At 35.7% G+C, this 57,671-nt stretch carries 50 protein-coding genes, 1 pseudogene and 1 riboswitch (1 of these 52 running past the window's edge); of the genes and pseudogenes, 49 read left to right on the top strand and 2 right to left on the bottom strand.

The features are described from left to right. The 33 genes from DFR78_RS01495 to phoU all read left to right on the top strand — a co-directional run. Positions 1-372, top strand: partial view of a uracil-xanthine permease family protein gene (locus tag DFR78_RS01495; RefSeq protein WP_233486936.1) — the final stretch only. 975 nt of this gene lie to the left of the window's left edge; the window shows 372 of its 1,347 coding nt (coding positions 976-1,347); its start codon lies off the left edge, out of view; it ends in the stop codon at positions 370-372. Between the two features lie 300 nt (positions 373-672). Then, positions 673-2,964 carry a xanthine dehydrogenase family protein molybdopterin-binding subunit gene (locus tag DFR78_RS01490; RefSeq protein ID WP_114457077.1) on the top strand — a complete coding sequence of 764 codons (2,292 nt, stop codon included), beginning with the start codon at positions 673-675 and terminating at the stop codon, positions 2,962-2,964. Positions 2,965-2,966: 2 nt separating this feature from the next. Then, complete coding sequence (locus DFR78_RS01485; protein ID WP_114457076.1) at positions 2,967-3,842, top strand: xanthine dehydrogenase family protein subunit M; 876 nt, start codon at positions 2,967-2,969, stop codon at positions 3,840-3,842. After that, a complete protein-coding gene (locus DFR78_RS01480; protein WP_114457170.1) occupies positions 3,835-4,308 on the top strand; it encodes a (2Fe-2S)-binding protein in 474 nt (157 codons plus the stop codon). The genes DFR78_RS01485 and DFR78_RS01480 overlap by 8 nt, the downstream gene beginning before the upstream one ends. 1 nt (position 4,309) lies before the next feature. After that, the gene (locus DFR78_RS01475; RefSeq protein ID WP_114457075.1) at positions 4,310-5,674 is read left to right on the top strand and encodes an 8-oxoguanine deaminase; all 1,365 of its coding nucleotides are present in this window, start codon (positions 4,310-4,312) and stop codon (positions 5,672-5,674) included. A gap of 74 nt (positions 5,675-5,748) precedes the next feature. Next, positions 5,749-7,074: a putative aminohydrolase SsnA gene (ssnA, locus tag DFR78_RS01470; protein ID WP_114457074.1), complete on the top strand. Its 1,326-nt coding sequence runs from the start codon at positions 5,749-5,751 to the stop codon at positions 7,072-7,074. Further along, a complete protein-coding gene (locus DFR78_RS01465) occupies positions 7,031-7,930 on the top strand; it encodes a xanthine dehydrogenase family protein subunit M (protein WP_199505524.1) in 900 nt (299 codons plus the stop codon). The genes ssnA and DFR78_RS01465 overlap by 44 nt, the downstream gene beginning before the upstream one ends. Continuing rightward, entirely contained in the window at positions 7,930-8,415 is a 486-nt protein-coding gene (locus DFR78_RS01460; RefSeq protein WP_114457073.1) for a (2Fe-2S)-binding protein, read from the top strand. Before DFR78_RS01465 ends, DFR78_RS01460 begins: the two co-directional genes overlap by 1 nt. Continuing rightward, on the top strand, positions 8,408-9,754 hold the full coding sequence (locus tag DFR78_RS12235) for a xanthine dehydrogenase family protein molybdopterin-binding subunit (protein WP_114457072.1): 1,347 nt from the start codon (positions 8,408-8,410) through the stop codon (positions 9,752-9,754). Before DFR78_RS01460 ends, DFR78_RS12235 begins: the two co-directional genes overlap by 8 nt. Continuing rightward, a complete protein-coding gene (locus DFR78_RS12230; protein WP_114457071.1) occupies positions 9,751-10,752 on the top strand; it encodes a xanthine dehydrogenase family protein molybdopterin-binding subunit in 1,002 nt (333 codons plus the stop codon). Before DFR78_RS12235 ends, DFR78_RS12230 begins: the two co-directional genes overlap by 4 nt. Then, a complete protein-coding gene (locus tag DFR78_RS01445; protein ID WP_114457070.1) occupies positions 10,736-11,284 on the top strand; it encodes a nucleoside-triphosphatase in 549 nt (182 codons plus the stop codon). The genes DFR78_RS12230 and DFR78_RS01445 overlap by 17 nt, the downstream gene beginning before the upstream one ends. Beyond that, positions 11,277-12,359: a 4Fe-4S dicluster domain-containing protein gene (locus DFR78_RS01440; protein ID WP_114457069.1), complete on the top strand. Its 1,083-nt coding sequence runs from the start codon at positions 11,277-11,279 to the stop codon at positions 12,357-12,359. Before DFR78_RS01445 ends, DFR78_RS01440 begins: the two co-directional genes overlap by 8 nt. Positions 12,360-12,458: 99 nt before the next feature. Continuing rightward, the gene (gene ade / locus DFR78_RS01435; RefSeq protein WP_114457068.1) at positions 12,459-14,219 is read left to right on the top strand and encodes an adenine deaminase; all 1,761 of its coding nucleotides are present in this window, start codon (positions 12,459-12,461) and stop codon (positions 14,217-14,219) included. 72 nt (positions 14,220-14,291) lie between these two features. Then, complete coding sequence (locus DFR78_RS01430) at positions 14,292-15,605, top strand: NCS2 family permease (protein ID WP_114457067.1); 1,314 nt, start codon at positions 14,292-14,294, stop codon at positions 15,603-15,605. A 276-nt stretch (positions 15,606-15,881) separates the two neighbouring features. Next, positions 15,882-17,309: an alpha-amylase gene (locus DFR78_RS01425; RefSeq protein ID WP_114457066.1), complete on the top strand. Its 1,428-nt coding sequence runs from the start codon at positions 15,882-15,884 to the stop codon at positions 17,307-17,309. Between the two features lie 143 nt (positions 17,310-17,452). After that, positions 17,453-18,232 carry an XdhC family protein gene (locus tag DFR78_RS01420; protein ID WP_158531686.1) on the top strand — a complete coding sequence of 260 codons (780 nt, stop codon included), beginning with the start codon at positions 17,453-17,455 and terminating at the stop codon, positions 18,230-18,232. After that, positions 18,225-18,542, top strand: a complete 318-nt coding sequence (locus DFR78_RS01415) for an XdhC family protein (RefSeq protein WP_158531685.1) — start codon at positions 18,225-18,227, stop codon at positions 18,540-18,542. The genes DFR78_RS01420 and DFR78_RS01415 overlap by 8 nt, the downstream gene beginning before the upstream one ends. A gap of 103 nt (positions 18,543-18,645) precedes the next feature. After that, positions 18,646-19,419, top strand: a complete 774-nt coding sequence (locus tag DFR78_RS01410; protein WP_114457063.1) for a gamma-glutamyl-gamma-aminobutyrate hydrolase family protein — start codon at positions 18,646-18,648, stop codon at positions 19,417-19,419. A 15-nt stretch (positions 19,420-19,434) separates the two neighbouring features. Further along, on the top strand, positions 19,435-20,973 hold the full coding sequence (locus tag DFR78_RS01405; RefSeq protein WP_114457062.1) for an ABC transporter substrate-binding protein: 1,539 nt from the start codon (positions 19,435-19,437) through the stop codon (positions 20,971-20,973). 144 nt (positions 20,974-21,117) lie between these two features. Continuing rightward, a complete protein-coding gene (locus tag DFR78_RS01400) occupies positions 21,118-22,056 on the top strand; it encodes an ABC transporter permease (protein ID WP_114457061.1) in 939 nt (312 codons plus the stop codon). Positions 22,057-22,086: 30 nt separating this feature from the next. Beyond that, positions 22,087-23,118, top strand: a complete 1,032-nt coding sequence (locus DFR78_RS01395; RefSeq protein WP_114457060.1) for an ABC transporter permease — start codon at positions 22,087-22,089, stop codon at positions 23,116-23,118. Then, positions 23,090-23,839 (top strand): AzlC family ABC transporter permease, encoded by a 750-nt coding sequence (locus DFR78_RS01390; protein WP_233486935.1) that lies wholly within the window; start codon positions 23,090-23,092, stop codon positions 23,837-23,839. The genes DFR78_RS01395 and DFR78_RS01390 overlap by 29 nt, the downstream gene beginning before the upstream one ends. Beyond that, entirely contained in the window at positions 23,826-24,149 is a 324-nt protein-coding gene (locus DFR78_RS01385) for an AzlD domain-containing protein (RefSeq protein ID WP_114457059.1), read from the top strand. Before DFR78_RS01390 ends, DFR78_RS01385 begins: the two co-directional genes overlap by 14 nt. A 191-nt stretch (positions 24,150-24,340) precedes the next feature. Continuing rightward, positions 24,341-25,378, top strand: a complete 1,038-nt coding sequence (locus tag DFR78_RS01380) for a low specificity L-threonine aldolase (RefSeq protein WP_114457058.1) — start codon at positions 24,341-24,343, stop codon at positions 25,376-25,378. A gap of 171 nt (positions 25,379-25,549) precedes the next feature. Further along, a complete protein-coding gene (locus tag DFR78_RS01375; protein ID WP_114457057.1) occupies positions 25,550-27,118 on the top strand; it encodes an ABC transporter substrate-binding protein in 1,569 nt (522 codons plus the stop codon). A gap of 62 nt (positions 27,119-27,180) precedes the next feature. After that, a complete protein-coding gene (locus tag DFR78_RS01370; RefSeq protein ID WP_114457056.1) occupies positions 27,181-28,185 on the top strand; it encodes an ABC transporter permease in 1,005 nt (334 codons plus the stop codon). Positions 28,186-28,201: 16 nt separating this feature from the next. Then, complete coding sequence (nikC, locus tag DFR78_RS01365) at positions 28,202-29,086, top strand: nickel transporter permease (RefSeq protein WP_114457055.1); 885 nt, start codon at positions 28,202-28,204, stop codon at positions 29,084-29,086. Between the two features lie 86 nt (positions 29,087-29,172). Beyond that, a complete protein-coding gene (locus DFR78_RS01360; protein ID WP_114457054.1) occupies positions 29,173-30,180 on the top strand; it encodes a BMP family ABC transporter substrate-binding protein in 1,008 nt (335 codons plus the stop codon). Between the two features lie 107 nt (positions 30,181-30,287). After that, a complete protein-coding gene (locus DFR78_RS01355) occupies positions 30,288-31,823 on the top strand; it encodes an ABC transporter ATP-binding protein (RefSeq protein ID WP_199505523.1) in 1,536 nt (511 codons plus the stop codon). Further along, positions 31,820-32,893 (top strand): ABC transporter permease, encoded by a 1,074-nt coding sequence (locus tag DFR78_RS01350; protein WP_114457053.1) that lies wholly within the window; start codon positions 31,820-31,822, stop codon positions 32,891-32,893. The genes DFR78_RS01355 and DFR78_RS01350 overlap by 4 nt, the downstream gene beginning before the upstream one ends. After that, positions 32,877-33,797 carry an ABC transporter permease gene (locus DFR78_RS01345; RefSeq protein ID WP_114457052.1) on the top strand — a complete coding sequence of 307 codons (921 nt, stop codon included), beginning with the start codon at positions 32,877-32,879 and terminating at the stop codon, positions 33,795-33,797. Before DFR78_RS01350 ends, DFR78_RS01345 begins: the two co-directional genes overlap by 17 nt. Further along, on the top strand, positions 33,778-35,160 hold the full coding sequence (locus DFR78_RS01340) for an ADP-ribosylglycohydrolase family protein (RefSeq protein WP_114457051.1): 1,383 nt from the start codon (positions 33,778-33,780) through the stop codon (positions 35,158-35,160). Before DFR78_RS01345 ends, DFR78_RS01340 begins: the two co-directional genes overlap by 20 nt. An 87-nt stretch (positions 35,161-35,247) precedes the next feature. Continuing rightward, the gene (gene phoU / locus DFR78_RS01335) at positions 35,248-35,901 is read left to right on the top strand and encodes a phosphate signaling complex protein PhoU (RefSeq protein WP_114457050.1); all 654 of its coding nucleotides are present in this window, start codon (positions 35,248-35,250) and stop codon (positions 35,899-35,901) included. A gap of 200 nt (positions 35,902-36,101) precedes the next feature. On the opposite strand, the gene DFR78_RS01330 is transcribed toward phoU, so the two are convergent. Then, complete coding sequence (locus tag DFR78_RS01330) at positions 36,102-37,010, bottom strand: P1 family peptidase (RefSeq protein WP_114457049.1); 909 nt, start codon at positions 37,008-37,010, stop codon at positions 36,102-36,104. 291 nt (positions 37,011-37,301) lie between these two features. On the opposite strand from DFR78_RS01330, the gene DFR78_RS01325 reads away from it, so the two are divergent. From DFR78_RS01325 to DFR78_RS01265, 13 genes and pseudogenes are all read left to right on the top strand, one after another. After that, positions 37,302-38,813, top strand: a complete 1,512-nt coding sequence (locus DFR78_RS01325) for a bifunctional UDP-sugar hydrolase/5'-nucleotidase (protein ID WP_233486934.1) — start codon at positions 37,302-37,304, stop codon at positions 38,811-38,813. 182 nt (positions 38,814-38,995) lie between these two features. Continuing rightward, positions 38,996-40,651, top strand: coding sequence for a Na+/H+ antiporter NhaC family protein (locus tag DFR78_RS01320; protein WP_114457166.1), 1,656 nt, complete (start codon positions 38,996-38,998; stop codon positions 40,649-40,651). Positions 40,652-40,874: 223 nt separating this feature from the next. Continuing rightward, positions 40,875-42,731, top strand: a complete 1,857-nt coding sequence (locus DFR78_RS01315; protein ID WP_114457047.1) for a YgiQ family radical SAM protein — start codon at positions 40,875-40,877, stop codon at positions 42,729-42,731. A gap of 166 nt (positions 42,732-42,897) precedes the next feature. Then, a complete protein-coding gene (gene larE, locus DFR78_RS01310) occupies positions 42,898-43,707 on the top strand; it encodes an ATP-dependent sacrificial sulfur transferase LarE (protein ID WP_114457046.1) in 810 nt (269 codons plus the stop codon). Beyond that, positions 43,700-44,473 (top strand): nickel pincer cofactor biosynthesis protein LarB, encoded by a 774-nt coding sequence (gene larB, locus DFR78_RS01305; protein WP_114457045.1) that lies wholly within the window; start codon positions 43,700-43,702, stop codon positions 44,471-44,473. Before larE ends, larB begins: the two co-directional genes overlap by 8 nt. Before the next feature lies 1 nt (position 44,474). Beyond that, a pseudogene (gene larC, locus DFR78_RS01300) lies at positions 44,475-45,808 on the top strand (nickel pincer cofactor biosynthesis protein LarC). Positions 45,809-46,088: 280 nt separating this feature from the next. Continuing rightward, positions 46,089-46,511, top strand: a complete 423-nt coding sequence (gene nikR / locus DFR78_RS01295; protein WP_114457044.1) for a nickel-responsive transcriptional regulator NikR — start codon at positions 46,089-46,091, stop codon at positions 46,509-46,511. Positions 46,512-46,531: 20 nt separating this feature from the next. Then, positions 46,532-47,617, top strand: coding sequence for a tRNA (N6-threonylcarbamoyladenosine(37)-N6)-methyltransferase TrmO (tsaA, locus tag DFR78_RS01290; RefSeq protein WP_114457043.1), 1,086 nt, complete (start codon positions 46,532-46,534; stop codon positions 47,615-47,617). Between the two features lie 268 nt (positions 47,618-47,885). Continuing rightward, complete coding sequence (locus DFR78_RS12220) at positions 47,886-48,008, top strand: hypothetical protein (RefSeq protein WP_255416507.1); 123 nt, start codon at positions 47,886-47,888, stop codon at positions 48,006-48,008. Positions 48,009-48,109: 101 nt separating this feature from the next. Further along, positions 48,110-48,240: riboswitch (molybdenum cofactor riboswitch) on the top strand. Between the two features lie 129 nt (positions 48,241-48,369). Continuing rightward, complete coding sequence (locus DFR78_RS01280; RefSeq protein WP_114457041.1) at positions 48,370-49,197, top strand: substrate-binding domain-containing protein; 828 nt, start codon at positions 48,370-48,372, stop codon at positions 49,195-49,197. 64 nt (positions 49,198-49,261) lie between these two features. Continuing rightward, positions 49,262-49,966: an ABC transporter permease gene (locus DFR78_RS01275; RefSeq protein WP_114457040.1), complete on the top strand. Its 705-nt coding sequence runs from the start codon at positions 49,262-49,264 to the stop codon at positions 49,964-49,966. Further along, positions 49,953-50,696 (top strand): ABC transporter ATP-binding protein, encoded by a 744-nt coding sequence (locus DFR78_RS01270; protein ID WP_114457039.1) that lies wholly within the window; start codon positions 49,953-49,955, stop codon positions 50,694-50,696. The genes DFR78_RS01275 and DFR78_RS01270 overlap by 14 nt, the downstream gene beginning before the upstream one ends. Positions 50,697-50,790: 94 nt before the next feature. Further along, entirely contained in the window at positions 50,791-52,191 is a 1,401-nt protein-coding gene (locus DFR78_RS01265; protein ID WP_114457038.1) for an amidohydrolase family protein, read from the top strand. On the opposite strand, the gene DFR78_RS01260 is transcribed toward DFR78_RS01265, so the two are convergent. Then, complete coding sequence (locus tag DFR78_RS01260; RefSeq protein ID WP_114457037.1) at positions 52,148-52,822, bottom strand: redox-sensing transcriptional repressor Rex; 675 nt, start codon at positions 52,820-52,822, stop codon at positions 52,148-52,150. The genes DFR78_RS01265 and DFR78_RS01260 overlap by 44 nt on opposite strands. A gap of 213 nt (positions 52,823-53,035) precedes the next feature. Between DFR78_RS01260 and DFR78_RS01255 the strand changes: the two genes are divergently transcribed. From DFR78_RS01255 to DFR78_RS01245, 3 genes are all read left to right on the top strand, one after another. Continuing rightward, positions 53,036-55,408, top strand: coding sequence for a Lon protease family protein (locus DFR78_RS01255; RefSeq protein ID WP_114457036.1), 2,373 nt, complete (start codon positions 53,036-53,038; stop codon positions 55,406-55,408). A 60-nt stretch (positions 55,409-55,468) separates the two neighbouring features. Next, positions 55,469-56,602 carry an N-acetylglucosamine-6-phosphate deacetylase gene (gene nagA / locus DFR78_RS01250; RefSeq protein WP_114457035.1) on the top strand — a complete coding sequence of 378 codons (1,134 nt, stop codon included), beginning with the start codon at positions 55,469-55,471 and terminating at the stop codon, positions 56,600-56,602. A 178-nt stretch (positions 56,603-56,780) separates the two neighbouring features. Next, positions 56,781-57,221, top strand: coding sequence for an Hsp20/alpha crystallin family protein (locus DFR78_RS01245; protein ID WP_114457034.1), 441 nt, complete (start codon positions 56,781-56,783; stop codon positions 57,219-57,221). The last annotated feature ends 450 nt before the right edge of the window (positions 57,222-57,671 follow it).

Genomic DNA, 57,671 nt, shown 5'->3' with positions numbered 1-57,671 from the left:
AAAGTGGGAAGTAGAGTAGTTGGTGTTGCTGTAGCAGGAATTTTATTTTTACTTGGATTTATTCCTAAAATTGGTGCACTGGTAAGTGTTATGCCTTCTCCAGTTTTAGGTGGTGCAACAATTGCATTATTTGGTATGGTTGCAACATCAGGTATGAAAATAGTAATTCGAGGAGGACTGACAGATAGAAAAATATTTATTCTTTCTATTGCTTTAAGTTTCGGCCTTGGTGTAACCTTTAGACCTGATGTTGTGGCTCAGCTGCCAGAAGTTATCTCTACAGTTTTATCCTCTGGAATTACAGTGGGAGCAATAATTGCAATTGTCTTAAACTTACTGCTGCCTCAGAAGGATGAGGAAAGAATCTGCTAGCAGCTGGCAGGTGGAAAAAATTATACTAAAAATCTGTTAATTAAAAATATTTTGTTATATAATAAATAATAGAGAATTGAATATAGTAAATTTTTAATGTATGGACTTTTTCCATTTTAACATTTCTCTCAACTGTAATTGAGATAAATGCCTCGTCTTGAGGCAAAAATGGAGAAAGTTCTTCTGTTTAATAATGTGGATAAAAATTTAGATAAAGAAAAAAGTTTGAATTTGAAGAGAAATATTGAAAGTTTTGTTCAGGATTAACTTTGGAAATTATTTAATTATGGAGGTGCAGTAATGGCATTTGAGTATGTTAATAAAGGTGTAAAAAGAGTGGATGCATATGAAAAGGTCACAGGAAAAGCAAAGTTTGGTGCAGATTTAGAATTTGCAGACATGGTCTATGCTAAAGTATTGAGATCAGAATATCCACATGCGGAGATTAAAGCAATAGATGTTTCTAAAGCTGAGAAAATGCCGGGTGTTGAAGGAGTATATACAGCCGATGACATTCCCAATAATTTATTTGGCGTAATTGTTCAGGACCAGCAGGTGCTGGCAAAAGACAGGGTAGTACTTGCTGGTGATGGGGTTGCAATGGTGGCTGCAGAAACTGAAGAGCAGGCGGCAGAAGCATTAAAGAAGATTGAGGTTGAATATAAAGAACTTCCAGGGATTTTTGATCCAGTGGATGCAAGAGCAGAAGGTGTACAAAAATTACATGAGAACAAGGAAGATAATCAGGTAATACATCATCCATTAAGGAAAGGTGATGTAAAAAATGGTTTTGAAAAAGCTGATATAATTTTAGAAAGGGAATATAAAACACAGTTTATAGAACACAGCTATATAGAGCCAGAAGCCGTTGTTGCTGTTCCAGAAGATCAAAATCATCTTATTTCAATTTATGGTTCAATCCAGAACCCATATGCAACAAGGACTGCTGTTGCTGTAGTTTTAAATACTAATTTAAGTAAAGTTAGAGTTATACAGAATCATATTGGTGGATCTTTTGGTGGGAAAGATGAAGTAGTTTCTGCAATGGCTGCCAGAGCAGCAGTAATGGCACTTGATTTAAAAAAGCCGGTAAAGATGGTAAATAGCCGTGAAGAATCTATTACTGAAAGTTATAAACGTCACCCATATCAGCTTAAATATAAAGTTGGGGCAACAAAAGATGGTAAACTAACAGCGATGGAAATAGAAGCAGTTGCCGATAGTGGTGGATATGCATGTCAGACACCATTTGTAACCTGGCGTTCTGTGGTGCAGGCTACAGGACCATATGAGTTAGAAAATGTTAAAACTGATGTCTATGGATATTATACCAATAATCCCTATACAGGAGCAATGAGGGGTTATGGTTCTCCTCAGGTTATTTTTGCTCAGGAATCACTAGTGGATGAACTTGCTAAAGAATTAGATATCAGCCCTTTAGAATTGAGATTAAAAAATATCTATCGACAAAATTCAATTACAGCCAGTGGGCAAAAGCTTGACACACATACAGTTAGTTTAGAAGAAGTAATAAAAAAAGCAGTGGAGAAATCAAATTATAAAGAAAAATATTTGGAATACAGTAAAGAACAGAAGGGTGATATAAAGAAAGGTATAGGTCTTGCAGTAAGTTTTAGAGGCTGCAGTCTTGGTGCTGAAGCTATTGATGCAGCAGCTTCTCTAATACAGATAAATAAAGATGGAAGTGTAGCGGTTTACAGTGGACTTGCCGAAAATGGGCAAGGATTAAAAACTATTTTTTCTCAGATAACAGCTGAAGTATTAGGAATAACAATGAAAAATATAGATTATATGGAAATTGATACCACCTTTACTCCTGACAGTGGTTCAACAGTTGCTTCAAGGGCAACTTTAGTAGGAGGAAATTCAATTAAAGATGCAGCACAAAAGTTGAGAGCCACAATAGATGCATTTTGTGCTGATAAATTTGATTTAGATTTAGATGATGTTGATATAAGAGAAGGATTTATCTATGATGGAAAAGGAAACCGCCTCGCCACATTTGAAGATATTGTGGGCGAAATGGGAAATCAGGGTATTATGCTATCAGCATATGGCTGGTACAAAGGGCCTGCAATTTCCTGGGATGAAGAAAAAGGAACTGGTAATCCCTATTTCACATATGTTTACGGCTGCCAGATTGCCGAAGTAGAAGTTGATACAGGAACAGGCGAGTTATCGGTAACAAATATGACAGCTGCACATGATGTAGGGAGAGCAATCAATCCGGCCAATGTTAAAGGCCAGGTATATGGTGGAGTAGTGATGGGTCTTGGCTATGGAATAATGGAAGAGGTTGAAGTTAATAAAGGAAAAATTAAAAATACCAATTTAGATGAATATCTGATTCCAACTATAAAAGATATGCCGGAGATAGAACCGATTATTGTAGAAAATCCGGATCCAGTTGGGCCATTTGGTGCAAAATCAATAGGAGAACCAACTCTGGAGTTGGGAAGTGCAGCAATTGCAAATGCGGTGGCTCAGGCATCAGGCAGGAGAATTAGATCACTGCCGCTTAATTTAGAAAGAGTTTTAATAGGTAGAGCTCTCCACAAAGGAGGTAAGTAATTGTGATAGATTATCAGTTTATTAAAGCAAATACGGCTGCAGAAGCACTTAAAATACTGGCAGATAAAAATAATGTTAAAATCATTGCTGGTGGCACCGATGTTCTGGTAGAACTGCACAAAGAAAGCAGAGACTTAGAAATGATTGACTATCTGCTGGATATCTCTGGAATAGAAGAATTAAAGGAGATAAAAATAGCTGAAGACAAAGTGGAAATTGGGAGTCTTGTTACACACAGCCGGCTTCTCAAAAATAAATTTTTTGCTGAAAATATTCCGTTTTTAACTGCGGCAGCTAAAGATATTGGGTCAACTCAGATCAGAAATAGAGGTACTGTAGGTGGAAATGTTTGTAATGCATCTCCTGCAGCCGATCTTTTTGCACCTCTGCTGGCACTTGAGTCAGAAGTAGTATTGAGATCACAAAAAGGGAAAAGAAATTTAAAAATAACAGATTTTATAAAAGGACCATATAAAACACATATTAGAAATGATGAACTGCTGGAAAAAGTTGTGTTTAAAATTCCAGCAGGAGAATATTACTGTAATTTTCAGAAGATAGGCCGCAGAAAAGCATTAAATATTTCTCGGTTATGTTTGGCTTTTCTGACTGTTATAGAAGATGGTGTAATAAAAAAAGCTCATTTAGTACCTGGAGCTGCTACACCATATCCTACTCCTTTTAAGAAAATTGATGATTATCTGGAAGGAAAGCTTCTGGCAGAGATAGATCCAGCTGAAACAGGAAAAATGGCAGCAGATGCAATGGTAGAAATAACAGGAGAAAGATGGTCAACACCATATAAAAGACCTGCCCTGAGTAAATTGGCGGAAAGAGCACTGAGCTGTGTTAAGGAGGAGGCTGGTTATGATGGATAAAGTAAATGTTGAACTAACTGTAAATGGGGAAAAATACGAAGTTGAGGTTACAGCTAAAGAACGGCTATTAGATACTTTAAGAAAACAGCTTAAACTGACCGGTACAAAGGAAGGGTGCAGTGTAGGAGAGTGTGGTGCCTGTACAGTTATAGTTGATGATAAAGCTGTTAATTCATGTATGGTTTTAACTGCTCAGGTGGATGGAAGTAAGATTATAACTGTGGAAGGGCTTGAGAGTAAAAGAGGATTACATCCTCTGCAGAAAGCTTTTATAGACAATCAGGCTGTACAGTGTGGATTCTGTACACCGGGTATGCTGATGTCAGCTCTTGCTCTGCTTAATGAAAATCCAGATCCAAGTAAAGAAGAAATAAAAACTGCATTAGAAGGGAATTTATGCCGCTGTACGGGATATCAGCAGATTATTGATGCAGTAGAAGCTGCAGCAGCTGAATGGGGGAACTAGGATGAGCAAAATTTTAATCAAAAATTTAAAAGAGATAATAACTATGAATGATAATAGAGAGCGGCTAAAAGACAGCAGTCTGCTGATAAAAGATAATAAGATTGTTAAAATTGCCAAAAACATAGAGGAAAAAAATGTTGATAAGGTAATTGATGGGAGCAAATATTATCTTTTTCCCGGTCTCATAAACACACATCATCATTTTTATCAGACACTTACAAGAAACCTGCCTGATGCACAGCAGGCAGAACTTTTTGAATGGTTAAAATATTTATACCCTATCTGGGCCAACCTATCTCCAGAAGCGGTATATTACAGTACACTTCTTGCCTCTGCAGAATTATTAAAAACTGGATGTACAACTGCAAGTGATCAATTCTATGTTTTTCCTAAAAATCAGCCTGATAATTTGCTTGATTATCAGTTTGATGCAGCAGAAGATATTGGTATTAGATTACATGCCTGTCGAGGAAGTATGTCTCTGAGTGAAAAGGATGGCGGTCTGCCTCCCGATAATGTTGTTCAGACAGATAAGGAAATAATAGATGATTCTTTAAGGCTGATAGAAAAATATCATGACAGTAGTCCTTTTGCCATGAAGCGGATTGTACTTGCACCATGTTCTCCGTTTTCTGTAACTGAGGATTTAATGATAGAGTCGATAAAGCTGGCCCGCGAATATGGAGTTCAGTGTCATACCCATCTGGCTGAAACAAAAGATGAAGAAAAATATGTGCAGGATAGATTTGGCATGAGACCACTTGCATATATGGAAAAACTGGGCTGGATTGGAGAAGATGTATGGTATGCCCATGGTGTACATCTAAACAGCAAAGAGATTAAAAAATTGGCTGAAACAAAAACTGGTGTAGCACACTGCCCTGTGTCAAATATGAAGCTCTCTTCTGGTGCAGCAGAAGTGCCAGAAATGATTTCTCTAGGAGTTCCAGTAGGACTTGCAGTAGATGGTAGTGCAAGTAATGATTCTTCAAATATGATTTTAGAGATGAAGGCTGCATTTTTAATGCACAGGCTTATTCATGGCATGAACTCTATTACAGCAGAAGGTGTACTCTCACTTGCCACAAATGGAGGAAGAGATATCTTAAATCAACCAGTAATAGGCAGTCTGGAAGAAGGAAAAGCAGCAGATATGTTTATGATTAGTTCAGAAAGACTCGGCTTTGCTGGTGGACTTTATGATCCTGTTTCAGCAATTATAAATACAGGTGACAGCCAGGAAGTCGATTATACAATTGTCAATGGGGAAATAGTGGTCGAAAATGGAAAATTAACAAATGTTGATGAGAAAGAAATTATCAGCAGGACAAATGAAATATCCAAAAAAATGATTGCCGGCAGTTAAATTTTTATAATTCAATGTAATTTTAGAGATAATTACTACTAAAAGTAATCACTGCTAAAGGGAGGTTAAAATCGTTGTATATAATTGGTGGAGGTACTTTAATAACCCATGACGAAAAAAATCGAGTTATTAAAGACGGCGGATTGTTGATAGATGGAGAAAGAATTAAAGAGCTGGGAAAGACCAGAGAATTGAAAAAAAAATATCCGGATGCTGTTTTTAAAGATTACTCAGGAAAAATAATAATGCCGGGAATGATAAACACACATATGCACTTTTACAGTACATTTGCAAGGGGGATGGATCTTAAAACTGACAGATCTCCACGCCACTTTTTAGAAATACTGGAAAAGCTCTGGTGGCGTCTGGATAATTCGATGAACAAGGATGATATATATTATAGTGCAATTTATGCAATTTTGTGTGGAATCAAGCAGGGGACAACTACTATTTTTGATCATCATGCAAGTTATGGAAAGATTGGTCAGAGTTTGAGTATAATTACTGATGCTGTAAGGGAAAGTGGTATTAGAGCAGATTTAGCTTTCGAAATTTCTGATAGAAATGGAAGTAAAAAATCCGTTGAATCTTTAAAAGAAAGTGAAAGATTTTTAAAAGAAGTAGAAAAAGATTCCTATCTATCGTCCAGAATTGGTTTACATGCATCGTTTACACTTGAAGATAAAACTTTGACAAAGGTGAGAGATATAGCAGATAAATATAATTCATCGTTCCATATCCATGCTGCTGAAGGCAGGGCAGATTTGGAAGACAGCCGTTTTAGAGGTTTTAATGGTGTTGTTAAAAGACTTGATAAATATAATATATGGCGGAGTGGAACAATTGCAGTACATGGAGTTCATCTTCAGGAAGAAGAGATGGAGATTTTAAAAGACAGTGGATCATATCTAATCCACAATCCAGAATCTAATATGAATAATGCTGTAGGACTAGCACCAGTTAAAGAAGCTTTAGAAAAAGGTCTGATAGTTGGGTTAGGTACAGATGGCTATACCACAGATATGTTTGAAAGTTTAAAAGTTGCCGATTTACTAATTAAGCACGGCAATAGTGATCCACGACCAGGCTGGTCTGAAATACCTGAAATGGTATTCAAGAATAATGCTCTAATAGCAGAAAAAACTTTTAAACAAAAACTTGGTGTTTTAAAAGAAGGAGCAGCAGCAGATGTTATTGCTGTAAATTATGACCCTCCTACAGAAATTAATTCAGATAACAGTTTTGCACATATATTATTTGGAATTAATGGAGGAATGGTAGATACTACAATTGTTGGAGGTAAGTTTTTGATGGAAAATCAGGAGGTGAAGATACTTGATTATGAGAAAATCGCTTATGAAACAAGAAAACAATCAGCCGATTTCTGGAACAGATTTTAAAAATTATTTTCAGCCAAGTTCTTTAAAAGAGGCACTGGAGATTAGGGATAAATATAGGTCTGAAGTTAAGTTAGTGGCTGGTGCAACAGATATTTTTGTTCAATATAACGAAAAACTGCATGAGGTAGAAAACTGGCTTGATATAAGTAGGATTGAGGATTTAAAAAAGATAGAGAAAAAGGAAAAAAGTATTTTTATAGGTCCACTGGTGACACATCTTGAAATTATAAAATCGGATTTAATTAACAAACATTTTTCAGCACTCAGTGCAGCAGCTTTAGAGGTGGGTTCACCACAGATAAGAAGCAGGGGTACTATAGGTGGTAATATATGTACTTCCTCTCCTGCTGGTGATCTTCTGCCGCCACTGCTTGCTTATGAAGCTAAATTTCATCTGTCTTCTCGAAAGAAAAGCAGAATTGTTGAGTCTGATGAATTTTTTACAGGTCCAAAAAAGAATATTTTAAAAGATAGTGAGCTGCTGACAGGAATAGAAATTCCTATTTCTGATGCTGAAGTTTATTCTTTCTGGAAAAAGATTGGCAGAAGAAAAGCACTTGTTATTTCAACTCTGACTTTAAACCTTGTTTTAGAATTTGAAAATGATTTAATAAAAAGAGCAGGTCTGGCAGTGGGTTCAGCTGCACCTGTACCAGTAAGGCTGAAGAAAATAGAAGAAAAAATGCTTGGGAAAAAATTATCTCAGCTTGATTATAAGAAGATAGCTGAAGAAGTAAAAAATAGAATTTCTCCAATAGATGATCTGAGAGGAACAAAAGAATACAGGGAAGATGTGGCAGCAGATATTATGGTAAATGCACTGGAAAAAATAGAGAAAGAAAGGGTGAGTGGGTAGTGAAGATATCTTTAACAGTTAATGGACAGCTGAGAGAGGTTGAAATAACACCTTATACACGCCTGCTTGATCTTTTGCGGGAAGATCTTGGTTTAACCGGCACAAAAGAAGGGTGTGGAAAAGGAGAATGTGGTGCCTGTACAGTAATTATGGACGGTGAGCTTGTGGCATCATGTCTTGTGCCTGCACCACAGGCAGATGGATCAGAAGTACTGACAATCGAAGGACTGGGCAGTAGAGATAATCTTCATCCTATACAGGAATCATTTGTTGAAACAGGTGCAGTTCAGTGTGGTTTCTGCATTCCCGGTATGATTCTGGCCAGCAAGAAACTGCTGGATGAAAATCCACATCCTGCTGAAGAGGAAATTCGACTTGGCCTTTCGGGAAATATATGCCGCTGTACAGGATATGCAAAAATAATTGATGCAGTAATGATGGCTGCCGAAAAAATGGATGGCAGGGAGAGTGATCAGGATGGGTAAAAAATATAATGTAAAAGATTATTACTGTAAACATACAACAAGGTGTTCAACAGAAGGAAGAAAGAAGAGTAAACGTTTTGTCGGCCACAATGTTTTAAAGGCAGATGCATGGGATAAAGTAACAGGTGATGCGGTTTATCCAGATGATATTAGCTTTGATGATATGCTGCATATAAAAGTTAAAAGAGCGGTTCATCCTCATGCAGTTTTAAAAAATATTGATATTAGTAAAGCACTTAAGGTTTCCGGTGTAGTAGATATTATTACTGCAGAAGATATACCTGAAGTAAGGCAGTATGGATTAATTGTTCGCGATCAGCCTGTACTTGTTGGAGTAGGAGAAAAAATGAGGTATTTAGGTGATGCTCTTGCAGTGGTAGTTGCTGAGAGTAAAGAGGCTGCTAAAAAAGCAAGGGATTTAATTAAAGTAAAGGTTGAAGAACTTGAGGTTATTACAGATCCTTTTAGAGCTATGGAAGATGATGCCCCTTCGATTCATCCAGATGGAAATATATTAATTACACATCATTTGGATAAAGGTGATGTAGAAAAAGGATTTGCTAATTCTGATATAATTGTCGAAAATAAATATCAGACTCAGTTTATCGATCAGCTTCCCATGCAGAATGAGTCAGGTGCAGCTTTTTATGATGAGAGAAAAGGAGTTGTAAATATCTGGGCTTCAACTCAGTGGCTCCATGATATTCAGGCAGATGTAGCACAATCTTTAAGGCTGGCTAAAAATCAAGTTAGGATTATCCAGCCTACAATTGGTGGAGCATTTGGCAAAAAAGAGGATGTATCTGTTCATATTCACCTTGCTATTGCTGCCATTAGAACCGGTCGGCCGGTTAAGTTTACCTATACAAGAGAAGAATCAATGATTACACAGTCTAAGAGGCATCCAATTACAATTTATGCGAAGACAGGTGTAAGTAAAGATGGTTATCTTCAGGCCTGGGAGACAAAGTTTATTGGAGATACAGGAGCATATGCTTCAAGTGGGCCAGCTGTCGTACACAAAGGAATGTACCACTGCACCGGTCCATATAACTGTGAGAATGTGCGAGGTGTTTCTCATGCTGTATACACAAACAATACCTTTTGTGGTGCAATGAGAGGATTTGGAACAACACAGGCTGCTTTTGCTTATGAATCACAGATCGATATTATTGCACATAAACTGGGGATGGATCCGGCAGAATTCAGAAAACAAAATATATACGAGATTGGGTCTACAACTCCTAATGGACAGCAGCTAAACCACAGTGTAAATGCCAGAGAGACAATAGAATCAGCAGTAGAGTTGAGCGGCTGGAAGGGAGGTAATAGTAAATGAAAAAATATGGAAAAGGAATGGCATCAATAATGTTTGGCTTTGGATATGGAGAGGGTTTTCCAGACCATTCTATTGCCTCTATAGAAATAATGGAGGATGAAAGAATACAGATTAAAACTGCAGCTGCAGATGTTGGGCAGGGTGTAATTACAACAGTTATTCAGATAGCTGCAGAAATACTCAGAATCAATCCTGAAAACTTTGAGGTAATTCAGGGAGATACTCATAAAACTAAAAACTCTGGATCAAGTTCAGCTACAAGGCAGACATATTTTACTGGAAGTGCTGTTAAAAAGGCTGCTGAAGAGCTTCTGGCCAACATCTACCATTATGGCAGTATTGAATTCAGAAGCAATCATCCTGAATTAGGTGTAGAAAATGGCAGGATATTTCTGTATGATGACCCCGATGATTATATAACTTACTGGGAGCTGGCCAGAAGAGTAAAAGAATCAGGAAACAGATTAGAGGCTGAAGCAAGTTTTTTCCCGGTAACTTATGAACCGGATGAAAAGACAGGTCAGGCAGATAAAGTTTATGTTGCTTATACATTTTTGACACAGGTTTTTGAAATAGAAGTAGATACAGATACCGGTATAATAGAGGTGCTTAATGTTTACTCTGGTCTGGACCTCGGCAAAGCCATCAATCCTAAAAATGTAGAAGGCCAGATTGAAGGTGGAACTGTACAGGGAATGGGTATGGCTGTTATGGAAGATCAGATTATTAAAGAGGGTAAAACCCTCAATGCTGGTATGACAGATTATTTGGTTCCAACAAGTGTAGATATCCCCAAATTTGAGCACTCCTTTATAGAAGATGAAGATTCTGAAGGACCTTTTGGGGCAAAAGGAGTGGGGGAACCTACTTTGATTGCTGCCTCTCCAGCTATTGCAAATGCTGTTTATGATGCAATTGGAGTTCGCTTTTATGAATTGCCGATAACTCCCTCCAAAATAAAAAAAGCTTTAAAAGAGAAAAATGAAGAAAATAAATAATATATTTTTAACAGGAGAAAAAGGCACAGGTAAAAGTACTATTATAAAAAATGCTTTATTAAAATTAAAGATAACTCCCGGCGGTTTTACTGTCGGGAGGGAAAAAAGAGCTGCAGGAAACTGTACCGCTTTTTTCCTACTATCTGGACGAAAGTTTGTAGAAATTGATATAAAAAATAAAAATGAAAATAATACTTTTGCTTTTAGAAAAGATGCAGATTCTAATTTTATAATCAGACCAGAAATTTTCGAAACATATGGATTAGAACTGCTGGAAAACTGTAAAGAACCTGTTTTAATGGATGAGCTGGGCAGGTTTGAATTAAAAGCAAAAAAATTCAGAAACAGAATAATTAAGATTCTAAAAAGTGAAAAAGTTACTATTGGGGTAATTAAAAATGAGGAAAATGGATTTTTAAATAAAATAAGACAATTAGATAATATTAAAATATTAAGAGTTGAAAAAGAAAATAGAGATGAAGTTTTTACAAAATTCTTAAAAAAACTAAAAGAGGTGTTAAATTATGGCTGATATTAGTGTTAAATTATTTGGAATGGAGATGAAAAATCCAGTTATGCCTGCTGCTGGGCCACCGGTCAAAGATGGTAAGGCTGCTGCTGCAGCTGCAGAAGGTGGTGCTGGTGCTATTGTAACTAAAACAATTTCGACAAAAGCGGCTCAGGTACCACGTCCTAATATGGCGCAGGTAAGAGGTGGGTTTATGAATACAGAACTCTGGTCCGAACTTCCACCTGAAAAATGGCTTAAAGATGAATATCCTGCAGTTAGAAAGACAAAACTACCTGTTATTGTTGGTCTTGGTTATACAGCAGATGAGATAGAAAAATTATCTGTAGAAGTTGAAGAATATGCTGATGCTCTGGAGCTTTCTACACATTATTTAGGTAGTGACACTTCTCCAGTTATAGAAAGTATAAAAGCGGCAAAGGGAGCTACCGATCTGCCTGTAATGGTTAAATTAAGCCCACAGATTGATATTCCAAAATTTGCAAAAGCTGCCGAAAAGGCAGGAGCTGATGGTCTTGTGCTGATCAACTCATTTGGGCCAACTCTGGATTTTGATATTGAAACAGGCAGACCTCTTATGGGAAGTGAAAACGGATATGGCTGGCTTTCCGGAGAAGCAATCTTTCCTCTAGCTTTAAGAGCTGTTTATGAAGCAGTTAATGCTGTGGATATTCCTGTTCTGGCTGTTGGAGGTATATCTAAAGGAGAAGATGCAGTCAAAATGATTATGGCTGGTGCAGAGGCTGTTCAGGTTTGTACTGCTGCTATTATAAGAGGGCCTGGTGTGTATGGAAAGATTGCTGCTGAGATTGAAGAATATCTTGATAAACATGGGTATAACAGTCTGGAAGAAATAAGAGGGCTGGCCCAGGAAAAAATAACTAATAAGGCAAATTTCGAAACAAAAGTTCCACAAATAATTAGAGAAAAATGTACTGGCTGCAGACTCTGTATTACAAGCTGTGTCTATGATGCAAATTATCTTGATGATGAAAATGTTATTGTTATCGAAGAAGACAGGTGTGCAGGGTGTGGTCTTTGTGTTACAAGATGTAATTTTGATGCATTAAAGCTTTAATAGCTTTTCTTTAAAATAAAATTTACTAAATCGAAATAGATATCCAGTTGTTGACTAAAAATATACAAAATAAAAATTTTAAGGAGAGGGGGGAATTTTTTGCATAAGCGTGAATTATTAAAACAGGCTAGAGGAGACATCAGGGCAGAAGTTGTTTTAAAGAACGGCCTGATACTGGATGTTTTTAATGAAAGATTAATTAGAAGTGATCTGGCAATTTCCTCTGGTATAATTATAGGTACAGGTGAATATGAAGGGGTTAAAGAGATAGATCTCGGAGGAAAGATAGTAACACCTGGTTTTATTGATGCCCACCTTCATCTTGAAAGTGCTATGACAGATGTAGGAGAATTTGCCCGTGTAGTCATACCTAGAGGGACAACCACAGTTGTTGCAGATCCACATGAAATTGCCAATGTAGCTGGAGTTCCAGGTATTAAATATATGTTAAAACAGGGATTAAAACAGCCATGGAACTTTAATTTGATGTTACCCTCATGTGTACCGGCAAGTAAGTTCGAAAATTCTGGTGCAGAATTATCTGCTGAAGATTTATCTCCTCTTTATAAAGAAAAAGGAATTTTTGGTCTGGGAGAAGTAATGGATTATCCTTCAGTAATTAATGGAGATAAAAAAATATGGGAAAAGATAAAAATATCGGAAGACCGCTTTATCGATGGACATGCTCCTGGTTTACTGGGGAAAGATCTAAATGCTTATTTGCTGGCTGGTATAAAAGCAGATCATGAAGCAACTACTGCTGAAGAAGCTTTAGAGAAAGTTTCTAAAGGTATGTACATTATGATTCGGGAAGGTTCTGTAACTAGAGATTTAGTTAACTTACTTCCTGCAGTAAATGACAGCAACTGCAGCCGCTTCTTTTTTGCTACAGATGACCGTCACCCAGGTGATTTAATAGAAGAGGGACATATAAATTTCGCCGTAAAAAAAGCAGTTCAGTATGGATTGTCTCCACTGCGTTCTATAAGGATGGCTACAATTAATGCTGCTCAGGCTCTGGGTTTTAAAGATCTTGGTGCAATTGCTCCAGGTTATAAGGCTGATTTACTGCTAATAGATAATTTAATTGATTTTAATATAAAAGCTGTTTACAAAGACGGGTGTTTAATTGCTGAAAATGGTACATTAATAAAAAACAAAGAAGAAAATCATGATAAAAATTTAGATTACAAAAAAGATATTAATCCAGAAATTGAAGATAAAATTTTTAATTCTATCAAGATAGCTGATTTAAAAGAAGAAGATTTTGCGCTTCCTGCAGGTAAAATTTACCGGGTTATAGAATTATTAAAAGATAAGATCGTAACTCGTGAAGGTGAATATATAACTGAAGCAGACTATAATGGAGAACCTCCAATAACAGAATTGATTGGTCATAATCTTGTTAAGTTAGCTGTAGTAGAAAGACATCATAAAAGTGGTAATGTTGGAATAGGGCTTTTAAGAGGTTTTGGACTCAGAGAAGGAGCTGTTGCAACTTCTATTGGTCATGATGCCCATAATATTATTGTGGCTGGTCTTAAAAAAAATGACATGTATACTGCTGTTAAAGAACTGCAAAAAATAAAGGGAGGAATAGTTATTGTAGCTAATGGGAAATTGGTTGATAGTCTTCCTCTGCCTGTTGCAGGTTTAATGGCTGTCCGATCTCTAAAAGATGTTGCGGAAAAGCTGACAAAACTGCGCAAATTGGCATCTTCTTTAGGTATTACAAGAGATGGGCCATTTATGACTTTATCTTTTATGGCACTTTCAGTAATACCAGAACTTAAATTAACAGATCAGGGACTTTTTTCAGTTTCTAAATTTGAAAATGTCCCTCTGGTTAAAAATATTTAAAAATAGGAGGTGGGGATAAGAGATAAGTTGTGCTGTTGTTAAGCGTTTAATACAAAAGGAGGTAAAATTATAATGGAAGAACAGGGATTTCTGGATAATGTATTTAAATTAAAGCAGAATAATACTAATGTGAAGACAGAAACAATTGCAGGGATAACAACATTTATGACTATGGCATATATTATTTTTGTTAATCCATCAATACTGGAAGCAGCCGGGATGCCATTTGATGGAGTATTTATTGCTACTATTGCTGGTGCAATTTTAGGTACACTTACGATGGCGTTACTTTCCAATTACCCATTTGCACTTGCATCTGGAATGGGTCTTAATGCATTTTTTGCCTATTCTGTTGTTATTGGAATGGGGGTTCCCTGGCAGACAGCATTAGGGATAGTTTTTATTGAAGGTATATTATTTATTATTTTAAGTGTAACACCTGTTAGAGAAATGATAGTTAATAGTATTCCAATGGCATTAAAAACTGGTATCAGTACTGGTATTGGTTTATTTATTGCTTTTATTGGACTGCAGAATGCCGGTATAGTTGTAGCTGATCAGGCTACTCTGGTTGCCATGGGTTCTGTGTTCAAAGGAACAGGACTTGTTGCGATATTTGGATTAGTTGTTACAGGTATTTTACATGCTAAGAATATAAAAGGTTCCCTCCTGTGGGGGATTTTAGCTTCGACAGCATTTGGCTGGATTAATGGGGTTACTCCCAAACTTGAAGGAGTAATTGCAGTACCACATATGTCTGACTGGTCAGAAGTATTACTACAGCTTGATATTGATTCTGCCTTAAGTTTTGGTATGGTTGGAGTACTGCTTTCATTCCTATTTGTAGATATGTTTGATACAGCAGGCACTTTAGTAGGAGTTAGCCAGCAGGCCGGATATTTAGATGAAAATGGAGATCTGCCCAAAGCCAGCAGGGCACTTTTAGCAGATGCCATTGGTACAACAGGAGGAGCACTGTTTGGTACTACCACTGTTACAACATATGTAGAGTCTGCTTCTGGTGTTGCTGAAGGTGGACGTACAGGATTAACAGGTGTAGTTGTTTCAATACTGTTTTTCTTATCGTTATTTTTTAAGCCACTAATTGGTATAGTGCCGGCAGCTGCAACTGCACCTGCACTTATTATAGTAGGTACGATGATGATGACAAATATTACAAATCTGAATTGGGATGATTTTACAGAGATACTGCCTGCCTTTGTAACAATGATCACCATGCCGCTTACCTATTCAATATCAAATGGTATTGCACTGGGTTTTATAGTATATCCACTGGTTAAACTATTTACCGGAAAAGGTAAAGATGTACACTGGCTGGTATATGTTCTCGGTATTGTGTTTGTTTTATACTTTTTCTTAAATTAAAAAACAATAGGGAGTTTCCCGTAAATTTTTCGCTGCAGTATAATTAAAAAATGGGGAAACTCCTAAAACAAATCTAATACGTTCAAAGTAGGTAGTTTATTCAGCTAAAATGTCTGTCTATTTGTGTCGATTTGGGAATTTTTTTAAATTATTGTCTCTGCTCTTTGAAACAGACAGAAGTTTTAAAAGCTGCTGTGTTGAGAGAATGGTTCATATTGTTTAATAGTTTTGCACAACAGGTTAAAAATAATGAAATAGAAAAGTTGAGGGATCAGTATGGAAAATCCAATAATAATGCAGGCATTTTACTGGGAAATGAATACAGGCAGATATGCAGATGAATTTCCCGAAGAATCAGGGCTGTGGAATCTGCTTGCAGACCGAGCAGCAGAATTTAAAGAAACGGGTTTTGATTTTTTATGGTTTCCACCTGCTAACAAAGGAGCTGCCGGAGCACTGGATGTAGGTTATGGAACATATGACCTCTGGGATTTAGGAGAATTTGAACAAAAAGGTAATATCAGAACAAAATATGGGAAAAAGGAAGAACTGGAAAATGCCTTAAAAAAATTGCATGATAATGGTATTAGAACTCTTTATGATGCAGTATTAAATCACCGTATGGGTGCTGACGAAAAAGAAAGTGTTATTTTAAAAGATGGAAAAAAAGCAGAGGTCTGGACAAAGTTTAATTTTCCCGGCAGAAAGGGTAAATACAGCAGTCTGCGCCTTGACTGGACCAATTTTGATGGTGTGGATTGGAATGAAAGAAGTGATGAAGAAGGAGAATTTCTTTTTAAACATAAAAACTGGGACAATTCTTTTGAAGATGATTACCTTATGGGTGCAGACCTGGATTATGAAAACCAGGCTGTAAGAGAAGACATAATCAACTGGGGAATCTGGATTATTAATGAAATTGGATTTGATGGTTTTAGATTTGATGCAAGCAAACATGTTGATGATAAATTTTTAGCGAACTTTATAAATGAAACTGATGAAGCTTCTAATAAAGAACTTTTTTTTATTGGGGAGTCATGGGTAAATGATACTGAATCTTTAAAAAATTATATAACTAAAATTGACAATAAAAAGCTTCATGTTTTTGATTTTCCATTAAGGCAGGCTTTTGTGGAAATGATGCATGGAAATTTAGATATGCGCTGGTTTGGTGACAGAGGTCTTGTCAATACAGATGATTATAGTTCTTATGCAGTTACCTTTGTGGACAATCATGATACAGATAGAGATGCTGATAGTGAATATGGAACAAGCTCAATTAGCAGCAGGAAATATCAGGCATATACATATATTTTAATGCGCAGAGAGGGTATTCCAGTTATTTTCTGGAAAGATTATTATAACAGAGGAATGAAAGATAAGCTGGACAAGATAATTGAAGCCCGAAAGAAATTTGCCTATGGAGATGGATTAGAAAGTGATTCAAATGATGAAAACACCTATTCTTATATAAGGACAGGTGATAAAGAACATCCCGGAAGTGGTCTTATTATGATGATAACTCAACATGATAGTGGAGAAATAATAAGGAAAATAATTAATTCTGCTAAAGCCAGTACAGAATATTATGATTTTAGTGGAAATATTAAAGATACAGTTAAAACTGATGAAAATGGCAGTGGAGAATTTATGGTTAAAGGGAGTGCAGGAGAAGGTTATTCCATCTGGGTTCCAAAGGGGTAAAATAATGTTTAGCGCTTTTTTTTATCAAAATTTTCCAATATATTATTTTCTAATATAATATCAGGGTTATATGAGGTTACACACAACGCTAATTTATAAAATTTGACGCAACTACAACTATATATATGGGGAGAGTGATAAGGTTGAAAGACTTTTTTAGAAAAATTTCTGAGCAGTTTAATAGTTCTAATAAAGTAATAACTGCGGTATTAACTGATCTTGAATCCAGCGAAATAGATGAAAATTTAATTGGTGAGATGATGATGGTTGATGAAGATGGTGGAATTGAATATTCATCTGAGAAAATGGAAAAAGAGATTAGAAAATATATTTTGGAAGAAGAGATGAAAAGGGAGATTTTGAATTTAACTAACACAAAAGAAGCTGAATTAAAAAGCATTGAGCTTAATAAAGATAATAAGATAGAACTATTTATAGAACCTGTGTTAGACAATCCGAGGCTTTTGGTTTTTGGTGCTGGTCATATCGCATCACCACTTGTAAAAATATCAAGTTTGATGGATTTTGAGATTACTGTAATTGATGACCGGGAGGAGTTTTTAAATTATGATAATTTTCCCAGTGCTGATAGTTTAATCTGTCTGCCTTATAAAGATTACTTCGAAAACTTTAAGGCCAGACAAAATGATTATATAGTAATAGTAACAAGGGGTCATCAGTTTGATTATGAAGTTTTAAAAGAATTAATCAGAGAAGATGTAAAATACATTGGTATGATAGGAAGTTCCAAAAAAATAAATGAAGTTTACACAAAATTGAGAGAAAAGGATAAGGTTTCTGATAAGGAGTTGTCCAGAGTACATTCTCCTATTGGCTTAAAAATTAATAGTGAAACACCGGAGGAAATAGCTGTAGCAATTGCTGCTGAACTAATTTCTGTCAGGAGGGATAAGAGTGCGTAAATCAATTGTAGAAAAGATATTAGAAGTAAAAGATGATAAAAATAAAATAGCCAGAGCTTTTGTAATAGATTCCAAAAGCTCTTCACCAAGAAATGTAGGTAATGAAATGCTGATTTTTTCTGATGGAAAAACATTTTCAACAATAGGTGGAGGGAAAGACGAAAAAATTATTATAGATAAAGCACTTCAGCTTTTTTCGGAAGACTGCAGAAAATCCAGCAAGGTAGAGATTTCTTTAACAAGAAAAGAAGCCGCAGAAATAGGCTGGGTCTGTGGGGGTAATGTTGAAATTTTTATTCAATTAATTTAACGTTTTAGACTATCTGGCAGTGATGTCAGATATATGTTAGTTTTGACTTTAAACAAATTTTCTGATATAATTAACAAAATTTTAGAACAGTTGGAGGGTGAAAATGGGACCTAAAATTCTGATTGCATCATTTAAGATGCCGACAGAAAAGATGAGTGAACAGTACAGATTAGGTGGAGTAGACTTTAGTCTTTTAACTCAGGATTATTCTGATTCTGTAACTGCAGCAGGTGGTTATCCTTTTATTCTTCCCTATATTGCAGCAAAAGAGAGTGATGAAGAATATATTGAGGAACTTATCAGTGGATTTGATGGAATAATTCTTCCTGGTGGGAGTGATATTGATCCGGCTTTATACAATTCTTATCCGCAAAAAAATCTGGGCCAGATTTACCCAGAAAGAGATAGATGGGAACTTAAAATTTTAGAAATAGCAAAAAAATTGAAAAAACCTATTTTGGGAATCTGTCGCGGATTTCAATTAATAAATATATATTATGGTGGAAGACTTAAAGTTGATGTATGTGGAAATAATGTTGATAGTGAGATACCACATATGGCCTTGATGGTTCCCAAATATTATAAGACACATTCTATTGAAATCAGGAAAAACACAAGATTGGCAAAAATAATAGAAAAAGAGGAAAAAATTGCTGTTAATAGTTATCATCACCAGGCAATAGAAAAAGTAGGAAAAGGTCTTACTGTTAATGCAGTTGCTCCTGATGGTATTGTGGAAGCTGTGGAAGATCAAAACTATCCTTACCTTTTTGGTGTACAGTGGCATCCTGAGATGATGTCTGCTCGTGATTCGCTGCAGCTCAGAATATTTGAAGATTTTATTAACTTTGCTGATAGTAATAAAAATAAGAAATAAAGAGGAGGAAAAATTATGAAGAGAACACTATTTATTTTGATTTTAACTTCAATTTTGACTATTTCTCTGTTGGGTTCTGTACAGGCCCAGGATAAAGAAACTTTTGTTATGGGAATTGAAGATGAAGTAAGCAATCTTGATCCCGGGTTTACTACAATATCTGTTAATGAGAGAGTTGCCTCACTTATTTTTGATGGACTTGTGGAATATGGAGAAAAAAATAAAATAGTTCCTGGTATAGCAAAAGAATGGACTATTAGCGAAGATGGAACAGAATACACATTTACAATCAGTAAAGGTGTAAAATTTCATGATGGAAGTGAATTAACAGCAGATGACGTTAAATTCACATATGAAAGGATTCTTGATCCTGAAGCAGGTTCTGGTTTAAGAGCCAAGATAGAAAGTATAGAAAGCATAGAAGTTTTAAATGATTATAAGATTAAATTTAAGTTAAAAAAACCATATTCTCCTTTTATACTGGCAATGACATTTGGCATTGTTCCAGAAGATTATGTAAAAGAAAATGGAGAAGATGTTCTTTCGAGAAATCCGATCGGAGCTGGCCCTTTTAAACTGGAAAACTGGGAAGTTGGAAATGAAATAGAGTTATCAGCTTTTGAAGATCACTGGAATAAGGTTCCTAAATTAAAGACTGTTATTATCAGGCCTATAGCAGAATCTTCCACTCAAGCTATGGAACTCCGCAGTGGAGGAATAGACTTTGCTGTTAACCTTGATGTTGGACAACTGCAGTCCTTTGCTGATAATGAGAACTTTAAAGTTAAGTCAGCACCAGGTGCCGGAATAAACTTTATGGGTTTTAACTTTGATATAGCTCCATATAATAATCTGGAATTTAGAAAGGCTGTTATACAGGCAGTACCATTTAAAGAAATGGTTCCACAAATATTTGGAATGTTGGGTCAAAATGCTTATTCTATGCTGCCACCAACTTTATGGCCAGATGATAGAGAATACTTAAAAGAAAATACAGTTAAATTTAATCCCGCAGCAGCCAGAAAGAAATTTGCTGAACTAAAAGAAAATGGAGTTATCCCTAAAGATTTTACTGCCGAAATATATGTTTCCAATAGCCGGCCTTCTCAGGTTAAGACAGCAGAAGCAATGGTAACTGCATTAAACCAGGCGGGTTTAACTGCAGAAGTTAATGCTATGGAATTTGGCACAATGTGGGATATGCTGGGCCGGGGTGAAATCGGAATGTTCTTCTTGAGATTTGTTTCTGATCCCGATCCTGATTACTGGTTATATAGATTCTTTAAATCTGATGGTTCTCTAAACAGAGCTTTTTATGAAGATGAAGAGGTAGATCAGTGGCTGGAAGAGGCAAGAGTTGTTTCTGATCAGGAAAAAAGAGCAGAACTTTATGTAAATGTACTGAGAAAGGTTTTAACTAAAGATATTGTATTTTATCCATTTGCACATTCTAATCAGATTTATGTAATGAAGGATAATGTTATGGAACTGGAGCCAGGAAACTCTCTATTAATTCCTCTTGTTACTCCAACTGCAAATGTTTATAAAAAATAAAATGATCATATTTTGAAGATTAAAATATGGTCTTCTAAAATAAAGATGAATTCTAAATAACTTTAGTTATTACTAAAAATTTAGATTATGGTATGCAAGCAGAAAAGTCTGCTTGCATACTCTTTTTAGAAAGAGGTGAATTTATTGTTTGCATATATTATTAAAAGATTACTCTGGATAATTCCAGTTTTGATTGGAGTTTCTTTAATTTTATTTGGAATTATGCAGCTTGTTCCGGGTGATCCAGCGTCTATAATGCTGGGAACAAATATTACACCTGAAGCGGTTAAAGCATTAAATGCGAAATTTGGTTTTAATGAACCATTTCATATAAGGTATTTTTTAATGCTCAAGAATTTTTTGAATGGTGAATTAGAATCGATTTATTATAAAGATCAGGTGATTAATATTATAGGTAATAGACTTTATGCAACAATTGAGCTGGGCACACTTTCACTTATAATTGCTGTAATTATTGCAATCCCGACAGGAGTTATTGCCGCAGTAAAGAAAAATTCTGTGTTTGACTTAATAAGTATGTTTATTGCAACAATAGGAATTTCTGTGCCTGCCTTTTTTACTGGTATTATATTCATTTATTTATTTTCTGTATATTTTAAAATTTTTCCATCCTCAGGTTATGGAGGTCCATTCTGGACAGCAGAGGGTATATCGCATCTTATACTGCCGGCTTTTGCCTTAAGTACTGTTATGATAGCCAGCACCAGCCGCTTAACTCGTTCAGCGATGCTTGATATAATGAAAGAAGACTATCTGGTCACAGCTCGATCTAAAGGGGTAAAAGAGAAAACAGTAATTTTAAAACATGCTTTTAGAAATGCTCTGATTCCAATTATAACAAATATAGGGAACCAGCTTGCCATGATGTTTGGAGGAGCTATTTTGATCGAATCTGTTTTTGCATGGCCTGGAGTGGGAAGACTAGCAGTAAAAGCAGTCGAATTTAGAGATCAGCCGCTTGTATTTGGTTCGATTTTAATACTATCTTTTATATATGTTTTAGTAAATTTACTGGTTGATCTTCTTTATGGATTTATAAATCCCAAAATAACATATAATTAGACAGGTAGATTAAGGAATTGAGGTGTGAGAATGAAAAAGAAAGTTATATCTTCTATTTTTTTAATTATACAGCTGTATATAAACTATCAGAACTGGATAGTCAAAAATAAGATTTGGAACAGTCTTGAGCTAAAAGCAGCTACTTTATTTTCAGTATTTGTTATATTACTGCTGATGTTAATAATATTTAAATCAGACCTATTCTCCTCAGTAAAAGAGAATGATCTTTTTCAAAAAACCTGGAAGGAATTTAATAAAAATCTGGGTGGAAAGATTGCTGCAGTGATGCTGTTATGTATTTTTTATGCAGCATTTATGGCTCCATTTATTGCACCATATTCTCCTCTTGAGATTGATTACAGCAATATGAACTATTCTCCACCATCTGCTGCCCACTGGTTTGGCACTGATGATTTTGGTAGAGATATATTTTCGCGGGTGCTTTATGGAACCAGAATAGCTTTAGGAATAGGTTTTTCAGCAGTTTTTTTAAATGCGCTACTTGGTATTACACTTGGACTTCTAGCAGGTTATTATGGTGGGAAAACAGATATGATAATTATGAGATTAGTAGAAATATGGAATTCTATTCCCTTTATTTTGCTGGCTCTGGCTATTATTGCGGCACTTGGCAAAGGGATGTTAAACTTAATTATAGCAGTTGGTGTAACCGGTCTGATTAATTTTTCTCGACTGACCAGGTCGATTGTTCTTCAGATAAAAGAAAAAGAATATATTGCTGCTGCTAAAGCACTTGGGAGTTCTGATATAAGAATTCTATATAAACATATTCTTCCCAATTCAATTTCTTCACTAATTGTACTGGGAACTCTCAGGATAGGTATCTCTATATTAGTTGTGGCAGGTTTGAGTTTTCTTGGGCTTGGGATACAGCCGCCTACTCCAAGCTGGGGAACAATGTTAAATCGGGGACAGGAATTTTTAACTTCAGCACCCTGGATGTCTATTTTTCCAGGTCTGGCAATTATTATTACAGTGTTAAGTTTTAACCTGCTGGGGGATGCTCTGAGAGATGCGCTTGATCCCAGACAGCTTGATTAAAAAAGAAAAGGATGATAATTTGATGTTTGAAAGCAGCCGAGAAAGTAGAATTAAAGACTTCAAATTTGGTATAAAAAGTGCTCTTCCGATAATACTGGGATATTTGCCGATTGGTACTGCATATGGAATACTTGCAGTAAACAAGGGAATTAAGCCTGTATATGCTGTATTTATGTCGGTTTTTGTATTTGCTGGCTCATCTCAGCTTGTTGCTCTCGAAATGATTGCATCAAATGCAGCAATTCTGGCAATAGTTGCAATGACTTTTCTGGTCAATTTGCGCCATGTTCTGCTATCAGCTTCTTTGAGTCTTCATCTGAAAAATTTACCTTCTTTTTGGTATCCGATACTTGGCTTTTTTATAACGGATGAAGCATTTGCTGTTGCCATGGCAGAATTTGATAATGTTGACCACAAAAAGGAATATTATCTGGCTCTGGGAATATTTTCTTACCTGGGCTGGGTATTTAGTTCAGCATTTGGTGCTTTTTTAAGTGAATTTATAAATTTTAAATCTGGAGGAGCACTAGATTTTGTTTTGCCGGCAATGTTTATAGTACTGCTTTTAATTCAGATATCGGGCAGAAAAGATCTTTTTGTAGCATTTACCGCAGCAGTACTTTCACTATTTTTTGCTGTTGTTATTGGTGGAAGCTGGAATATAATCCTGGCAGCTGGATTAGCTGCTCTGCTGGGGGTGTATATGGATGGAGGAGAATAATTACTTTATATTAATAGCTGGGATGGTTTTTGTTACATATTTGCCGCGTTTTTTGCCTCTTATTCTTCTCAGCCGTAGGGACCTTTCTTCAGGAATTGTGCGCTGGCTAAGCTATATACCTGTAGCTGTACTTTCAGCACTGCTGGCTCCAGGTATTTTACTTAAGGATGGAGAATTATTTTTATCTGTTAAAAATATTTCTCTGCTGGCCTTTTTTCCGACAATTTTTATTGCCGTAAAAACGAAAAATATTTTTTTAACAGTTATAGGTGGATTTTTTTCTTATTTATTTTTTCAAAGTTTAATATAATCTGCTGTCTATTAACTCTATAATTATATAAAAAAGTATATTAAAAAATTTCTTTAATTTATCTAAAACAGCCAAGGAAACTCCATCTAAATCTTATTTTTGCTTCAGGTGGAGAGGTTCACATTTAAGGGGAAAATTAATTTTAATCAATTTTAAATTATAAAATAACACAATACAAGGAGTGAGAGAAAATGGAATTGAAAGTTGATCTTTTTAGTGATACAGGTACAAGACCTTCAAGAGAAATGCGTAAATTTATGGCTGAAGCAGAAGTAGGAGATGAGCAGTTAGGAGAAGATCCAAGTGTAAATAGACTCTGCAGAATGGTTGCAGAAATACTGGATAAAGATGATGCAGTTTATCTGCCTTCTGGTTTGATGGCAAATCAGATTTCTTATGCAGTACACTGTCAGAAAGGTGACGAGATTGTGATGCACAAAACTGCACATCCTATTCATTTTGAAAGTGGTGCTGCGGCAGTTATTGCCGGAGCATCTATAAAAATGCTGGACGGAGAAGGTGGAATATTTACTGCAGAAGATTTTGAAGGTGCCATTAGAGATAACGATTATCACAGCCCTCAGACTAGTGTTGTTTCTATTGAGCAGACAACTAATCTTGGTGGAGGCAGAATCTGGCCTTTAGAGAGAATTAAAGAGATTGCTGAAGTGGCAGCACAACACGGTATAAAAATGCATATGGATGGAGCCCGGATGCTTAATGCTGCAGTAGCTGCAGGAGTTGATCCGGCTGATTATGGACAGTATTTTGATTCAATATGGATTGATCTGAGTAAAGGCCTTGGAGCCCCGGTTGGCTCTGTTCTGGCAGGTTCAGCAGAATTTATTGAAAAAGCAAGATTCTGGAAACAGCGCCTGGGTGGAGCAATGAGGCAGGCAGGAATTATAGCTGCAGGTGGAATTTATGCTCTCGAAAATAATATAGAAAGACTTGCAGAAGATCATGAACATGCCAGAATGCTTGCAGAAACCATTAAGGAACAACCCGGTCTTGATATTGATCTGGAAGGTGTAGATACAAATATTGTATTATTTTCTGTGGCAGATGGTAGAGCAGATGAGTTTGCAGATCGACTTTTAGAAGAAGGTGTCAGGGTGAGCAGGATGGAGGGACTGCTGAGGGCAGTAACACATCTTGATGTTGATAGGGATCAGATCAGATATGCAGTTAAAACTATAGAAAAAACTGCTTCACAAATGTTTGCTTAATATTCAAACAATAATATTGTGCAGGCAGGATTTAAGTCTTTTATAAAGAATATAATATAATATAGCTCCCTAATTATGTATATTATTAGGTTATGTATATTATTAGGATTTTTTAAGAAGAGTGTACTTAATAGTAGGTATATTTGATACAAAATAAGAGGAGGGATAATTTTGAGAAGATTTTTAACAGTTTTATTGGTTGTGACATTGGTTTTAGGAACTGCAGGTTTAGTACTGGCTCAAGACGGGGATCCTGAATATGGAGGTACTCTTATATATGCACAGGGAGCAGATGCCGATGCACTGGATCCACATATGACAACTTTAGGTAACTCTGCAGATGTAATAGTCAATGTTTTTGATGGCCTGGTCCGCTTTAAGCCCGGCACTACAGAAATCGAACCTGCCCTGGCTACTGACTGGGAAGTATCTGATGATGGTTTAGAGTATGTTTTCCATTTACGCAAAGGGGTAAAATTTCATGATGGAACTCCGTTTAATGCAGAGGCTGTAGTATTTGATATTGAAAGACAGCTTAATTCAGACCATCCATATTATCTGGAAGGTGCTTATCCATATGCTGGATTTTCACTTGGAATGATTGAGAAAGTGGAAGCAGTGGACGAATATACTGTTAAATTCACTCTGGAAAATCCATATGCGCCATTTCTAAAAAATCTGGCCATGTTTGCTACTATGATAGCCAGTCCAGAAGCAGTAAAAAAATACGGTGAGGATATCTTTAAGCACCCTGTAGGAACCGGACCATTTAAGTTTGTGGAATGGGTAAGAGATGACCATATTACTCTGGAAGCAAATGAAGATTACTGGGATGGACGTCCTTATCTGGATGAACTGATCTTTACGGTAATTCCAAATAACCAGACACGTTTACTTGAACTTGAAGAGGGTAATATTCATGTTATGGAAGGTTTAAATCCTACCGATGTTGAGAGGGTAATAGAAAATGACAATCTGGATCTGCTGGAAGCCCCAGGCCTTAATATTGGTTATATAGCTCTTCATAATGAAAAAAAACCATTTGATAATAAAATGGTCAGAAAAGCTATGAACTATGCAATAAACAAAGAGGAAATATGTAAGTATCTGATGGGTGGTCAGGCTACACCTGCAAAAGGACCTCTACCGCCAACAATCTGGGCCTATGATGACAGCCTTGAAGGTTATCCATATAATCCAGAAAAAGCAAAGACTCTGCTGAAAGGAGCAGGATATGGTGATGGTTTTGAATTTACTCTCCGCACCTATTCGGCACCAAGAGCCTATAATCCAGTTGGATCAAGACTTGCTACAGCTGTACAGCAGTATCTAAGTGAAGTAGGAATTAAGGCAAATATAGAACAGCTGGAATGGGGTACCTATATAGAAGAAGGTAAAGCAGGTAAACATACAGCTGCATTTTTTGGCTGGATTGCTGACAATGGTGACCCGGATAACTTCTTAAATGTATTTTTTAACTCTGCCAATCAGGGTTCAACAAACCGGGCTTTTTATAGCAATCCAAAAGTAGATAAATTATTAAAACAGGCACAGCAGATTACTGATGAAGATAAGAGAGAAAGAATATATAAAGAGGTACAGGGTATTATTGTTGATGATGCCCCATTTGTATTCTTAAATCATATGAAAATGCAGATTCCGATAAGAAGTAATGTAAAAAATTATGTTTTATATCCAACTAACAACAAATATTTCCATAAAGTATGGCTGGATCAATAATACAAACAGTAATCAGGGGTGGTATTTCACCGCCCCTTTAAAATGCTTTGAGGTGAATAAATATGCTAAATTATATTCTTAGAAGACTACTATTTTTAATTCCATTATTACTGGCAATTTCAATTGTAGTTTTTTTTATGATTCATTTAATACCAGGTGACCCTGTGCAGATTATGCTTGGAGATAAAGGAACAGCAGAAGATGCTGCCAGATTGAGAACAGAACTGGGACTTGACAAACCTCTACATGTACAGTATTTTAAGTTTTTATCTAATCTGCTAAAAGGAGATTTAGGAAGATCTATTAGAAATAGAAATCCGGTTATTAATGAAATCGGGACTTCTTTTCCAGCAACAATTGAATTAACAATACTGAGTATGATTGTTGCCAGCGTTATTGGTGTTATAGCCGGAATAATATCTGCCATAAAACAGTACTCCTTAATAGATAATGTCACTATGGTTGCAGCTCTGCTGGGTATTTCTATGCCAGTTTTCTGGGTTGGGATGATGCTGATGCTGATTTTTGCTTCGAGGCTGGGCTGGCTGCCTATTTCAGGACGAATATCCAGAATGGCAGATCTTAATGTAATAACTAATTTTTATATTATAGATAGTATAATTACAAGTAATTGGGCAGCTTTTAAAAGCACTATATCACATCTTATTCTGCCGGCACTTACACTTGCAACAATACCGGTGGCTATGATTGCAAGAATGACAAGATCTACCACATTAGAGGTTTTGAATCAGGATTATATACGAACTGCTCGTGCAAAAGGTTTACCAGAAAAAATTGTAATTACAAAACATGTTCTGAAAAATTCACTTATTCCTGTGGTGACAATTATCGGCCTTCAGTTTGGAAGTTTTCTTGGTGGTGCAGTTTTAACAGAAACTGTTTTTGCCAGAGCCGGTGTTGGCCGGCTGCTGATTAATGGTATTTTAGGGCGAGATTTTCCGGTAATACAGGGAGCAGTGCTCTTTATTGCAACATTTTTTGTATTTATTAATTTAATAGTGGATTTATTATATTCCTATCTGGATCCACGCATACATTATTCTTAAAATGGAGGTGTGAAATTTGAATAATTTGGAAAAAAATCCAGAAGAAAATGAAGTAAAAAGTGAAAGTTTATGGAGTATTTCTTTTAAAAGACTCCGTAAAAATAAAACTGCAATTGCAGGAATAATAATAATTATAGTTTTTACTTTAATTGCTGTACTGGCTCCCTATATTGCACCATATGATCCATTTAATCAGAATTTTATCAAATCATTTCGCGCACCTTCATCTGAGCACTTTTTAGGAACTGATGAATTTGGAAGAGATATTTTCAGCCGCATTATTTATGGGGCCAGGATATCACTTCAGATTGGATTTATTGCTGTGTTTATAGCTTTAATTGTTGGTGTTGCTTTGGGACTTATTGCCGGTTATTATGGCGGCTGGATAGATATGGGGATTATGCGGATTATGGATTTGATGCTTTCTTTTCCGTACATACTGCTGGCCCTGGTAATAATGTCTATTTTGGGGCCGGGTATATATAATGCTATGATTGCTATTGGGATTGTATATGTACCTCAATATGCTCGCATAGTTCGCAGTTCTGTTCTTTCTATTAAAAAGAAAGAATATGTAATTGCAGCAAGAGCGTTAGGTGCAAATGACAGCCGAATTATCTTAAAACATGTACTTTTAAATTCAATGGCTCCTATTATTATTCAGACTACACTAAGTATAGGTCGTGCAATAATTAATGCAGCAGGATTAAGTTTCCTCGGTCTGGGTGCCCAGCCTCCAACACCAGAATGGGGTGCAATGCTGAGTAATGGGCAGGATTTTCTGCGTAATGCACCCTGGATTGCAACTTTTCCGGGGGTAGCAATTGCACTGCTGGTACTTGGATTTAATTTAGTTGGTGATGGATTAAGAGATGCACTGGATCCTCGACTGCATAAATAGATTTAAGATGATGCAGATATTGCAATTGAAGATTGTAAGTCAGAAAAGTTTAGGATTATGAAAATAAAAAAGGAGGGGTTAGGTTCATGAAAAAGGGATTCATTTTATTTTTAACTGTTGGTTTGATATTTTTGCTGGCGTTTTCTGCAGGAGCAGTTACTCCACAGAGAGTAGCTTATATTATCAACGGTGGACTTGGTGATCAGTCTTTTTATGATTCTGGGCAGAGAGGTATTGACAGAATTGAAGAAGAGTATGGGATCAAGACCACTACAATTGAATGTAATTTTGACACAGCAAAATATCAGCAGTCACTTCAGTCAGCAGTACAGTGGAATGCAGATGTAATTTTTATCATTTCTTATGGATTTGAAGATCTATTGAAACAGTATGCAGATAGATATCCGAATAAAATTTTTGTTAATATTGATACAGTTGTTCAAAATGATAAAAATACAATTACCAGTATTGATTTTATTGAAGAAGAAGGTGCATTTATGGCAGGAGTTACTGCTGGAATTGTAACAAAAGATACTTCATTAGAAGGAGTAAATGAAGAAAAAATAATTGGCGCTGTTGGTGGTGATGAAGATCCGGTTGTAAATTCATTTATTTTTGGATATGAGCAGGGAGCTCACTATATTGATGAGGAAATAGAGGTTAAAACGGTGTATGCAGGCACATGGACAGATCCTGTTAAAGGTAAACAGGCTGCTAATCAGCTGTATTCTCAAGGAGCAGATATTGTGTTCCAGATTGCTTCTTTAACTGGAAGTGGAGTACTGGAAGCGGCAGCTGAAAATGGAAAATATGCAATAGGTGTTGACTCAAATCAAAATGGAATTCAGCCAGGCCATGTGGTTACATCTGATTTAAAAAATGTTGGAGATGCTATTTACTCTGTTTTCGAAACTATTGTTAATGATGAGTTTGAACAGGGTGAAGTTCTGGAATATGGATTAAAAGAAGGTGGAGTTGGACTGGCAATAGACAAATATACTGAGGATATTCTATCTGCAGAACAGATTGAGAGGATAAAGTCTATTAATGAAAAAGTATCTGCAGGAGAAATTGTTATTGAGAGATATCAGTAAATATATAATTTAGCTTAACTGCTGAAATTTATTTAAACAGAGAAAAGGTTAAGGAGAGGGATAAACCCTCTCTTCTTTTATAAATTTAACGAAAAGAGGTGTAACTGTTGGCAGATCCAATTATTTCTATAAAATCTCTTTTGAAAATATATCCACCATCAACAGTAGCTGTTGATGGGGTTGATTTAGTTATTAATTCCGGTCAAATTCATGCAGTTATTGGAGAAAATGGAGCCGGCAAATCAACTTTAATGAAAGTAATATATGGACTTACTGCCAAAACTGATGGAGAGATTTATATAAATAACAAAAAAACTCATTTCAGTAACCCTCAGGAAGCTGTAAATGCAGGTATAGGAATGGTTCATCAGGAGTTTATGTTGATACCGAACTACACTGTATATGAAAATGTAATACTTGGCACTGAACCAGTAGGCAGATTTAATATACTGAAAAAAGAACAGTCAAGAAAAAAGGTCAGACAGCTTATTGAGGAGTATAATTTAAATTTACAGCTTGATTCAATTATAAATAATATATCTGTTGCAGCTCAGCAGAAAGTAGAGATACTGAAACTCCTGTATAGAGATGTTAATGTATTAATTTTAGATGAACCAACAGCTGTATTAACTCCTCAGGAAATAGAGGACCTATTTATGCGTCTAAAGAAATTGAGAGATGAAGGTAGAACTATTATTTTTATCAGCCATAAGCTTGATGAAGTTCTGGATTTATCTGATATTATAACGGTTATGAGAAAGGGTAAAAAAATTACAACTTTAGAAAACAAAAATTTGTCAAAGGCAGATCTGGCACGTGCCATGATAGGACGCGATGTTGTGTTTACTGTTAAAAAAGATAAAGCTTCACCAAAAGATGTGGTTTTTTCTGTTTCAAATTTAAAATATAAAAATGAGCAGGGTATAAAATTACTGGATAATATCAGTCTGGAAGTCAGAGCAGGTGAAATAGTGGGAGTTGCTGGTATAGAAGGTAATGGTCAATATGAATTAGTAAGATCGATCATCGGTCTTTTAACTCCAGACAGTGGGGAAATTAAAATTAATGATAAGCGAATAGATAAATTGAATATTCTAGACAGAAGAAAAGAAATGGCTTATGTACCACAGGATAGAAAAAATACAGGGAGTGCACAGGAACTCAGTCTGGTAGACAATAGTATCATGACACACCACAGAATAAATAAGAATCTGAGTGGTGCAAGAGATTATATTTTGTCCCGCAGAGGTGCCAGAGATTTAACAGATAAACTGATAAATAAATTTGAAGTAATATCAGAAAGTAAAAGTCAGCCTATAAAATCACTATCAGGTGGTAATCAGCAGCGCCTTATTGTAGGAAGGGAATTTATGCTGTCAGATAATTTTATTTTGCTGGATAATCCAACAAGAGGTCTGGATGTTGGTTCTATAGAATTTATCCAGCTGGAGATCATAAAAAAACGTGATCAGGGTGCAGCAGTTTTGCTGATTTCAGCTGATTTAGATGAGCTGTTTGGACTTTCTGACCGTCTGCTGGTAATACATGAAGGTAAAATTATAGCTGATAAAGATCCCACAAAAACAAACAAAGAAGAAATAGGGGCATATATGCTCGGAGCAGAGGCAGGTGATTACAGATGAAAAGGCAAATTTTAACATCCGCAGTTGGTATCATAACTGCTCTGCTGGTTGGATTAATAATTATGGCTGTTCAGGGATATCCTGCTTTTGATAGCTATTATCAGCTTTTTAATTACAGCCTTTTTTCAAAGTTTTCTTTTTTCAGCACACTTGCCAAAACAGCTCCTTTAATTCTAACAGGATTATCAGCAGCAGTAGCTTTTGGCAGTAATGCTGTTAATTTAGGTCAGGTTGGTCAATTTTTAATTGGTGGTATTAGTGTTACTGCAGCAGGATTATATATAGATCTTCCACCTGTAGTTATGATTCCACTGCTTATATTTATTGCTTTATTATCAGGGGCATTATATTCTGGAATTGCTGCCTGGTTAAGACTTAAATTTAATATGGATGAATTTATCACTACTTTAATGCTTAATTTTGTAGCCCAGTATTTTACAATGTATCTTATTAGTGGTCCACTGCTTGATAAAGAATTGTTTTCACCGATGACCAGACCTATAAATAAAAGTGGGTGGCTACCTGATCTCGGCGGTCTTGATAGTACAATTATTATAAGCATCATACTGTTAATAATAATTTATTTTATCTGGCATCATACCAAAGCTGGTTATGAGTGGAAGGTTATGGGAAGTAATGAGATGTTTGCAAAAGCTGGTGGAGCAAATATAGACAAGAATTATCTTAAAATTATGCTAATAAGTGGTGCACTGGCAGGCATGGCAGGTGCTATGCTTGTTATGGGTGGAGTACAGCACCGTTTTCTTAAAGGTATTGGTGCAAATTATGGCTGGGATGGGGTAATGATAGCAGTAGTTGCAGACAGCAGTATTATTGGGACTGCTTTTTACAGCTTCTTTTTTGCTATGATTCAAACTGGAGCCATGGGGATGGAACTTGAAACTTCTGTTCCATCAGAATTTGTTTTAATTTTACAGTCAATAACAGTTTTATTTGTGGTTGCCAGCAGGAAATCTGCACATCTGCTGTTAAATAGAATTAATATTTTATTAAGGATGAAGAATATTAAATCAGGGGGTGGAATAAAAGAAGATGAATTTATTGATTGAACTAATTCGTTCAACTTTTCTGGCCGCTGTTCCAATATTACTTGCCAGTCTGGGTGGAACCTATACTTATTATGCTGATATTTTTAATATAGCTATGGAGGGTATGATGCTTATTGGTGCATTTACTGCTGTGCTGGGAAGTTTTTTCAGCGGTTCCTGGGTGATTGGTATTTTAAGTGGTATTGCAGGTGGTTTGTTTACTGCTTTAATTTTTACAGTATTTGCTGTTTATCTCAAAACAGATGAATTTGTAACCGGAATTGCACTCAATTTATTTGCTCTGGGAGGAACCACATATTTTTTAAGGCAGATATTTTCTGTCAAAGGAGCTTTTACTTCTTCCAAAATAATTCCACTACCTGACTGGAATATACCTATTATAGAAAACATACCTGTACTGGGTGAACTATTAAGTGGTTATCCTTTCTTAGTTTATATAACATTTCTAATCGCTGTTCTGGTTGAAATACATATTTTTAAAACAAAGTTTGGACTCAGGCTTCGGGCTACAGGGGAAGATGATGCAGCAGTAGATTCTGTTGGTATCAAATCGGATATAATAAAAAGCAAAGCTATTTTGCTTTCCGGATTTTACTGTGGTCTGGCCGGTGTGTTTTTATCTTTAGGTTATGTTAATTTATTTGCAGAAAACATGTCAAATGGTAGAGGATGGATTTCACTTGCAGTTATTATTTTGACAAGAGGTAGACCTCTGGGACTGCTTTTTATGGCGCTTTTATTCGGCTTTTTTGATGGATTAGGTCTAGCACTTCAAAATACTTTTATTCCTTCACAGTTTACTCAGATGGTTCCATATCTGGCCACACTGGCTGCACTGTTTTTTTACTCACGAGAAAAAAAGAAGTCTAAGGGGGAAAGTAAAAATGAAAGCATGGCAGTATGAGTTTGAAAAAAGAAAAGAAGCTGAGCCTGTGCCATTAACTGATGCTGAAGAAAGCTGGTTTGGATTTGCAGAAATGATGGAGCAGAGGGAAAATTTGCTGGCAATGTTCTGGCAGAGTCAGGTTCCTGGGTCGAAGGCTCCAGAAGCGCTTTTTATAGAAATGATACAGGCGTGGTCCAATAGAGGTTATGACGTATCAGAAGCTGAAAAATATATTGAAGATGGTCTTAATGCACTTGCTGAAGGCAGAATGAGGGAACTGGAAATTATTTCTGCCAGAATTATGAAAGAACTGTGTGAAGCTCCAGTTGATGATGATCATTCTTACTGGCGTTATGAAAATCCTACCAGCTGGGCTGGAATCAGAGAAGCTATGAAGGCTGAAGGTGATCCGGAAAAAATTGAAATTGCAGGAGAAAAGCTGGAGGAAAAAATACTTGCCGGCTGGCAGGGCCAGATTGCCGGAGGTGCATATGGAACTGCTCTGGAAGGATATACAGGGGAAACTCTGGAAAAACATTATGGAGATAAGCTCAACTATTATGTAAGTGAACCTGATACTTATAATGATGATATTACATTTCAGATTGCTTTTTTAAAAGCACTTTCAGAAAATGGTTCAAAACTGGAATCAGATCATATAGCAGATAAATGGTTGGAATTAATTCCTTTTGGCTGGTCTGCCGAATATTTTGCCCTTGAAAATTTAAAAAGAGGTTTATATCCTCCGTTATCAGGCAGCTTTAATAATTTTTTCTCTGAATGGATAGGTGCTCAAATGAGGACAATGATTTGTGGTTTTACTGCTCCTGCTGATCCATTAAAGGCAGCTTATTATGCATATTTGGACAGCAGTGTTTCTCATGAGAAAAATGGAATTTATGGGGGTATACACAGTGCTGTAATGACATCACTTGCCTTCAATTATAATAATACCAGAGAAATAATTTACAGGTCCAAAGATTATATTCCTGTAGGAAGTGAGTTTTACCACTATTTTAAACTAGTTTTAAAAGCCTGTGAAAATAATAATAGTGCAAAAGAAAGCTGGAACAAAATCAAGCATGAGTTTAAAAAGTATAACTGGATTCATACATATCCAAATATGGCAGCAGTGGTGACAGCCCTGTATTATTGTGATAATAGCTTTGATAGGGCTGTGCGAATACTGGCAGGCTGTGGTCTGGATGTGGACTGCAATGCCGGTGAGGTTGGATCTATAATTGCTGTTATGGATCCAAAAACAATAACAAAAAAATGGATAGATCCATTTTCAGGAAAACTAAAAACATATCTGCCGGGTTATGAAGAATTATCAATAACAGGACTAGCCAACTGGACTGTAGAATCACAAATATTTTAAATTAAGGCAGGATTTTGGAGGTATGTCAAGAATATTTATTATAACTTTATGTGAGTTTAAAATCAAAAAGGGAGAGTGAAATTCCAAATGGAACAAGTGTATGTGGAAAAACGTGAACAGCTGCTGAATGATCTCAGTGATATGAGTGAAGTTGCAGAAGATATGCTGCAAAAAATTATTAAAGCCCTGGATAAAATGGATGTAGATACAGCCAGAGATATTATTAACAGAGATGATGTACTTGATAATTATAAGATAACAATAGAAGAAGAAGTTTCACGTTTACTTACCATGGAACAGCCGTTAACAAGTGATACATGGTTTGCCATTGCAATGGTAAAGATAGCTTCCGATTTAGAAAGAATAGGAGACCATGCAACTAATATTGCGGAGATTTTGCTTGAATTAAAAAATGAAAAAAGACTTACTCCTATCGTGATGATACCGGAACTTGCAGATATTGTTACCGACATGCTGGATGTTGTACTGGAATCTTTTGCAACAAAAAATGCAGACCTTGCTGAGGCAGCCTGTAGAATGGACGAAAAAGCGGACAACATGTATGATCAGGTTTATGATAAAGGTATAAAACTTTTGAGTAAGAATGAAAAACAGCTAAATATTCAGCAGGTTGTTAAATATTTAAATCTTGCCAAATCCCTGGAAAGAGTAGGAGATCACGCCACAAATATTGGTGAAGAAACTATTTTTTTAATCACTGGTAAAAGAGTTAAATATTAAAAATAATTTTATTAAAAATGTTAAAAAAATTTCCCTAAATTTTTATTTTGATTTACGGGAGATGCTCACTTATAGAAGATAAAAGGGCCAGCCGGCCCTTTTATTGTTTATAGTTTAGTTTTTGATATAGAGTTTTGTTAATGTTTAAAGTTTTTTAAATTTTGTGTAAATCCTGATTGTAATTTATAGAGGGAGGAGATTTACACAGAAGAACAGACAGCTTCTGCAGCCACAGCTGCAGCTGCAGTACCTACCTGATTTATGTCTGCATTTATTTTATTTGAAGCAAGAGTAAAAACAGTATCCCCATCAAGCATTGTATGGACAGGATAAATAGTGCGGGCAAGTCCATCCTGTGCCATTATTGATACACGATTTGCTTCACTTTTGTTTAAACGGGCATTGGTAGCTATCACTGCTAAAGTTGTGTTTTCTCTTTTAAGACCAGTATTAAGCTCAGGTTTATTTAAAAAAATTGATTCAGTATCAATAAAATTTCCATTTTCATCTTTAGCCCCTGCAGCTATTTTTCCTGTTTTATAATCTTTGATATCTCCAAATGCATTTACCACCACCAGAGCTGCAACTATCAGTTTTCCTATTTTTATGGCTGCATGGCCTAATTTTGTTTTGTGGGCATATTTCATGCCATTTATTTTTCCACAGGTTGCTCCGGCAGCAGCACCAATGCTTTTATTTTCAAGTGGGGAATTATCAGCATTTCTGCAGGCTTGATAGGCCATTTTTTTATCAGGTCTGATTTTAGAACTTTTATATTCCAGATCATATATCACTGCAGCAGGAACTATTGGCACATATCCACTACCGGTCTGGAAACCTGTACCCTGTTCTTCCAGATAATCCATAACACCTGCAGCAGCATCAAGTCCAAAAGCACTTCCACCTGTCAGCAAAACTGCATTTATATTCTGTATTACTGCTTCTGAAGCTAGAAGAGCACTTTCTCGTGTGCCTGGGGCACCACCTCTTACTTCAGCGCCAGCAGAAAAATTATTGCCGCAGATGATAACTGTACAGCCAGTTCCTCCTTCTATGTTTTCTGCATTTCCTACCTTTATTCCATCTACAGCTGTAATATCATTATTCATATTATCTCCCCTTCATTTTGCTTAAGTTTTATACTTTATTTAATTTCTATTGTATTTTACTTCTTTTTCAAACTGCCTGTTCCTTCCTGATACATATTTTTCGCAATTATTTACCAGCAGGTAAAGTAAACCTCAAATATTTTTATCTGAATAGAGTTTCCCCAAAATAATTTTTACAGCTTAATTTGAAAAATAAGGAAAGGCTTTTTTGTCTGATAGGAAGGAAAATAATAATATATATTTAATATTTAATATATATGGTTATATATAAAAAATATGGAGGTGGATTTATTGATAACTAAAAGATTATTTGCTGGTTTTCTGATTTTAGTGCTGGTAATGGGATTAACTGTGGTGGCAGCTGCTGAAGAGGTCAATATTCGTATTTATCACCATAATGACACACATGCGAGAGTAGAAGAAGGCAGTTATGCAGGTATGGGTTTTGCTAAAATTGCCGCTCTGGTTAAAGAAGGCAGAAAAAAAATGGATAATGTTCTTTATCTTGATGCTGGTGATGCATTTCACGGCCAGGTGATAGCAAATGTGAATGAAGGGGAAGCAATAGCCTATATATTTAACATCATGGACCTTGATGTAATGACACTTGGAAATCATGATTTTAATTATGGACAGCAGCGCCTCAGAGAGCTGAAAGAAATAAGTGACTTTCCACTGCTGGCTGCCAATCTAAAAGAAGAAGATGGAACAGATTCTCCATTGGCAGATGATTATGTTATTAAAGAATATGATGGAGTTAAAGTTGGAATCTTTGGCCTTGCAACTCCAGAAACAGCTTATAAAACTCATCCTAAAAATATAGAAGGACTTGTATTTGCAGATCCGGTTAAATCAGCTAGAGATATGGTTGAAGAATTGGAAGGAAAAACTGATGTAATTATTGGCCTTTTTCATTTGGGATTAAGTGAGGAAAGTAATTATACAAGTAAAATGGTAGCACAACAGGTTGATGGGATAGATGTAATAGTTGATGGACACAGCCACCACACACTGGAAAAAGGTATGATGGTTAATGACACATTGATTACAATGGCAGGTGAATATGATAAATATCTGGGTGTGATTGATCTGGTGGTTGAGAATGGTAATCTAAAATCCAAAAAAGCATCTCTGATAAGTAAAGAGATGGCAGAAGATGTTAAACCCGATAAAATAATCTCAATGGTCGTTGATAGTATGAATGCAGCCAATGAGAAGATTACTTCTCAGGTTGTAGGTGCTGCTCTGATAGAACTTGAGGGTGACCGAGCAGTTGTGCGTACTGGAGAGAGCAATCTCGGTAATATGATTGCTGATGCAATAAAAATTAAACTTGATGCAGATGCTGCTGTTACAAATGGAGGTGGTATCAGAGCTTCAATTAATAAAGGAGAAATAACAAAAGGAGAGGTGATTACAGTTCTTCCTTTTGGAAATACAGCAATGGCGATTAGAGTTAAAGGTTCTGATCTGAGGGCTGCTTTAGAACATGGTGTTTCCAAATACCCTGCTGAAGAAGGTCTTTTTCCACAGGTCTCTGGAATAAAGTTTACCTTTGAACCTGATAAAAATCCTGGAGAAAGAATTCAGGAAGTATGGGTTAAAGGTGAAAAGCTGGACCCAGCCAGAGATTACGTTATTGCTACAAATGACTTTATGGCTGCAGGTGGAGATGGATATACTATGTTTACTGATGCTCCAATAGTAAAAGAAGCCGGTGGACTGGAAGAAGTAGTTATGGAGTATTTAGAAAATAGATCACCGGTAGCACCTAAACTGGAAGGCAGAATAACAGTCGAGTAAATTCTAAAAAGAATTTGAGGAAACTTCTTTTGTAAGGGGTATACTTTACAATATCAAAAAAATTGGATAAAATTAATTTATAATTTAATTAGTTAAATTACTAAAAGGAGGTAATTAAAATTACTGGAGAAACTGTTGGATTTTTATCTATTATACCGCCGATACTGGCTATTTTGCTTGCCATGTACACAAGAGAAGTTCTTATATCATTATTTGCAGGTGTCTGGTCTGCTGCATTAATTATTAGTCGCTGGAATCCAATTTCTGCGACTTCATTATCTCTGCGCTGGATCGTTAATACTGTTAATGATCCCTGGAATGCTAAATTTTTAATTTTGATTATGTTGATGGGAGCTGGAGCTGCCTTAATTTACAAATCGGGAAGTGTGCTGGCCCTGGAAAATTGGATGGGCAGTGCCGTTAGAACTTCAAGGGATTCACAGATTTTAACCTGGATGATTGGGATGTTTATCTTTATCGACTCTTATACCAGTACAATTGTAACTGGAAATGCAACCCGGGATGTGAGTATCAAAAATAAAACATCCAGAGAAGCACATTCCTATATATTAGACTCCACAACAGCTCCGGTGACAACCTTTGGCCCGGTTTCAAACTGGATTGGTTATCAGGTTTCGATGATTGCTGCTGGATTTGCTGCAGCAGGAATCACTGCAGAACAGATTGGAGTTACTCCATATGCAGTATTTTTGCGCTCTATTCCATGGAATTTTTACTGCCTGCTGGCATTTTTTACAGTTGGTTTTATAACAATAAGTCAGCGGTATTATGGTCCGATGCTTGATGCAGAATGGAGATCTCGTAAGGAAGGTAAGTTAATGAGGGATGGAGCAGAGGCACTGTCAGATATAAGTACTGATGTAGGTGAACAGAGCAGTAAAAATCCGAAGCTGATCAATTTCTTTTTGCCTATATTCTCTCTGCTTGCTGTAAGTGTTTTTTCTATGTGGTGGCTTGGTGACGGCTATCAGGCCGGAGTTAGTATTGCTCAGGCTTTTCAGGAGACTGATATAGCACTGGCACTGCTTTATGGTTCCTTTGCCTTTGTCTTTTTTGCTCTTGTCGGAGCTCTGGCTTATAAAACGATGTCCTTAAGTGAAGCCAGTGATGCAATTATTGATGGATTTAAAACAATGATTATTGCTGCTGCGATTATTATTTTAGCCTGGACAATTGGTCATGCAACTGATCAGGTTGGTACAGCAGAATATGTAGTAAATATTCTGATGAATATGGGTCTGCCGGGTAGAGCACTGCCGATAATTATTTTTCTGGCTGCTATGTTTATTTCCTTTACCACAGGTACTTCCTGGGGTACGATGGCAATTCTAACTCCAATTGCTGTTTCTACAGGTTATGAGCTGGTTGGATTCAGTATTGTACCTGTTTTAATGGGTATTTTATTTGGCGGAGCTATTTTTGGAGATCATGTTTCACCTATTTCTGATACGACAGTAATGTCATCAATTTTTGCTGGGTCTGATCATATTGATCATGTAAGTTCACAGATTCCTTATGCATTAACAGCAGCTGGAGCTACAGTGATGACATTAATCTTATATGCTCTGGGAATAGATTCTGTAGTTATTTTACTTATTACTGCTTTTGGGCTGACAATTGTTATGTCAGTTCTGTTTAATAAATATGATGCAGGTAGAAAAGGTCTTCCGGAAGTAATGCCTACAGTAGAAGAAATTGAGGCAGGAAATACAGAAGGCAGCAAAATAAAGACCTTTAACAAAATAGCAGTAGCGGCTTCTGCTTTTTATCTTTTTTATATGGCAAGTATTTTTCTCTTTGCCAATCTAGCATCTTAGATAAAGCTTTTGTACTGCTTTAACCCCTGTAAACTTCAGCAGAGAGTGATTTCTGCTGAAGTGATAGGGGTTTTTTCGATTTTAAAGGTTGTGAAAATAATGATTTGTGCTTAGATTCGATTTAGTGAGGTTTTTCTGCTATAATAATGAATAGATTAATAAATTTAAAGAAACAAATATGGAATTGTAAACAGAACAAAAAAAGGAGTTACTGATAAATTAAATGGAAAGTTCAAAACAGAATTCTAATAAAAATAGTGAGCAGAAAGTTGATAATTCTCGAGATCAGTTTATGGTGATATGTCGGGATGATATGGAAAAACGGGGCTGGGAAAAGCTTGATTATATTATTGTAAGTGGAGATGCTTATGTAGATCATCCATCTTTTGGAACTGCAATAATTGCCAGAGTACTGGAAGATGCAGGTTTTAGAGTCGGGATTATTGCCCAGCCAGACTGGAGAGATACATCGGATTTTAAAAAACTGGGGAAACCTAAATATGCTTTTTTAGTGACTGCAGGGAATATGGATTCCATGGTTAATCATTACACTGTAGGTCGCAATAGGCGCAGGTATGATAATTATTCACCAGGTGGAAAAAGTAATTTGCGTCCAGATAGAGCTACAATAGTATATACAAATAAAATTAGAGAAGTGTATGGAAGTATACCTGTCATATTAGGAGGTATTGAAGCCAGTCTGCGCAGATTTGCCTATTATGATTACTGGGATAACAAAGTGCGGAGATCAATACTGTTTGATACACGTGCAGATCTGCTTGTTTATGGAATGGGAGAACATCAGATTCTGGAAATTGCCGAAAATATGGCTTCAGGACTTGATATTAAATATATAACTCATATTCCTGGAACTGTGTTTATTGCTGACAGTTTGGATAATCTTTATAATTATAAGCTGCTTCCGACTTATGATGAGGTAAGAACAGATAAAAAGAAATATGCTTATTCATTTAAACTTCAATATGAAGAACAGGATCCTATTAGAGGAGAAGTTCTTGTCCAGCAGCATAAAGATAAATTTCTTGTGCAGAATCCACCGGTAGACCCCTTAAACAGGGAAGAGCTGGATCACATTTATTCACTGCCATATCAGAGAGATTATCACCCTGTATATGAGGATCTGGGTGGTGTTCCTGCCATAAAAGAAGTGAAATTTAGTCTTATTAGTTCACGTGGTTGTTTTGGATCATGTTCATTTTGTGCACTTGCATTTCATCAGGGAAAGATGATAACCTCACGCAGCAGAGATTCACTGGTAGAAGAAGCTCAAAAACTTATTAATATGCCGGATTTTAAGGGGTATATACATGATGTAGGTGGACCTACTGCTAACTTCAGACAGCCTTCCTGTACAGATCAACTTTCGCGAGGTATGTGTAAAGGAAAAGAATGTCTGTTTCCTAAACCCTGCAGTAAACTGGAGGTTGATCATGCTGAATATTTGGAGCTTTTAAAGGAGCTGAGGAATCTTAAAGGTGTAAAAAAAGTATTTATAAGATCAGGGATTAGATTTGATTATCTGCTGGAAGATAATAATGAGGAATTTTTTAGAGAAATGTGCAGACATCATGTAAGCGGTCAGCTGAAAGTAGCTCCAGAACATGTTTCAGAAGAAGTGCTCTACAGAATGGGTAAACCAAAAATAGATGTATTCGAAAAATTTAGAAAAAGATTTTATGAGATAAATGATGAAATCGATAAAGAACAGTATATTATTCCCTATTTTATATCAAGTCATCCAGGCAGCAGACTTGAAGATGCTGTCAGTCTGGCAGAATATCTGCGGGATATTAATCATCATCCAGAACAGGTTCAGGACTTTTATCCTACACCTGGTACTATGTCAACTGCTATGTATTATAGTGGTTATGATCCAAGAACAATGGAAAAAATATATGTGGCAAAAAGTCAAAAAGAGAAAAAAATGCAGAGAGCACTGCTGCAGTATCATAAAAAAAGCAATTATCAGACTGTAAAAAAGGCGTTAAAAAGAGCCGGCAGGGAAGATTTGATCGGCTATGATAAAAAAGCTCTTATAAAACCCAGCTCCAGTTCTTAAAATATTTTTATTTTTTAAATAAGGTATGGTTCTCCCACAAAAAGGTATAATTTTTTAAAACAGACTGGGGATGGGAAATAAGCTGCAGTACTTTATGTGCTAATTTAAGTATATAAATTAATACAAAAAAGATATAAAAAAAATTTAAATACAGGAGTGTGTATCTATGAAGACTGAAAAAAAATACGAAAAACTAAAAAATATACTGAGTGAACTGGGCAATTTTGTAGTTGCTTTTTCGGGTGGTGTGGACAGTACATTTCTTGCAGCAGCAGCTCAGGATGCAGGTGCTGATTTTACTGCACTTACAGTAAAAACACCATTTGTTCCCCAAAAGGAAATCGAGGAGCTTGAAGAACTTGTAGAAAAACTATCATTAAATCATAAAGAAATTGAGTTAAAGCTGGAGGAACTGGGGGAGGCTGTGGAAAACTCGCCGGAAAGATGTTATTACTGTAAGAAAAAAATATTTGGAGAGATTAAAAAATTTGCCGGGGGAAGAATTATTGTTGAAGGCTCCAATACTGATGATATAGGTGATTATAGACCCGGGTTGAAAGCTTTAAAAGAACTTAAAATTAGGAGTCCACTATTAGAGGTAGATCTCAGTAAAAAAGAAATTAGAGAATTGTCATACAGCCTGGGACTTCCTACCTGGGATAAACCTTCACTTTCCTGTCTGGCCACCCGAATTATCTATGGAGACAAAATTTCCAAAGAAAAATTGAATAAAATAGAAGCGGCAGAAGGATTTCTTATGGAAAGGGGTTTTGAACAGCTTAGAGTGAGAGATCATAATAATCTGGCCAGAATTGAAGTTGGTGCTGATGAAAGAGAGAAATTTATGGATATAGAACTAATAGATGCTGTTGAGGCATATTTTAAGAAACTGGGATTTGAATATGTCACATTTGATTTAGCTGGATATAGATCGGGCAGTATGAATCGGATGCTTAAAGGAGGTACTGATGAATAAAGAAGATATAAAATCTGTTTTAACAAAGGTAAAAAGTGGAGAAATAGAAATTGATGCTGCAATGGATGAACTTAAAGATCTTCCCTTCAAGGATCTGGGTTATGCCAAAATTGATAATCACAGAAGTCTTCGCAATGGATTTCCGGAAGTTATTTACTGTGAGAACAAATCACTTGATGAGGTAGAAGGTATTATTAAGGAAATGATGAAAAAAAGAAATAATATTCTTGCAACAAGGGCAAACCGAGAAGTCTACAACCGAATAAAAGATATTGAGCCGGAAGCAGAATATTATGAAAGAGCAAAAATTATATTTATTAAGAAAAGAGAATTGAAAAAAACAGAGAATAAAATTATTGTAGTTACAGGTGGCACATCAGATTTAGCAGTTGCTGAAGAAGCAGCAATTACAGCAGAAGTGCTCGGCAACAGTGTGGAAAGACTTTATGATGTTGGAGTGGCTGGAATCCACCGTCTTTTATTAAATATGGATAAGCTTAATGAAGCCAGTGTGATTATAACAGTTGCTGGAATGGAAGGGGCACTTGCCAGTGTTGTTGGAGGTCTGGTGGATAAACCGGTAATAGCTGTACCTACAAGTGTTGGTTATGGGACCAATTTTGGTGGTGTTTCGGCTCTGCTTACTATGCTCAACAGCTGTGCAAGTGGTGTTGGGGTTGTAAATATTGATAATGGATTTGGAGCTGCCTATCTGGCGGCTACAATTAATATGCAGATAGAAAATGCAGGAAAAGAGGGAAGGTAAAATGGAAAAAATACTATATTTTGAATGCAGTTCAGGAATTAGTGGTGATATGACAATTGCTGCACTGCTGGATTTAGGTCTGGATCAGGAGGAATTTTTAAATAAGCTTAAAAAACTTAATTTATCCGGTTATAAAATAGAGATAAAGAAAACACAGAAAAATGGAATTACAGGAACTGATTTTAAAGTGCTTTTGAACAACACAGCACATCCTGACCATATTTATGAAGATAGTCGTGATCATGAGCACAGTCATCATGATCACGAACACTATCATGACCATAATCACAATGATGACCAGCACAGCCATAATTATGATAAAAAAAATCACAATCATGTTCATAAAGAAGATAAAGGCCATCATCATCCGGGCAGTGGAGAACATCATCACCGCAATCTCGGTGATATAGAGAAACTGATCGATGAAAGTGAGTTAAATGAAAACATAAAAGAATTGAGCAAAAAGATTTTTAGCTATGTAGCCGAAGCAGAGGCAAAAGTGCACAGTAAGCCTTTAAATGAAGTTCACTTTCATGAAGTCGGAGCAGTTGATTCTATTGTAGATATTGTAGGTACTGCAATACTGATAGATATGCTTGATGCTGACTATATTTATTCTTCAGCAGTTCCAATTGGTTCTGGTTTTGTAAATGTGGCCCATGGGAATATACCAGTACCGGCTCCGGCAACTATAGAAATTCTTAAGGATGTACCTGTATATGCGTCTGGTATTAAAAGTGAACTTGTAACTCCAACCGGTGCTGCTATTATAAAAACTCTGGCAGAAGAGTTCTGCCCTCTGCCTGAGGTCAAGATTAAGAAAATTGCCTATGGTGCAGGAAAAAAAGATCTGGAAATAACAAATATGCTGAGGCTTTATCTGGCTGAAAAATCTAAAAAAAAAGTGAAAAACTGCTGATTCTAGAAACAAATATTGACGATATGAGTGGGGAGATTTATTCTTATTTATTTCCAGAATTGTTTACCGCCGGAGCTCTGGATGTTTATTTAACAAATATATATATGAAGAAAAATCGTCCTGCCCAGAAACTTAGTGTTCTCTGTACAGAAGAAAAACGAGAAAAACTGGAAAAAATTATCTTTAATGAAACAACAACTTTAGGTATAAGGAGATATTTTGTTGAAAGAAGCTCTCTGAAGAGAGAACAGTTTATATTTGATTCTTCTCTCGGAAAAGTAAAAATTAAATCTGCTTATCTGGATGGGGAGAAAATTAAATCTGCTCCAGAATATGAAGACTGCAGAAAGCTGGCACAAGAAAATGATATTCCACTTAAAGATGTTTATGATTTGATTAAAAGAGAAGCTGAATAATGGTTTTAACAAATAAAAAGCATGGTTCTCCCACAAAAAGGATATTTGCGTCTCTAACTCATTAAGATTGATTAACGAAAAATGCCTAATGTTCCGCAAATACCCTTTTTGTGGACACATCAAAGCATATAAAAACAAAATAAGTGCTGAGTGCCTGGTTTTTTCATCTAACAGGCACTTTTTTCTTTTTTAAAAGGTTTTTTTAATTAAATACAGAATAGTATTATATAGTAGCACGAATTGCATTTTCGTGCTACTATATAAAGGAGGAGGTGTTTTTGTGTCCAGTTTAAAGCGTTTTGGCGTTTCAATAGATGAGGAACTTCTTGAGCATTTTGATAAAATTAATGAAGGAGTATATAATAACAGGTCTGAAGCAATAAGAGATCTGATTAGAGAAAAAATAATAGAAGAAGAAAATAAGACAGATGAATCAATCGTAGTGGGAACTTTAACACTTATTTATGACCACCATAAATTCGCTTTAACCGATAAAATGAATCAGCTGCAGCATGATTATCACTGTATGTTTAAGAGCAATCTTCATATTCATTTAAATTATGATTACTGTCTGGAAGTAATTGTTGTTGAAGGTAAGATGAAAAAGCTGAATGAGGTTACAAGAAGACTTATTGCACTCAAGGGAGTTAAACATGGGGAATTGACTGTTGTCAACATAAAGGCTTTGGAGGATAGAGAATAATAATAGAGAGAGTGATATTATTGGAATTAATAGAGATAGGATATGTAAAAAGCAAATATAAAAAACCGGTTGGACCTGATAAAATGAAAAAAGCAAGAAGTATAATTGAAGTAAAAGAGGAGTATCAACAGGGGCTTGATAAGCTGGATGAATATGATTATATTCAGGTTTTATTTTACCTCCATAAGTCAGAAGGTTTTGATCTGGTAAGCAGAAGAAGAATGGGGCCCAAACGGGGTGTTTTTGCGTCTCGGAGTCCGCGCCGCCCCAATTCAATAGGAATGACTACAGTAGAAATATTAAAAATAGAGGACAATAAAATTCATGTTTATGGACTTGATGCAATAGATATGACACCTGTAATAGATATTAAGCCCTATACACCATTTATGGATACCCCGGCACTGTCAATGCAGAAAGAAAACCCACGCTATGAAATTGATAAGATGATTAAATATAAAAATATGAATGAGCTGCTGCTTAAGGCAGGAGAACTTCATGGACATTTCTGCCCCTATCTTGCTTTAGGAGTTGTGGCAGCTGTTGATGGAGTGCGTAAATTAGATGTAACAAATGATGGTATGGAAAAAATGCTGGCAGTGGTTGAGACCAACAGCTGTTTTAGTGATGGAATCCAGTATATCAGTGGTTCAACTTTTGGAAACAATGGGCTTATATATAGGGATCTGGGTAAAACTGCTGTTACATTTGCAAAAAGAAATGGAGGTAATATCAGATATATTTTAAAAGATGAGAAAGATTTTATAAAGGATAATTATCCAGAGGCAAAAGAACTTTTCAATAAGGTAATTACCCGCAGAGATGGTACAGATACTGAAGCAGAAAGGCTCAAAGAGGTATGGAAAACTATAGCTTTTGAGATTATAGAAAAAGAAGCAGAAAATGTTTTTAACATTTATCAGAATATAGAAATAGATATTCCAGAATATGCACCCATTTTTGAAGATCAATTTTGTGAAAAATGTGGAGAAAAAATTATGGCTTCCAAATCAGTGAAAAATGGTGGTAGAATTTTGTGCAGATCATGTGCAGGAACAGAATATTTCCAAGTTGACGGAAGTGGAATTGTCAGAAAAATCGAATAGGATAAAATTTATTCAGTTAAACTGCTAATGTAAAAAATTTATTTATGACAAAATCTTTTTTTTGCAGCTCTAAAAATAATTTTCTGAAAACTCTATAATATATTTTCTTGTTAAATTAAGACTCATATAGTATAATATAATTGAACCAACAGAGAGAGAAACTTAGTTTGTTTATGTGGTCGTTTTGTTTACTAAAAAGGAACAAAGTAGACGTGTAGCGAGAATGTTCCCTTACCAAAATCCAAAATTAAAGGGAGGGGCATTTAAAATGACAATCTTTAAGTATAAGCAACTTCAAAATGATGTTAAGACAAAAGAAATTGACGCCAGAGGATATGATAAACTTAAAAGCAAAGCTTTAGTTGATTATTACATGAATGGTGGTTATTAAAAAAGAATCAATTGTAAAATGATGTTTTATTTACCGGAGCTGTAAGGCTCCGGTTTTTATTTGACATTAAATAAAAAATTAGGTAAAATAATTATGAGATAAAAATTATATAACTCCGAGTATTTTGTTCCTAAGGATGTATAGAATATATATCTATGGAGAAAATACCGATAGGGTCAGTAGGGAAACATTCTGACCTCCCGGATTGGAAAGGAGTGATGATTTTGTTTGAATTTAATGGTGTAGACCCACCTTTTACCTTCCGGTAAATTATTTATACGGAAGGTTTTTTTATTGTTTTTTTTATTGTTAAGATTATTTATATTTTTAACAATATTCAGAATATAAAGGGGGGTTTCTTATGAACAAAAAATTATCAATTTTTCTAATTATTTTAATGATTACTCTGGTGTTTAGTGGTATGGCGCTGGCTCAGGACAGATTAATTCTGGCAACAACAACAAGCACAGAAAATTCCGGACTTCTCGATGAAATACTGCCTACATTTGAAGAAAAATTTGATGTTAGAGTAGATGTTATTGCAGTTGGTACAGGTAGAGCCATTAGTCTTGCAGAAAATGGAGATGCAGATATTATACTTGTACATGCAAGAGCAGCAGAAGATGCTTTTGTAGAAGCTGGTTATGGTGTTAACAGAAGAGATGTTATGTATAATGATTTTGTTATTTTAGGTCCAGCAGATGATCCTGCAGGAGTTAAGGGTATGGAATCAGCTGTAGCAGCACTTGAAAAAATTGCTAATTCGGAAAGTAATTTTATTTCTCGTGGTGATGACTCAGGAACACACAAAAAAGAGTTAAGCCTCTGGGAAAAAGCATCAGTTAAACCATCTGGCAGCTGGTATATGGAAACAGGACAGGGTATGGGGGCAAGCATCAATGTAGCCAATGAAAAAGAAGGATATATTCTGGCCGATCGAGGTACATTTTTAGCTTACAGTGGAGATATAGATCTTGAACTACTTGTAAGTGGGGATCCGCTGCTGTTTAACCCATATGGAATAATTCCTGTAAATCCAGCCTACCATACACATGTTAATTATCAGAAAGCAATGGCCTTAGTAGGATATATAACTTCTCAGGAAGGTCAGCAGATGATTTATAATTATACTAAATATGGTGAAAGATTGTTTAATCCATCTGCAATAACACCGGAAAATTTTAACTAAAGATATTTTCTCCAAAATAAATAATATAGTAGTATTATGTTATTATAGATAGAGGTGAAGAAAGATGAACTATATAATAGAAGCATTTCAGGAAGCATGGTATTTAATCATTGGATTTGATAGAGAACTTTTTAATGTGGTTTCAACATCACTGCGTCTTTCTATTACATCAACTTTCTTTGCCTCTATTATAGGAATTCCTGCCGGTATATTTATCGGCAGGACTAATTTTGGACGTAAAAAAATAGTAAATATAATATTAAATACTCTTCTGGGCCTGCCGACTGTGGTTGTGGGAATATTTGTGTATTCCCTTATTTCTAGAAGAGGAATTCTGGGAGAATATGAGATGCTATTTTCTTTTAGAGGTATCATTATTGGTCAGATAATTTTAATTGTCCCACTGATAACTGCTTTAATAAGAAATGCTATTTATTCACTTGATGAAAAGCTCTACAAAACAGCTCTTTCTCTTGGAGCAACAAAAATTCAGCAGTTTAAACTTTTATTACTGGAAGCCCGATATGGAATTATGGGGGCTGTTATTACAGGTTTTGGCCGTGTATTAGGTGAGGTCGGAATTTCTATGATGCTGGGTGGAAATATTAAAGGAGTTACCAGAACAATTACTACTGCAATGGCTCTTGAAACAAATAAAGGTCGTTTTGGATTTGGGCTTGCCCTGGGGCTGATACTGCTTCTTCTTGCTTTTATAATCAATATTGGTGTATATTCTCTGCAGGAGGGGAAAGAATATGAGCAGCGATAAAATTATTTTAAAGGCTTTAAATATAAAAAAAAATATAAAAGGGAAAAATATACTGAATCTGCGGGAGTTTAATGTTTATGAGGGTCAGTTTAATTTTATTATCGGGCATAATGGAAGTGGAAAGACAACATTATTAAATATATTATCTCTTGTAGATGATGATTTTAGTGGTGATCTGATATATAAAAATCAGACTATTGGTCCTAAAACTGATAAAGTTAAGCTCAGAAGAAGATTTTCTGTAATCTGGCAGAATCCATATTTTTACCGAGGTAGTGTAATTTATAATATAAGCCTTCCCCTCAGACTGCGTGGTCTAAATAAAAATCAATATCTCAAAAAAACGGAAGAAATAGCTAAAAGACTTGAAATAGAAAATCTGCTTGAACAGTCAGCTGCAACCCTTTCAGGAGGAGAAAAGCAAAAAGTATCTATAGCGAGAGCATTAATAACTGAACCGGAAATTGTCTTTGTTGATGAACCAACTACCAACCTTGATGAAGAAAGTATAGAATTTTTTAATTCACATTTTGCAGAACTTGTAACAGAGGAAATGACTGTGGTTATGGTGACACATGACAAAAACCAGATAAGAAGTCTGGCTGAAAAAATAACTGTACTCAAAAAAGGATCTGTACAGTACAGCGGCCCGATTAAAGGTCTGCACTATCAGAATGATAATAATTATTACAGTTCAAAGCAGGATTATCGACTTTTAATGAAGAACTAATAATGAAGAACTAATAATAAGGAGTTTCCCCATTTTCAACTCTAAAAATAATTTTTTGGAAACTTCCCTTAATAAAAAGAGGAGTGGTTCTTCTATGGAAAATTTGCTTTTGAAAAATGCTCTGCTGATAGATGAAAAAAGATCTCAGAAAGCTGATGTGCTTATAAAAGGAGAAAAAATTGCTTCTATCGGGAAACCAGGCAGTTTTTCTCAGGTAGAAAAAGCTGAAAATTTAAAAAATATTAATCTGAATGGTAAATACATATTTCCCGGTATTATAGATGCACATACACATTATTATTTAAAATCCAGAAATACAATTACTGCAGATGATTTTTATTCAGGCAGTATTTCTGCTGCAGCAGGTGGGGTAACAACTGTAATTGATTATATTGATTTTCCTCCAGATGCTGATTTTAAAAGTGCTTTTGAAAAAAGATGTCTTAAAGCAGCTGATTCTATTATCGATTACAATTTTCATCAGGTAATTGAGGATTTTAATCAGGAAATATCTAAAAAATTAAAAATTTTAAAAGAAATTGGAATTGCAAGTGTTAAGTTATTTACAACATATAGACGAGAAGGCTATGTGATAGAGCGCGGCAGATGGAGGGATGTACTAAAAAGACTGAAAGAACTCAAACTGCTTCCTACTGTACATGCTGAGGAAGATAAGCTTATTGAAGATTTAGAGAAAATATATTCAAAGCATAATTTAATATCTGCTGACATGCATCCTTCCATTCGGCCTGCAGTTGCAGAAGGACTGGCAGTTAAAGATATGGGTGAAGAAGCATTGCGGGCAGATATTCCCCTCTATATTGTTCATGTTTCTTCCGAATATGGGCTAAAGGAAATTAAAAAACTGAGGAAAAAAGGTGCGGAAATTATAGCAGAGACAGCACCCCATTATCTTCTGCTGGATCAGTCTTATCTTCGACAGGAAGAAGCACAGCTTTATTTAATGACTCCCCCTCTTAGAACAAAATATGATAATGAAATACTCTGGAACGGTGCAGCAGAAGGTGATTTTCAGGTGATTGCTACAGACCACTGTTCATTTACTCCCAGTCAAAAATTTAGGTCTCAATCAGCTCTTGATATCCTGCCCGGGATACCAGGTACAGAGACTCTGCTGGCTTTGATACATCATTTTGGAGTTAGAAGTGGAAAGTTTTCTTTAAATGAAATGATAAAAATGCTTGCTTATAATCCTGCCAGGATTTTTGGTTTATATCCTCAAAAGGGGTCACTGCAGGAAGGAACAGATGCTGATATAACAGTTTTTGATCCAGAAAAAAACATAAAATTAACTGCAGAAAATCTTCATTCTGCAGCTGGTTACAGTCCATATAAAAATTTTGAGGTAAAAGGCTCGGTATATATGACACTGCGAAGAGGTCAGATAATATTTGCTGAAAATAAAACAGCAGAAAAAGGAAGTGGAAAATTTATTCCTGCCAGCACTTCAGATTTTTTTCGCGAGGATCACTGATCTCCTGATTTAAAAAACAGGATAATTTGCACAGTCCCTGATTGATATGCTGTTCCTGTAAAAATACGTTATCTGGTACTTTAAGAGGAATTTCAGCAAAATTCCAGATGCCTTTAATTCCGGCCGCGACAAGGCGGTCGGTTATATTTTGGGCAGCTCCTTCTGGAACTGTGAGTGCTGCAATAGCAACTTTTTCTTTTTTAATAACTTTTTCTAGATTTTCCATCGGCTGAGTTTTTATATTATTAATATATAGGTCAATCAATTTTGGATTTTTGTCAAAAATTGCAGTTAGTTTATAACCTCTTTCTTCATAACCTCGATTGTAAGCCAGTGCCTGGCCCAGATACCCTGCACCAACAATTATAATTTTTTTTGTGTAATTAAATCCCATTATAATGCTTATCTGCTGAAACAGACAGTCAATATCATATCCATAACTTTTGCGGCCAAATGTGCCAAAATAACTTAAATCCTTTCTTATTAAAGAACTGCTGAGTCCGGTGAGTTCTGAGAGTTCTTCTGAAGATATATATTCTTTGCTGGAATCCTGGAGCATTTTAAGGTGATTATAATATAAAGGCAGTCTGTTTATAATAATTTCGGGTATTTTTTCAGTTGATTTTCCCATAACAGATTCTCCTTAATTAATAGTTTGTAAAAAATATAACAATCTTCAATTATATTTTATCTTACTATAATAATTATATCAAGCAGGATAAAAAGAAGATTTACAGAAATAATAATTAAGGAATGAACTCTGAAGTTTTAGATGGGGAGGGTTACCTGCCTATTTAAGGCAAAAAATTTTGTTTAAGAATAACATAATCGAGGAGGAATATTGATGGATAAATATAAAATAACAGATGAAAAACTTGAATTTAAATATGATTTCGAAAATTTTTCTTTTAAGAATACAGATGAGCTTGATTCTATGGAAGGAGAGATAATAGGACAGGATAGGGCTGCCAGAGCAGTTGATTTTGGCATGCATGTAAAAAAACCAGGCTATAATATATTTATGGCAGGACAGTCCGGTACAGGAAAATCAACTTATGCTGAAAAAATGGCAGAAAAAAAAGCAGAAAATATGGAATGCCCAAAAGATATCCTTTATGTTTTTAATTTTTCGGAATACGAAAAACCAAAGGTAATGTATGTACCGGCAGGTACGGGAGCTTCTTTAAAAAATGATATGGAAAAAATAATAGAAGAACTCAAAGAAGAGATACCGCGTGCTTTTGAAGGAGAAGAATATGATGAAGAGAGAAAAGAAATAATAAACCAGTATCAGCCAAAATCCACTAAATTGATGGAAGAATTTGAAAAAGAAGTAAAAGAACGGGGATTCCTTTTGCAGAATACCCCTCAGGGACTTGTTCCTATTCCATTAGATGAAGATGGAGAACCACTTTCACGTGAAGATTATCAGCAGCTGTCTGAAGAAGAAAAAAGTGAAATTAGAGAAGAAATTCAGGAGATTCAGACAGAAATCTCTCAGATTATGCGCCAGGTAAGATCTATCAAAGAAGAAGCACAGGAAGAGCTGGGAAGTTTGGAAAAGAAAATAGGTATTTCTGTAGTACAGCCTATTATTTGTCATCTCCAGGATAAATATGGTGATGTTCCTGAAATAGTTAATTATCTGCAGAAAGTTCAGGATGATATTGCGGAAAATATAAACCGCTTTCGCAGCAGTGATGATAATCAGAAACAGATGTTTCCGTTTGAAATAGATGAAGACGGCAGTTTTTTTAAACGTTATCATATAAATTTGTTTGTTAATCACAGTGATACAAAAGGTGCTCCTGTGGTTTACGAAACTAATCCAACTTATTATAACTTGTTTGGAAAGATAGAAGGTAAAAGTCAGTTTGGTACTATTACGACAGATTTTACAATGATAAGAAGCGGATCTCTTCACAGAGCTAATGGTGGCTTTTTAATTGTACATGCACATGATCTGCTCACAAACCCATTTTCCTGGGAGACTTTAAAAAGAAGTCTGATCAATGGGGAAATTACAGTAGAAAACATTGGTGAGCAGTACAGAAGTGTTCCCATTATTACACTGAAGCCTGAGGCAGTAGAGCTGGATTTAAAAATAATAATGATTGGTTCCCCCTATATTTATTATTTATTATATAATTATGATGAAGAATTTTCTGAGCTTTTTAAAATTAAAGCAGATTTTGATACTGAAATGGACAGAAATTCTGATAATATAGATAGATTTTCTGTTTTTATTTCTACAGTTATTGATAGAGATGATTTAAAACCATTTACAGCCTCAGCTGTGGCAAAGATGGTCGATTTTAGTTCCCGTCTAACAGGGGACAGACAAAAATTATCTACTAAATTTAATGAGCTGATAGATATTCTTTATGAGGCTGATGCATGGGCAGAAAGAAGTAATTCCACATATGTGACAGATGAGTTTGTACTAAAAGCTATAGAAGAAAAAGAAAAGCGCTCCAACCTGCTTGAGGAGAAAGTGCAGGAAAGAATAGATAGAGATATACTGCTGGTAGATGTAAGCGGCTGGGAAGTTGGTCAGATAAATGGACTTTCCGTCTATCAGGCGGGAAATTATGCTTTTGGACGGCCTTCCAGAATAACTGCCAGAACATACCTTGGAAAAGAAGGTGTTATAAATATAGAGCGTGAGGTTAAAATGAGTGGGCAGATACACAGTAAGGGTGTATTAATTTTAACTGGCTATCTTGGTGGTCAATATGCTCAAGAAAACCCACTTAGTTTAACTGCATCCATAGCATTTGAACAGAGCTATGGTGGTATTGATGGTGACAGTGCTACCTGTGCTGAAGTTGTGGCACTTCTTTCTTCACTATCAGATATACCTATTAGACAGGATATTGCTATTACAGGTTCTATGAACCAGAAGGGAGTAGTACAGCCGATAGGTGGAGTCAACGAAAAGGTAGAAGGCTTTTTTGCAGTATGTAGGGCAAAGGGATTGAGCGGAAGTCAGGGTGTTGTGATTCCTGAGAGAAATATAGATAATCTGATGTTAAATGATGAAGTTTTAGATGCGGTAAAAAATAATCAATTCCATCTGTACAGTGTTGAAAAGATAGACCAGGCACTGGAAATCATGCTGGATACACCGGCAGATGAAGTGCACAAAAAAGTAAAAGCAGTATTAAAAGAATATGCAGAAGTTGAGGAATCTTTAGAAGAGAATGATAGAAGTTAAAGTCTGCTGACAAACATCACGGGTCTGTCTTAAGAAGGATCAACTTTAGGAGCTGAAAAAATGAGGAAAAAATTAATTAAAAATATAAATATTATAACTAACGATAAAATTATCTGTGGTGGATCAATTGTTTTTGGAGAAAAAATAGAAAAAATTGTCCCATATATTTTAGAGGACAGTTCTGATCTGGAAGTTATTGATGGTAAAGGTGCATATCTTTCAGCAGGATTTATAGATATTCACACACACGGAGCTTCAGGTCGAGATACTATGGAAGCTGATTATAATGCATTAAATTCTATTAGTAAAACACTTGCCAAACATGGTGTTACTGCATTTTTGCCGACAACAATGACTATGAGCCCTGACCAAATAAAAAGGGCATTATCTGCTGTCAGAGAGGCAGCAGATAGAGGTACTGATGGAGCAGTAATAGCAGGTTCCCATGTAGAAGGTCCATTTATAAGTGAAGAATATATTGGTGCTCAAAACAGCCGCTATATTCTTGATCCAGATCCTGATCTGCTTAGAGATTATTATGATGTAATAAAGATAGTTACACTGGCTCCAGAAAAAAAGGGAGCATTAACTTTAATAAAGGAATTAAAAAAGAATAATATTACTGCTGCAGCCGGGCATTCTGCAGCTAATTATGAAGATTTCCAGGCAGCCAGAGAGGCAGGAATGGATCATTTTACACATCTATATAATGCTATGTCAGGACTGCACCACCGCCGACCTGGTCTTGTGGGGGCTGCACTGGATTCAGATTTGACAGTAGAATTGATAGCCGATTTGATACACCATCATGAAGCAGTTGATAGACTTACTATAAAATATAAAGGTGCTGATAGAGTTATTCTGGTTTCAGATTCTATGGAAGCAGCAGGGCTGGAAGATGGAAAATATGAGCTTGGTGGACAGGAAGTATTTGTAAAGGAGGGAGCAGCCAGGCTAAAAAGTGGTCAGCTGGCAGGAAGTGTGCTCACTCTGGATAAGGCTGTCAGAAATGTTATGAGTATAACCGATTTAAGTATTCCTGAAATTTTTAGAATGGTGACTTTAAATCCTGCCAAAAAACTTGGAATTGATCATCAAACAGGTAGAATAGAAAAAAACTATTTTTCAGATCTAATTCTTCTAAATAAAAAATTTGAGGTTCTAAAAACTTTTATACGGGGGAAAACCTTATAAATTAAATAGGGAATATTTTATAAAAATAAAGGAGTATTTGAGAGATAATTTGATTTAAAGAGAGATAAATGTCATTTTCGGCATTTTTAATAATTTGACCTTTTCTGACTATTTGACTATAATAATAATAGAAAGTTAAAAGAAAAATAATTTAAAAGAAAAATTCGGAGGTGGTTTTATGTTTGATCTTGTACCTTTTAGAAACCGCAATCGAAGAGATTTAATCGATCGCGAGGATGATCCATTTAATCGTATTGTCTCTGACTTTTTTGGTGATGTGATGGATTTTGCGGATCGCGGATTTAGAGCAGATATCAAGGAAAACGATGATGAATTTTTAATTGAAGCAGAAATGCCTGGTATAAAGAAAGATAATATCAATTTAGAAATAAATGAAGATTATCTGACAATTACTGCAAGCAATGAAGAAAGTAAAGAAGAAAAAGGAGATAAATATATCCGGCGCGAAAGAAGAAGAGGAACTTATTCCCGCAGTTTCTATCTGGATAATGTAAATGAAGATGAGATAAAAGCCGAATATGATGATGGAATTTTGAAAGTTCATCTTCCTAAAAAAGAAAAAACATCAGTTAAATCCCGCACAATAGATATTGAATAATTTAGATTTAAAAAATAAATATTGACGAAAAGGACAATTTTAAGGATGTTTTATTGCCCGGCATTACCGCCGGGCTAATTTTTTGTGTGCTCCGTAAATTATTCTGATAATAGGTGAAAGTCCTATCTATGTTGTGGCATGTATCATGTAGAAGTCAACAGTGACAGGGTGTTCACCGTGAGGTGGAATCTGAAGAGTCTGAGACGTGCTGTTAGTCCAAAACATTATGTGAACCAGAGGTGGCATCTGTAAATGGCGATTCGCCAAAAAATCGAAGAAGCTCAATGCCGGCATAACAACCATGCAATCTAGGCTGGATTTAAGGGTGTGATTAGGGTTGGAATGACAGCAAGATGGTATAAACTGGTGCGATTTGCTGATGATTTTGTGGTAATGACGAAATCAAAAAGGAAAGCTAAAAGAGCTTATGAAGTAGTTAAAGAAATTATT

This window comes from Halanaerobium sp. MA284_MarDTE_T2, from assembly GCF_003337245.1.
Taxonomy (GTDB): Bacteria; Bacillota; Halanaerobiia; order Halanaerobiales; family Halanaerobiaceae; genus QPJE01.
The sequence above is the reverse complement of the archived record's forward strand: the minus strand, read 5'-3'. Positions and strand labels throughout refer to the sequence as shown.

Coding starts and splice junctions, on each gene's coding strand:
- DFR78_RS01490 (WP_114457077.1), top strand. CDS start 673: ATGGCATTTGAGTATGTTAATAAAGGTGTAAAAAGAGTGGATGCATAT.
- DFR78_RS01480 (WP_114457170.1), top strand. CDS start 3,835: ATGGATAAAGTAAATGTTGAACTAACTGTAAATGGGGAAAAATACGAA.
- DFR78_RS01475 (WP_114457075.1), top strand. CDS start 4,310: ATGAGCAAAATTTTAATCAAAAATTTAAAAGAGATAATAACTATGAAT.
- DFR78_RS01465 (WP_199505524.1), top strand. CDS start 7,031: ATGAAACAAGAAAACAATCAGCCGATTTCTGGAACAGATTTTAAAAAT.
- DFR78_RS12235 (WP_114457072.1), top strand. CDS start 8,408: ATGGGTAAAAAATATAATGTAAAAGATTATTACTGTAAACATACAACA.
- DFR78_RS12230 (WP_114457071.1), top strand. CDS start 9,751: ATGAAAAAATATGGAAAAGGAATGGCATCAATAATGTTTGGCTTTGGA.
- DFR78_RS01445 (WP_114457070.1), top strand. CDS start 10,736: ATGAAGAAAATAAATAATATATTTTTAACAGGAGAAAAAGGCACAGGT.
- DFR78_RS01440 (WP_114457069.1), top strand. CDS start 11,277: ATGGCTGATATTAGTGTTAAATTATTTGGAATGGAGATGAAAAATCCA.
- DFR78_RS01430 (WP_114457067.1), top strand. CDS start 14,292: ATGGAAGAACAGGGATTTCTGGATAATGTATTTAAATTAAAGCAGAAT.
- DFR78_RS01425 (WP_114457066.1), top strand. CDS start 15,882: ATGGAAAATCCAATAATAATGCAGGCATTTTACTGGGAAATGAATACA.
- DFR78_RS01410 (WP_114457063.1), top strand. CDS start 18,646: ATGGGACCTAAAATTCTGATTGCATCATTTAAGATGCCGACAGAAAAG.
- DFR78_RS01405 (WP_114457062.1), top strand. CDS start 19,435: ATGAAGAGAACACTATTTATTTTGATTTTAACTTCAATTTTGACTATT.
- DFR78_RS01395 (WP_114457060.1), top strand. CDS start 22,087: ATGAAAAAGAAAGTTATATCTTCTATTTTTTTAATTATACAGCTGTAT.
- DFR78_RS01390 (WP_233486935.1), top strand. CDS start 23,090: ATGCGCTTGATCCCAGACAGCTTGATTAAAAAAGAAAAGGATGATAAT.
- DFR78_RS01385 (WP_114457059.1), top strand. CDS start 23,826: ATGGAGGAGAATAATTACTTTATATTAATAGCTGGGATGGTTTTTGTT.
- DFR78_RS01380 (WP_114457058.1), top strand. CDS start 24,341: ATGGAATTGAAAGTTGATCTTTTTAGTGATACAGGTACAAGACCTTCA.
- DFR78_RS01370 (WP_114457056.1), top strand. CDS start 27,181: ATGCTAAATTATATTCTTAGAAGACTACTATTTTTAATTCCATTATTA.
- DFR78_RS01360 (WP_114457054.1), top strand. CDS start 29,173: ATGAAAAAGGGATTCATTTTATTTTTAACTGTTGGTTTGATATTTTTG.
- DFR78_RS01350 (WP_114457053.1), top strand. CDS start 31,820: ATGAAAAGGCAAATTTTAACATCCGCAGTTGGTATCATAACTGCTCTG.
- DFR78_RS01345 (WP_114457052.1), top strand. CDS start 32,877: ATGAATTTATTGATTGAACTAATTCGTTCAACTTTTCTGGCCGCTGTT.
- DFR78_RS01340 (WP_114457051.1), top strand. CDS start 33,778: ATGAAAGCATGGCAGTATGAGTTTGAAAAAAGAAAAGAAGCTGAGCCT.
- phoU (WP_114457050.1), top strand. CDS start 35,248: ATGGAACAAGTGTATGTGGAAAAACGTGAACAGCTGCTGAATGATCTC.
- DFR78_RS01330 (WP_114457049.1), bottom strand. CDS start 37,010: ATGAATAATGATATTACAGCTGTAGATGGAATAAAGGTAGGAAATGCA.
- DFR78_RS01320 (WP_114457166.1), top strand. CDS start 38,996: ATGTACACAAGAGAAGTTCTTATATCATTATTTGCAGGTGTCTGGTCT.
- DFR78_RS01315 (WP_114457047.1), top strand. CDS start 40,875: ATGGAAAGTTCAAAACAGAATTCTAATAAAAATAGTGAGCAGAAAGTT.
- larE (WP_114457046.1), top strand. CDS start 42,898: ATGAAGACTGAAAAAAAATACGAAAAACTAAAAAATATACTGAGTGAA.
- larB (WP_114457045.1), top strand. CDS start 43,700: ATGAATAAAGAAGATATAAAATCTGTTTTAACAAAGGTAAAAAGTGGA.
- DFR78_RS12220 (WP_255416507.1), top strand. CDS start 47,886: ATGACAATCTTTAAGTATAAGCAACTTCAAAATGATGTTAAGACAAAA.
- DFR78_RS01280 (WP_114457041.1), top strand. CDS start 48,370: ATGAACAAAAAATTATCAATTTTTCTAATTATTTTAATGATTACTCTG.
- DFR78_RS01275 (WP_114457040.1), top strand. CDS start 49,262: ATGAACTATATAATAGAAGCATTTCAGGAAGCATGGTATTTAATCATT.
- DFR78_RS01270 (WP_114457039.1), top strand. CDS start 49,953: ATGAGCAGCGATAAAATTATTTTAAAGGCTTTAAATATAAAAAAAAAT.
- DFR78_RS01265 (WP_114457038.1), top strand. CDS start 50,791: ATGGAAAATTTGCTTTTGAAAAATGCTCTGCTGATAGATGAAAAAAGA.
- DFR78_RS01260 (WP_114457037.1), bottom strand. CDS start 52,822: ATGGGAAAATCAACTGAAAAAATACCCGAAATTATTATAAACAGACTG.
- DFR78_RS01255 (WP_114457036.1), top strand. CDS start 53,036: ATGGATAAATATAAAATAACAGATGAAAAACTTGAATTTAAATATGAT.
- nagA (WP_114457035.1), top strand. CDS start 55,469: ATGAGGAAAAAATTAATTAAAAATATAAATATTATAACTAACGATAAA.
- DFR78_RS01245 (WP_114457034.1), top strand. CDS start 56,781: ATGTTTGATCTTGTACCTTTTAGAAACCGCAATCGAAGAGATTTAATC.